General features: G+C 65.3%; 51 protein-coding genes and 6 tRNA genes (1 of these 57 only partly in view). 30 read left to right on the forward strand and 27 right to left on the reverse strand.

Annotation, left to right across the window (positions count from 1 at the left end):
- The 6 genes from GM672_RS08025 to GM672_RS08050 form a co-directional block, all read left to right on the forward strand.
- Positions 1-200, forward strand: a 200-nt coding sequence (locus tag GM672_RS08025) for a transposase (protein WP_211517339.1), incomplete at its 5' end; no start/stop codon positions are given.
- A 197-nt stretch (positions 201-397) separates the two neighbouring features.
- On the forward strand, positions 398-1,405 hold the full coding sequence (locus GM672_RS08030; RefSeq protein ID WP_155470011.1) for an HOASN domain-containing protein: 1,008 nt from the start codon (positions 398-400) through the stop codon (positions 1,403-1,405).
- Between the two features lie 40 nt (positions 1,406-1,445).
- A complete protein-coding gene (locus GM672_RS08035) occupies positions 1,446-2,432 on the forward strand; it encodes an HOASN domain-containing protein (RefSeq protein ID WP_155470012.1) in 987 nt (328 codons plus the stop codon).
- Positions 2,433-2,459: 27 nt separating this feature from the next.
- On the forward strand, positions 2,460-3,884 hold the full coding sequence (purB, locus tag GM672_RS08040) for an adenylosuccinate lyase (protein ID WP_155470013.1): 1,425 nt from the start codon (positions 2,460-2,462) through the stop codon (positions 3,882-3,884).
- On the forward strand, positions 3,881-5,335 hold the full coding sequence (locus GM672_RS08045; protein ID WP_155470014.1) for a class-II fumarase/aspartase family protein: 1,455 nt from the start codon (positions 3,881-3,883) through the stop codon (positions 5,333-5,335). The genes purB and GM672_RS08045 overlap by 4 nt, the downstream gene beginning before the upstream one ends.
- An 84-nt stretch (positions 5,336-5,419) precedes the next feature.
- The gene (locus GM672_RS08050) at positions 5,420-6,493 is read left to right on the forward strand and encodes a class I SAM-dependent methyltransferase (protein WP_155470015.1); all 1,074 of its coding nucleotides are present in this window, start codon (positions 5,420-5,422) and stop codon (positions 6,491-6,493) included.
- Between the two features lie 49 nt (positions 6,494-6,542).
- Here the strand turns inward: GM672_RS08050 and GM672_RS08055 are convergent, their stop codons facing one another.
- The 7 genes from GM672_RS08055 to cysS all read right to left on the reverse strand — a co-directional run bounded on the left by GM672_RS08055 (position 6,543) and on the right by cysS (position 15,415).
- Positions 6,543-8,789: a copper-transporting P-type ATPase gene (locus GM672_RS08055; protein ID WP_155470016.1), complete on the reverse strand. Its 2,247-nt coding sequence runs from the start codon at positions 8,787-8,789 to the stop codon at positions 6,543-6,545.
- Between the two features lie 421 nt (positions 8,790-9,210).
- A tRNA-Ser gene (locus GM672_RS08060) sits at positions 9,211-9,303 on the reverse strand.
- A gap of 118 nt (positions 9,304-9,421) precedes the next feature.
- Positions 9,422-10,669 carry an aspartate kinase gene (locus GM672_RS08065; RefSeq protein WP_155470017.1) on the reverse strand — a complete coding sequence of 416 codons (1,248 nt, stop codon included), beginning with the start codon at positions 10,667-10,669 and terminating at the stop codon, positions 9,422-9,424.
- Positions 10,670-10,807: 138 nt separating this feature from the next.
- On the reverse strand, positions 10,808-12,205 hold the full coding sequence (gene tilS, locus GM672_RS08070; RefSeq protein ID WP_155470018.1) for a tRNA lysidine(34) synthetase TilS: 1,398 nt from the start codon (positions 12,203-12,205) through the stop codon (positions 10,808-10,810).
- A 99-nt stretch (positions 12,206-12,304) separates the two neighbouring features.
- Positions 12,305-13,279: an acetyl-CoA carboxylase carboxyltransferase subunit alpha gene (locus tag GM672_RS08075; RefSeq protein WP_155470019.1), complete on the reverse strand. Its 975-nt coding sequence runs from the start codon at positions 13,277-13,279 to the stop codon at positions 12,305-12,307.
- Positions 13,280-13,343: 64 nt separating this feature from the next.
- Positions 13,344-14,015 carry a DNA-3-methyladenine glycosylase family protein gene (locus GM672_RS08080; RefSeq protein WP_155470020.1) on the reverse strand — a complete coding sequence of 224 codons (672 nt, stop codon included), beginning with the start codon at positions 14,013-14,015 and terminating at the stop codon, positions 13,344-13,346.
- Complete coding sequence (gene cysS, locus GM672_RS08085) at positions 14,015-15,415, reverse strand: cysteine--tRNA ligase (RefSeq protein WP_155470021.1); 1,401 nt, start codon at positions 15,413-15,415, stop codon at positions 14,015-14,017. Before cysS ends, GM672_RS08080 begins: the two co-directional genes overlap by 1 nt.
- 238 nt (positions 15,416-15,653) lie before the next feature.
- Here cysS and GM672_RS08090 point away from each other — a divergent pair, with 238 nt between their 5' ends.
- From GM672_RS08090 to GM672_RS08100, 3 genes are all read left to right on the forward strand, one after another.
- On the forward strand, positions 15,654-16,310 hold the full coding sequence (locus GM672_RS08090) for a peptidylprolyl isomerase (protein WP_155470022.1): 657 nt from the start codon (positions 15,654-15,656) through the stop codon (positions 16,308-16,310).
- A 67-nt stretch (positions 16,311-16,377) separates the two neighbouring features.
- On the forward strand, positions 16,378-16,869 hold the full coding sequence (locus GM672_RS08095; RefSeq protein WP_155470023.1) for a peptidylprolyl isomerase: 492 nt from the start codon (positions 16,378-16,380) through the stop codon (positions 16,867-16,869).
- A gap of 18 nt (positions 16,870-16,887) precedes the next feature.
- A complete protein-coding gene (locus GM672_RS08100; RefSeq protein ID WP_155470024.1) occupies positions 16,888-17,628 on the forward strand; it encodes a UDP-2,3-diacylglucosamine diphosphatase in 741 nt (246 codons plus the stop codon).
- A gap of 11 nt (positions 17,629-17,639) precedes the next feature.
- Here GM672_RS08100 and GM672_RS08105 read toward each other — a convergent pair whose 3' ends face one another.
- Positions 17,640-18,245, reverse strand: a complete 606-nt coding sequence (locus GM672_RS08105; protein ID WP_155470025.1) for a DinB family protein — start codon at positions 18,243-18,245, stop codon at positions 17,640-17,642.
- A 61-nt stretch (positions 18,246-18,306) separates the two neighbouring features.
- On the opposite strand from GM672_RS08105, the gene GM672_RS08110 reads away from it, so the two are divergent.
- On the forward strand, positions 18,307-19,131 hold the full coding sequence (locus GM672_RS08110) for a class I SAM-dependent methyltransferase (RefSeq protein WP_170299980.1): 825 nt from the start codon (positions 18,307-18,309) through the stop codon (positions 19,129-19,131).
- Here the strand turns inward: GM672_RS08110 and GM672_RS08115 are convergent.
- The gene (locus tag GM672_RS08115) at positions 19,124-19,894 is read right to left on the reverse strand and encodes a tetratricopeptide repeat protein (protein WP_155470027.1); all 771 of its coding nucleotides are present in this window, start codon (positions 19,892-19,894) and stop codon (positions 19,124-19,126) included. The two genes, GM672_RS08110 and GM672_RS08115, sit on opposite strands and share 8 nt — an antisense overlap.
- A gap of 94 nt (positions 19,895-19,988) precedes the next feature.
- A complete protein-coding gene (locus GM672_RS08120; protein WP_155470028.1) occupies positions 19,989-20,570 on the reverse strand; it encodes a DUF1439 domain-containing protein in 582 nt (193 codons plus the stop codon).
- A 110-nt stretch (positions 20,571-20,680) separates the two neighbouring features.
- Here GM672_RS08120 and GM672_RS08125 point away from each other — a divergent pair, with 110 nt between their 5' ends.
- Together GM672_RS08125 and GM672_RS08130 are read left to right on the forward strand one after the other, a co-directional pair.
- Complete coding sequence (locus GM672_RS08125) at positions 20,681-21,427, forward strand: DUF72 domain-containing protein (RefSeq protein WP_155470029.1); 747 nt, start codon at positions 20,681-20,683, stop codon at positions 21,425-21,427.
- Positions 21,428-21,431: 4 nt separating this feature from the next.
- Entirely contained in the window at positions 21,432-22,337 is a 906-nt protein-coding gene (locus GM672_RS08130) for a LysR family transcriptional regulator (protein ID WP_155470030.1), read from the forward strand.
- 10 nt (positions 22,338-22,347) lie between these two features.
- Here GM672_RS08130 and GM672_RS08135 read toward each other — a convergent pair whose 3' ends face one another.
- The 6 genes from GM672_RS08135 to GM672_RS08160 form a co-directional block, all read right to left on the reverse strand.
- Entirely contained in the window at positions 22,348-23,448 is a 1,101-nt protein-coding gene (locus GM672_RS08135) for an NADH:flavin oxidoreductase/NADH oxidase (RefSeq protein WP_155470031.1), read from the reverse strand.
- A gap of 155 nt (positions 23,449-23,603) precedes the next feature.
- Positions 23,604-23,744, reverse strand: coding sequence for a hypothetical protein (locus GM672_RS08140; RefSeq protein ID WP_155470032.1), 141 nt, complete (start codon positions 23,742-23,744; stop codon positions 23,604-23,606).
- 201 nt (positions 23,745-23,945) lie between these two features.
- A complete protein-coding gene (locus tag GM672_RS08145; RefSeq protein WP_155470033.1) occupies positions 23,946-24,677 on the reverse strand; it encodes a DUF6683 family protein in 732 nt (243 codons plus the stop codon).
- A 367-nt stretch (positions 24,678-25,044) separates the two neighbouring features.
- Positions 25,045-25,854, reverse strand: a complete 810-nt coding sequence (locus GM672_RS08150) for a YkgJ family cysteine cluster protein (protein ID WP_155470034.1) — start codon at positions 25,852-25,854, stop codon at positions 25,045-25,047.
- Positions 25,855-26,224: 370 nt separating this feature from the next.
- Positions 26,225-28,543 (reverse strand): DOMON domain-containing protein, encoded by a 2,319-nt coding sequence (locus GM672_RS08155; protein WP_155470035.1) that lies wholly within the window; start codon positions 28,541-28,543, stop codon positions 26,225-26,227.
- An 89-nt stretch (positions 28,544-28,632) separates the two neighbouring features.
- On the reverse strand, positions 28,633-30,852 hold the full coding sequence (locus tag GM672_RS08160) for a bifunctional SulP family inorganic anion transporter/carbonic anhydrase (protein ID WP_155470036.1): 2,220 nt from the start codon (positions 30,850-30,852) through the stop codon (positions 28,633-28,635).
- A gap of 785 nt (positions 30,853-31,637) precedes the next feature.
- Here GM672_RS08160 and GM672_RS08165 point away from each other — a divergent pair.
- The 4 genes from GM672_RS08165 to GM672_RS08180 all read left to right on the forward strand — a co-directional run bounded on the left by GM672_RS08165 (position 31,638) and on the right by GM672_RS08180 (position 34,597).
- The gene (locus tag GM672_RS08165) at positions 31,638-31,991 is read left to right on the forward strand and encodes a GntR family transcriptional regulator (RefSeq protein ID WP_155470037.1); all 354 of its coding nucleotides are present in this window, start codon (positions 31,638-31,640) and stop codon (positions 31,989-31,991) included.
- Positions 31,988-32,845: an ABC transporter ATP-binding protein gene (locus GM672_RS08170; RefSeq protein ID WP_155470038.1), complete on the forward strand. Its 858-nt coding sequence runs from the start codon at positions 31,988-31,990 to the stop codon at positions 32,843-32,845. Before GM672_RS08165 ends, GM672_RS08170 begins: the two co-directional genes overlap by 4 nt.
- Entirely contained in the window at positions 32,842-33,819 is a 978-nt protein-coding gene (locus GM672_RS08175; RefSeq protein WP_155470039.1) for a hypothetical protein, read from the forward strand. The genes GM672_RS08170 and GM672_RS08175 overlap by 4 nt, the downstream gene beginning before the upstream one ends.
- Before the next feature lie 241 nt (positions 33,820-34,060).
- Entirely contained in the window at positions 34,061-34,597 is a 537-nt protein-coding gene (locus GM672_RS08180) for a cyanophycin synthetase family protein (RefSeq protein ID WP_155470040.1), read from the forward strand.
- Here GM672_RS08180 and GM672_RS08185 read toward each other — a convergent pair.
- The 3 genes from GM672_RS08185 to rnr all read right to left on the reverse strand — a co-directional run bounded on the left by GM672_RS08185 (position 34,578) and on the right by rnr (position 39,084).
- Positions 34,578-35,261: a YceH family protein gene (locus GM672_RS08185; protein WP_155470041.1), complete on the reverse strand. Its 684-nt coding sequence runs from the start codon at positions 35,259-35,261 to the stop codon at positions 34,578-34,580. The two genes, GM672_RS08180 and GM672_RS08185, sit on opposite strands and share 20 nt — an antisense overlap.
- Positions 35,262-35,613: 352 nt before the next feature.
- Positions 35,614-36,360 (reverse strand): 23S rRNA (guanosine(2251)-2'-O)-methyltransferase RlmB, encoded by a 747-nt coding sequence (gene rlmB, locus GM672_RS08190; protein ID WP_155470042.1) that lies wholly within the window; start codon positions 36,358-36,360, stop codon positions 35,614-35,616.
- 132 nt (positions 36,361-36,492) lie between these two features.
- Positions 36,493-39,084, reverse strand: a complete 2,592-nt coding sequence (gene rnr / locus GM672_RS08195; RefSeq protein WP_155470043.1) for a ribonuclease R — start codon at positions 39,082-39,084, stop codon at positions 36,493-36,495.
- A gap of 337 nt (positions 39,085-39,421) precedes the next feature.
- Here rnr and GM672_RS08200 point away from each other — a divergent pair.
- The 11 genes from GM672_RS08200 (at position 39,422) to GM672_RS08250 (ending at position 48,858) form a co-directional block, all read left to right on the forward strand.
- Positions 39,422-39,506 (forward strand) — tRNA-Leu (locus tag GM672_RS08200).
- 113 nt (positions 39,507-39,619) lie between these two features.
- Positions 39,620-39,704: transfer RNA gene (locus GM672_RS08205), tRNA-Leu, on the forward strand.
- A 78-nt stretch (positions 39,705-39,782) separates the two neighbouring features.
- A tRNA-Leu gene (locus GM672_RS08210) sits at positions 39,783-39,867 on the forward strand.
- 226 nt (positions 39,868-40,093) lie between these two features.
- Positions 40,094-41,182: an NF038122 family metalloprotease gene (locus tag GM672_RS08215; RefSeq protein ID WP_155470044.1), complete on the forward strand. Its 1,089-nt coding sequence runs from the start codon at positions 40,094-40,096 to the stop codon at positions 41,180-41,182.
- A gap of 77 nt (positions 41,183-41,259) precedes the next feature.
- Positions 41,260-41,344 (forward strand) — tRNA-Leu (locus GM672_RS08220).
- Between the two features lie 31 nt (positions 41,345-41,375).
- A tRNA-Leu gene (locus tag GM672_RS08225) sits at positions 41,376-41,460 on the forward strand.
- 154 nt (positions 41,461-41,614) lie between these two features.
- Positions 41,615-43,837, forward strand: a complete 2,223-nt coding sequence (locus tag GM672_RS08230; RefSeq protein WP_155470045.1) for an ATP-binding protein — start codon at positions 41,615-41,617, stop codon at positions 43,835-43,837.
- Entirely contained in the window at positions 43,834-44,061 is a 228-nt protein-coding gene (locus GM672_RS08235) for a hypothetical protein (RefSeq protein WP_155470046.1), read from the forward strand. The genes GM672_RS08230 and GM672_RS08235 overlap by 4 nt, the downstream gene beginning before the upstream one ends.
- Positions 44,062-44,141: 80 nt before the next feature.
- Positions 44,142-44,708: a phasin family protein gene (locus GM672_RS08240; protein ID WP_155470047.1), complete on the forward strand. Its 567-nt coding sequence runs from the start codon at positions 44,142-44,144 to the stop codon at positions 44,706-44,708.
- Positions 44,709-44,873: 165 nt separating this feature from the next.
- The gene (locus tag GM672_RS08245) at positions 44,874-46,535 is read left to right on the forward strand and encodes a VRR-NUC domain-containing protein (RefSeq protein ID WP_155470048.1); all 1,662 of its coding nucleotides are present in this window, start codon (positions 44,874-44,876) and stop codon (positions 46,533-46,535) included.
- Between the two features lie 7 nt (positions 46,536-46,542).
- Complete coding sequence (locus GM672_RS08250) at positions 46,543-48,858, forward strand: ATP-dependent DNA helicase (protein ID WP_155470049.1); 2,316 nt, start codon at positions 46,543-46,545, stop codon at positions 48,856-48,858.
- A gap of 17 nt (positions 48,859-48,875) precedes the next feature.
- Here the strand turns inward: GM672_RS08250 and GM672_RS08255 are convergent, their stop codons facing one another.
- The 7 genes from GM672_RS08255 to GM672_RS08275 form a co-directional block, all read right to left on the reverse strand.
- The gene (locus tag GM672_RS08255; RefSeq protein WP_155470050.1) at positions 48,876-49,601 is read right to left on the reverse strand and encodes a LytR/AlgR family response regulator transcription factor; all 726 of its coding nucleotides are present in this window, start codon (positions 49,599-49,601) and stop codon (positions 48,876-48,878) included.
- Between the two features lie 11 nt (positions 49,602-49,612).
- A complete protein-coding gene (locus GM672_RS08260) occupies positions 49,613-50,671 on the reverse strand; it encodes a sensor histidine kinase (RefSeq protein ID WP_155470051.1) in 1,059 nt (352 codons plus the stop codon).
- The gene (locus GM672_RS08265) at positions 50,671-51,417 is read right to left on the reverse strand and encodes a LiaF transmembrane domain-containing protein (RefSeq protein WP_155470052.1); all 747 of its coding nucleotides are present in this window, start codon (positions 51,415-51,417) and stop codon (positions 50,671-50,673) included. The genes GM672_RS08260 and GM672_RS08265 overlap by 1 nt, the downstream gene beginning before the upstream one ends.
- On the reverse strand, positions 51,414-51,791 hold the full coding sequence (locus GM672_RS08270) for a LiaF transmembrane domain-containing protein (RefSeq protein ID WP_155470053.1): 378 nt from the start codon (positions 51,789-51,791) through the stop codon (positions 51,414-51,416). The genes GM672_RS08265 and GM672_RS08270 overlap by 4 nt, the downstream gene beginning before the upstream one ends.
- A 202-nt stretch (positions 51,792-51,993) precedes the next feature.
- Positions 51,994-52,161: a hypothetical protein gene (locus GM672_RS28285; protein WP_170299981.1), complete on the reverse strand. Its 168-nt coding sequence runs from the start codon at positions 52,159-52,161 to the stop codon at positions 51,994-51,996.
- A 17-nt stretch (positions 52,162-52,178) separates the two neighbouring features.
- Complete coding sequence (locus tag GM672_RS28290; protein ID WP_170299982.1) at positions 52,179-52,340, reverse strand: hypothetical protein; 162 nt, start codon at positions 52,338-52,340, stop codon at positions 52,179-52,181.
- A gap of 319 nt (positions 52,341-52,659) precedes the next feature.
- Positions 52,660-53,541 carry a LysR family transcriptional regulator gene (locus GM672_RS08275; protein ID WP_155470054.1) on the reverse strand — a complete coding sequence of 294 codons (882 nt, stop codon included), beginning with the start codon at positions 53,539-53,541 and terminating at the stop codon, positions 52,660-52,662.
- A 345-nt stretch (positions 53,542-53,886) separates the two neighbouring features.
- On the opposite strand from GM672_RS08275, the gene GM672_RS08280 reads away from it, so the two are divergent.
- Both GM672_RS08280 and GM672_RS08285 read left to right on the forward strand, forming a co-directional pair.
- Complete coding sequence (locus GM672_RS08280; protein WP_155470055.1) at positions 53,887-54,441, forward strand: FxDxF family PEP-CTERM protein; 555 nt, start codon at positions 53,887-53,889, stop codon at positions 54,439-54,441.
- A gap of 349 nt (positions 54,442-54,790) precedes the next feature.
- Positions 54,791-55,339, forward strand: coding sequence for an FxDxF family PEP-CTERM protein (locus GM672_RS08285; protein WP_155470056.1), 549 nt, complete (start codon positions 54,791-54,793; stop codon positions 55,337-55,339).
- 62 nt (positions 55,340-55,401) lie between these two features.
- On the opposite strand, the gene GM672_RS08290 is transcribed toward GM672_RS08285, so the two are convergent.
- Complete coding sequence (locus tag GM672_RS08290) at positions 55,402-56,202, reverse strand: formate dehydrogenase accessory sulfurtransferase FdhD (RefSeq protein WP_155470071.1); 801 nt, start codon at positions 56,200-56,202, stop codon at positions 55,402-55,404.
- 157 nt (positions 56,203-56,359) lie between these two features.
- Between GM672_RS08290 and GM672_RS08295 the strand changes: the two genes are divergently transcribed.
- Positions 56,360-56,937, forward strand: partial view of a type II asparaginase gene (locus GM672_RS08295; protein WP_155470057.1) — the 5' portion only. Its footprint extends 499 nt past the window's final position; the window shows 578 of its 1,077 coding nt (coding positions 1-578); the start codon lies at positions 56,360-56,362; its stop codon lies beyond the right edge, outside the window.

Here is a 56,937-nt window from a genome sequence, read left to right on the forward strand (position 1 = left end):
TCGATCCGCTCAAGCGCTTTGCTAACAAACTCGCGCCTTACTGGCGCGGCATCCTCGCGCGCGTGCGCTGGCCGCTGCACACCGGACAATTAGAAGGCATCAACAATCGCATCAAAGTCATGAAGCGAATGGCATACGGTTACCGTGACAGTGAATTCTTCTTCCTGAAGATCAAGGCTGCGTTTCACGGAAATCCGTGAAGAACCAAAAAATATTGCCGGTGCTTGACCTTCCCATTTGGGAAGCTCTAGGCTTGCCTGAAACACAAATGTAGTAAAGATATTAAGAAATGTAATAAACCCCACCGCACAACAACCTCAGGAGGCAGTTCAATGGTGTCCGTCACTTTTCGAATCGAGATTCTTCCAGCAACGCCAGCCGGCCAGGCGGGGTTCGCATGAACCGGCTCCATGCCTACCGCGACGCCGGGCGTCCGCTCGCCGCTCCCGCCGAGGACGTGTCGACGCTGCTGGCCGCCGCGTTGCAGCCGGGTGCGCAGCTGTCGCGCGTCACTTCCGCGCTCGAGGCAATACTGGCGCTGACCGAGCGGGGACTCGCGGGCGATGCGCCGGCGTATGCCCAATACCAGTCCTTGCTGCTGACCTTGCACCTCCCGGGTGAAGCGCGTACGGAGGCGACCCGCCGCTGGATGGCCAGCCAGGTCTACTCGGTCGAAGACCGGTTCGCGCCGGCCCTGCCCGACTACTCCCCGGTGAGCGTCGCGCTATTCCGGGAACGGGTCGATGCCGAGATCGCCGCGCGCAGCCGGGTAAGGCATCCGATGTCGCTCCATCTGTTCGAGGGCACGCCGCCGCGCGAGGATGTCCGGTTCTTCCTGCAGCACCACTGGATCCGTTCGTACAATTTCTACAGCCTTCTGGCCGAGCTCGCCTTCCGCTTCGAGGCCATCGAAGATGCATCGGTCTTCTATCGCAATTTGTACGGAGAAGCAGGCGCGGAAGATCCAAGCCGCTCGCATCCGGCCCTGCTGTCGCACCTGATGACGTATTTCGACATTCCGCTGCGGATCGATTTCGCCGGCCTCCACCCGCTGGAGAAAGCGTACCTGAACAATCGCATTCGATGCGTGCGCCACCCCGACGTGGCCTGGGGCCTGGCCCTGCTGTACGCCGTCGAATCGGTCAGTTGCGTCAACCACCGGCGCATCTACGAACTGTTGCAGCGCATGGACGTGCCGGCCGGGCCCAGCGAGTTCCACCGCCTGCACGGCACGCAGGACGAAATCGATACCGAGGAAATGTGGGCCTTGATCGCCAGGTTCGCGCCGGACGAATCGTTCCAGCGCCAGTTCATGCAGTCGCTGGCGCGCCACTTCGCCATCAACCACGCCTACTTCGACATGTTGTGGCAGCAAATGCCAGGGCAGTCGAGCCGCCAGGCCTGAGCGCTGTTGCCCATATCCCGCAGACAAAGGAAAACACATCATGGCACATCAAAATCATTCGCTGATTCAATTGCAGGAGCTGGAGTCGAAGGGTGCGCGCGTCGTCGCGCAGGCACTGGCGCCGGACGCCTCGCCCAGCCAGGTCGAGACCGCGGCGGCCATGCTGCGCGAGCTGACGGTGGCGGCCCACCAGGGCGACAGCGCGGCCATGGCCGAGTACCAGCAACTGCTGTACATCCTGTCGTTGAGCGACGACGTGGCAACGTCCGCCACCCGTCGCTGGCTGGCCAATGCCGTCTACCGCGTCGAGGAACGCTTCATTCCTTGCGCGGACGTGTCCACGCCCCTGTCGGAAGCAGCCTTCCAGGAACGCCTGGAGCGCGAGATCGCCGCCCACTCCCGCGCCAGGCACCCGATGTCCCAGTATGTCTTCGCCGGGCTGGCGTCACCGGCGCAACTGCGGGTCTTCCTGCAGCACCAGTGGTTCCGCACGTTCCGCCTGTATCGGGACGCGGCCGATTTGCTGGTGAACCTGACCGACGTGGACGAAGCGGCGGCGCTGGCCCGCTATCTGTATGGCGAGCTGGGCGAGGAAGACGAAAAACGCTCGCACCCGCGCCTGCTGGCGAAGCTGCTGGGCGCCGTCGGGCTGGAAGGCGATTTCCAGGCCATCTCCACCATGCCTGAGGAGATCGCTTACCTGAACAACCGCGTACGCAGCTTCCGCAACCCCGACGTCGGCTGGGGCCTGGCGGTCTTCTATGTCACCGAACTGGTGGTGCCGGGCAACCACGAAAAACTCTATCACGCCCTGCTGCAGGCCGGCGTCAGCGAGGACGCGGCCGAGTACTACAAGATCCACATCAGCCTCGTACCGCCCCGGGCCAAGCGGGAATGGCAGCTCATTGCACGCCGCATCGGGGACCGGGCGTTCCAGGAATCGTTCCTGACATCGCTGGCACGGCATTTCCATTTCGAAACGGCGTACTACGACGCCGTCTGGAAAAAAATGCAGGGCGTGAAGTGAACCCGACGCCAACCCGTGCCGACGACCATGCCAAGCCATATCACTGAATCGCGTATCCATGGGGGCGCCTATGCCGCGCCCGACTTCGCAGCCGTGTTCTCCGATGCCAACCAGGTGCAGAAGTGGCTCGATGTCGAACGGGCGCTTGCGGCCACCCAGGCGGAAATGGGCATCATCCCCGACGAAGCGGCGCGCCAGATTGCCGGCGCGGCCAAGGTGGAACGGTTCGACCTGGACCGGCTGGGCCGGGAAAGCATGGAGACAGGACACATCCTGGTTCCCGCCATCCGCGCCCTGGCCGCTGCCTGTTCGAACGGGTGCGGCGAATACGTGCACTACGGCGTGACGACGCAGGACATCCTCGATACCGGCCTCGTGCTGCAGATCAAGGAGGCCTGGCAGCTCGTCCTGGGCCGCCTGCAGTCGATCCGGCGGCACTTGAGCGCCCTGGCCGAGCGGCACAAGCACACGCCGATGGTGGCCCGCACCCACGGCCAGCAAGCCTTGCCCACGACGTTCGGCTACAAGGTCGCTGTCTGGATCGACGAGCTGGACCGGCACCTGGCGCGCTTCGACGAAGCCTACCCGAGGGTCATGGTGGGCAACCTGACGGGTGCCGTGGGAACCATGGCCTCGTTCGGCCCGCAGGGCTTCGACATCCAGCGCCGGACCCTGGCAAGGCTCGGCCTTGCGGCCCCCGCGACGAGCTGGCACAGCGCCCGCGACCGCATCCTCGAGGCGGCATGGCTGCTGGTGCAGGCCTCCGTCACGCTGGGCCGGATCGCCAACGAAATCTATCACCTGCAGCGCACCGAAATCGACGAGGTGCGCGAAGCATCGCGGCCGGGCCAGGTCGGCAGCAGCACGATGCCGCACAAGCAGAACCCGTCGACGGTGGACTTGATCAGTGCGCTGTCGCGCCTGGTCCGGGCCCAGATGGTCGCGCTCACCGACGCCGCCTTCCAGCTGCACGAGCGCGACGGCACGACGTGGCGCATCGAGTGGGCGGCCCTGCCGGAACTGTTCATCTACGCCGGCGCGCTGCTCACGCGCATGGACGAGGTGCTGGGCGCCGGACTGCAGGTGCAGGTCGAACGCATGCGCGCCAACCTGGACCTGTCGGGCGGCCTGGTCCTGTCGGAGCGGATCATGCTGGCGCTGGCCGCCAGGTTCGGCAAGCAGAGCGCGCATGAACTCGTGCACGAGATCTCGCTGGCGGCCCGCGAAAGCGGCACGGCCTTCCGTGACGCCCTGCTCCGGGACAAACGCCTGCAGGGCTGCTTCGCACCGCAGGAACTGGAAGCGCTGCTCGACCCCGCCACCTACGTCGGGCTGGCGGCGGAAATGGTCGATCTGGTCACGGGAAGGACCGCACACGCCGTCCCGGCAGCGACGCCATCGATGAAACGCCATGTCAATCCGTCTCAGTTCGTGAAAGAAGGTATGCAATGAATTCGCAAACACTGGACCTTGTCGTTCACTCCCTGTTCACCGCCCTGCCGGACCATGGCAGGCCGGACGCCGCCGGGGAGGAGGATTGCCTGCATGAGCATAGCCACATCCTGGACTCGAAAATCCACGGCGGCGGCTATGCCGGCCCGGTTTCCCGCAAGATCTTCTGCACCCACTGTCGCCTGCAGCGATGGCTGGACGTGGAAGTCGCGCTCGCCATGGCGCAGGCCGACGTCCACCTCATTCCACGCTCGGCCGCGCTGGAAATCGCCCGCGCGGCAAGCCTGTCGAAGATCGACATGGGCCAGGTCGCCGCGGGCGTCGCCGCCACCGGCCACTCGCTGATGCCGCTGCTGAGCGCGCTGCAGGCGAACTGCAGCCCGAGCGCGCGCGAGTATGTCCACTACGGCGCCACCACCCAGGATGTCCAGGATACGGCGCAATCGCTCGAGATGCGCGACGTGCTCGACGCGATGGATGAGGCACTCGACGCGCTGCTGCAGAAGCTGACGGTCCTGGCAGGCGCCCACCGCAACTCGCTGATGGTCGCGCGAACCCACTCCATCCCGGCGCTGCCCACCACGTTCGCGCTGAAGGTGGCCGGCTGGATCGACGAGCTGTTGCGGCACCGCGACCGGTTGCGGGAGGTGCGCCAGCGGGTGCTCGTCGCCCAGCTGTTCGGCGGCGTGGGCACGATGGCAGCCTTCGGCACCGGGGCCATGGCCTTGCTGAAGGGCTTCGCGCGCCGCCTGTCGCTTGAGGTGCCGCTGGCGGGCTGGCACGCGTCGCGCGACCGCGTCGCAGAATTCGTCAGCACGCTGGCCATGACCACTGCTTCCCTGGCCCGCGTGGCGGACGAAATCCGCACCTTGAACCGGTGGGAAATCGGCGAAGTGGAGGTGGGCTGGACGGCGCAGCAGATCGGCAGCAGCACCATGCCCCACAAGCGCAATCCGGAAGGCTGCGAACAGGTCGTCGTGCTGGCCCGCCTGGCGAAGGCGCAGGTGGTGCTGGCGCTCGATGCGATGATCCTGGAACACGAACGCGACTACCGCGGCACGCGCCTGGAGTGGTGCGCGGTGGCCGACGTGTCCCACTACGCCTTGATGGCGCTGTCGCTGGTGACCGATACGATCGGCGGCCTGACCGTCAACGACGACAGGATGGAAGGCAACGCGCGCGCGTTCGCCGAGGCCATCTGCACGGAGGCGCTGACGTTCGAGATGGCGAAAAAACTGGGCAAGAGCAGCGCGTACGAAATCATCTTTGAAATCAGCCAGGCTTGCCAGCGCGACCGGATCTCGATCCGCCAGGCGGTCGAATCCGATCCAAGGGTGAGCGCCGTGTTGGACCAGGCGACGCTGGCGCGCCTGTTCGAACCGAGGAGCCACCTCGGCATGTCCGAAAAGATCGTCGACAACGTGCTGGCCAAGGCAGGCAGTCGTTATTGACGAGAGTCAAAGCAAGAGCGCAAGCGCACCGCGCCGAGAGATCGGCCGCACCCCGCGGCCACACTGTACATCATGGAGAAGTGAATGACAAAGATCGTCGAGACGGATAAGGTAAAAGTCCAGCAGTTTTCCGCACGCATCATGGAGGATTACGGCAATACACTGCGCGGGGCGATGCTGTATATCGGTGACCAGCTCGGCCTGTTCAAGGCGCTGGCCCACGGCGAGTGGGTCACGCTGGAAGAACTGGCCCAACAGACCGGCTACAACGCGCGCTACCTGCGTGAATGGCTGGGCAGCATGGTGACCGGCACCTACGTGGCATACGACCGCGAGACGCGGCGGTACCGGATGCCTGCCGAATTCGTGCCGGTGCTGGCGGACGAGGATTCGCCCTACTTCGCCGGCGGCATCCTCCAGCTGAGCGTGCCCTTCGTCAGCATGGCGCCGAAGGTGATCGACGCTTTCCGTAATGGCGGCGGCTGCCCGGAAGAGGCCTTCCCGGTCGAGACGTGGGAAGGCATGGAGCGCATGACCATGCCCTGGTACAAGCACTACCTCGTCCAGCACTGGATTCCATCGCTCGATGGTGTCGAGGCGAAGCTCAAGGCGGGCGGCAGCATGCTCGATTTCGGCTGCGGCAGCGGCCTGGCGGCGATCATGGTGGCCAAGGCCTTTCCCGAAGCGCGCATCGTCGGCTGCGACTTCCACCTGCCCTCGATCGAACGGGCCCGGGCGAACGCCGAGGCCGCCGGTGTCGGCGACCGGGTGCAGTTCGAAGTGAGCGATTCCGATGCGATCGCGGGCCAGAAGTTCGACTTCGTGACGACCTTCGTCGTGATCCACGACGCGACGGACCCCCAGCAGATGCTGAAGGACCTGCGCAGCGCCACGGCCGACGACGGCACCTACCTGATGGTGGAACTGAACCTGTCCGAGGAACTGCACGAGAACATGAACCTGTTCGGCCGGGTCATGTACCCGCAAAGCACCCTGTACTGCATGACGTGCTCGCTTTCGCACGGCGGTGCGGGCCTGGGTGCCTGCATGGGCGAAAGCCGCGCAAGGAAGATGGCCGAGGTCGCGGGCTTCAGCCGCTTCCGCAAGGTGCCGTCCGAATGGCCGCCGATGCCTGCGCTGTTCGAACTGAAGCCTTGAAGCACGCTGCCCGGGATTGCAGCGGTACGCTATCCCGGGCATGAACCGGTCAGGCATCCGGCCGGGGCCCCTGCTCTGTCGTCTTCGTCGATGCGCGCCGCAGGCGCGAGGCGTTCGCGATGACGGAGACGGAACTCAAGCTCATCGCCAGTGCCGCGATCATCGGCGACAGCAGTTGCCCCGTGACGGGGTACAGCACGCCGGCGGCGAGTGGAATGCCCAGCGCGTTGTAGACGAAGGCGAAACCGAGGTTCTGGCGCATATTGCGTACCGCATCGACGGAGAGCCTGCGCGCGACGGTGATGGCCCGCAAATCCCCCTTCACCAACGTCAGGTGCGCGCTGTTGATCGCCACGTCCGTCCCGGTCCCCATCGCAATCCCCACGTTCGCCTTCGCCAGCGCGGGCGCGTCGTTGATGCCGTCCCCCGCCATCGCGACGATGGCGCCCCCTTGCTGCAGCCGCTCGACCAGGGCCAGCTTGTCGTGCGGCTTGACCTCGCCAAAATACGCCGCGATACCCAGTTTCGCGGCGACCGCGCGCGCGGTCGTGACACCGTCACCCGTGGCCATGACCACCGTGATGCCGTCGGCACGCAAGGCGTGCAAGGCTTCGGCCGTGCTGGGCTTGACGGGGTCGGCCACGGCGATGATGCCGGCCAGGCGCCCACCCACTGCCAGGTACATGACGCTGGCGCCCTCGCGCCGCCTTGCTTCGGCCTGGTCCGCGAGCGGCGCCCAATCGACCCCGTCCGTTTCCATCAGCACCGTGTTCCCGAGGATCACGCGATGTCCCTCGACGGCACCGCGCACGCCGATGCCGCTGGCCGATTCGAAGGTGTCGGCTGTCGCCAAGGACAGCTGCCGGCGCCTTGCTTCGGCCACGATGGCATGGGCCAGCGGATGTTCGCTACCCTGGTCGAGGCTGGCGGCGATACGCAGCACCTCGGCCTCGCCGAACCCCGCCGCGGCGACGACACGGTCGAATGCCGGCCTGCCTTCCGTCAGGGTACCGGTCTTGTCGACGATCAGCGTATCGACCTTGCGCAGGTCCTCGATCGCCGCCGCATCCCGGAACAGCACACCCTGCGTCGCGGCGCGGCCCGTGGCCGCCATGACGGACATGGGTGTCGCCAGGCCGAGGGCGCACGGGCAGGCGATGATCAGGACCGCCACGGCATTGACGAATCCGAACGCCCAGCTGGGCTCCGGGCCGAGCAGCCCCCAGGCGACGAAGGTAACCAGCGCGATCGCCACGACGACGACGACGAAGTAGCCGGCAACGGCATCGGCCATGCGCTGCATGGGCGCGCGCGAGCGTTGGGCCTGCGACACCATCTGGACGATCTGGCTCAGCATCGTATCGGCGCCGATCTTCTCGGCCCGTATCACCAGGCTGCCGCTGGTATTGAGGGTGGCCCCGATCACGCGATCGCCCTGCCGTTTCGTCACGGGCACGGGCTCACCCGTGAGCATGGATTCATCGACGGCGCTTTCGCCATCCGTCACGATACCGTCCACCGGCACTTTCTCGCCGGGCCGCACGCGCAAGGCGTCGCCCACATGCACGTGCGCCAGTTCGACATCCTCCTCGCTACCGTCGGCGCGCAGCCGGCGGGCCGTACGCGGCGCCAGGCCCAGCAGCGACTTGATCGCGGCCGACGTCTGCGACCGCGCCCGCAGCTCCAGGATCTGGCCCAGCAGGGTCAAGGACACGATGACGGCCGCCGCCTCGAAATACACCCCGACCCTGCCATGCATGGCAAAGCTGGGCGGAAACCAGCCGGGGCGCACCGTGGCGACAACACTGTAGCCATAGGCGGCAAGCACGCCGCAACCGATCAGCGTCCACATGTTCGGGCGCCCATTGCGCAGCGACTGCGCCCAGCGCACGAAGAACGGCCAGCCCGCCCACAGCACCACCGGGCTGGCCAGCGCCAGTTCGATCCAGTTCTGTCCAGCGAGCCCGGCGGGAAACAGCAGGTGACCGAACATGGCAAGAACGAACACGACGGTCGTCAACGGCAGCGTCCACCAGAAGCGCCGTCGAAAGTCCGCCAGTTCCGGCCCTTCCTCGTCGTCCAGGGCGGGAAGTACCGGTTCGAGGGCCATGCCGCATTTCGGGCAGCTACCGGGGGCGCTCTGGCGGATTTCCGGGTGCATGGGGCAGGTGAAGATGGTTTGCGCGGGGGCGGTATTGGCTGGCGTGGCCGGGCCGGCATCGCCGCCGCCGTGGTCGTGCGCTGGATGGGTGGGTGGGTCGGTGTGCTGGTCGGTGTGGTGCTGGTGCCGTGGCATGAGTGGTCTCCTGACGTTGACAGGATGCGCCGGACAGCGCTTCCTCGATGATTGTCAGTTTGGACCTTCCCATGACTGGCGGGTCAAGTGCTGTCTGCCGTACGCGTTATTTTGCCGTTGACGTTCGAAGACTTGCGCTTCGCGCTCGTCTTCGGAGTTGGTGGCTGACTTGGGTTTGAGGGCGTGGCGAAGTCACGCGTTCGAAGACTTGCGCGTTCGCGCTCGTCTTCGCAAGGTGGTGGCTGGGTTGCGTTGGAACGGAGTGACGAAGCGCGCCCTCGGCGCGCCGGGCTGGCGCGGGGCGCCAGCAGATGGGCGATTCGGAGAGCCTCGCGCTGGGAAGCGCTCGTCTTCGAATCCCACCGTCTGCCGTCCAGACAAATAAAAAAGCCTCCCGCAGGGGAGGCTTTTTTATTTGTTCTGGCGGAGACGGTGGGATTCGAACCCACGATACAGGTATAAGCCGTATGCATCCTTAGCAGGGATGTGCCTTCGGCCACTCGGCCACGTCTCCTAGTCGATTGCTCAACTATCGTCTTTTGCTCTGCATTTCTGCGTCACATCCGACGACCGTCATAGTAATTGCCCGGGCCATTTTGGTCAAGGAAACCGACGGTTTTTTTTTGAAATATTTACTCTTTGTCCAGTTCGAACGCCTTGTGCAGCGCGCGCACGGCCAGCTCCATGTACTTCTCGTCGATCAGCACGGAAATCTTGATCTCGGAGGTGGAGATCATCATGATGTTGATGCCCTCTTCGGCCAGCGTGCGGAACATGTCCGAGGCCACGCCCACGTGGCTGCGCATGCCGACGCCGACGACGGAGATCTTCGACACCTTGGCGTCGCCGATCAGGGTGGCGAAGCCGATTTCGTCCTTCTGCGTGTTCAGCGCTTCCAGGGCCTTGTTGTAGTCGTTGCGGGAGACCGTGAACGTGAAGTCGGTCTTGCCTTCCACCGACTGGTTCTGGATGATCATGTCCACTTCGATATTGGCCGCCGCGACGGGGCCCAGGATGTGGTACGCCACGCCCGGGCGGTCGGCCACGCCCATGACGGAGATTTTGGCTTCGTCGCGGTTGAAGGCGATGCCGGAGATGACTGCTTGTTCCATATTGGTGTCTTCCTCAAACGAAATCAGGGTTCCCGAACTGGCTTCCTCGGCCAGGTCCATCATCGGGTCGGTCAGCGACGACAGCACGCGGGTCGGCACGCGGTAGTTACCGGCGAACTCGACGGAACGGGTCTGCAGCACTTTCGAGCCCAGCGACGCCAGTTCCAGCATTTCCTCGAAGGTGATCGCCTTCAGGCGGCGCGCTTCGGTGACCACACGCGGGTCGGTCGTGTAGACGCCGTCGACGTCCGTGTAGATCAGGCATTCGTCCGCCTTCAGGGCGGCGGCGATGGCGACGGCCGACGTGTCCGAACCGCCCCGGCCCAGGGTGGCGATATGGCCGTTCTCGTCGACGCCCTGGAAGCCCGTGATGACGACGACCTTGCCGGCATCGAGGTCGCGGCGCACGCGTGCGTCGTCGATGGACTGGATGCGCGCCTTGGTGAACGCGGAGTCGGTTTTAATGCCCACCTGCCAGCCGGCATACGACACGGCTTGCTTGCCGATCGCCTGCAGGGCCATCGACAGCAGCGCCACGGACACCTGCTCGCCCGTCGAGGCGATCATGTCCAGTTCGCGCGGGTCGGGCGGATTCTGCACTTCCTTGGCCAGCGCGATCAGGCGGTTCGTCTCGCCGGACATCGCGGACGGTACCACGACGACCTGGTGTCCCGCATCGTGCCATTTGGCGACACGGCGCGCGACGTTCTTGATACGGTCCGTCGAGCCCATCGACGTACCGCCGTATTTGTGAACGATTAAAGCCATAACTTGCGTTTTCCACTCGGTTGAAGTAAGGGAGCCCTTTACTCTACATGCTGCGATGCAAAACGACAAGTCAAAAAGCCAATATCCTCATACAGTTCCGCGATAAGCTCATGCGAAAAACGGCTCAGTCGACAAATATTATTCGGTCACCCAGCGCATTGCGATGCAATCGTTGCGGCCCTGCTCAATCCGGTGGCAGTCCATGCCGATACCTGCGGCATATAACAGCTGTCCAGGAATGCCTACTACGGGGAGGCGGCCCCGTTCCCAGGACGGAATGTCGAGCGCCTGGTAGTGCTGTTTCAGCCCCCGCGTGGGCCGGTTGGGCGCCAGTTTCAGGCGTTCGCCGCCGCGCCGGAACGAAATCGTCAGCAGTTGCGTGCGCAGCCATTCGCCGGCGACGCCCTGTTCCGCCGGGTCGAAATGCAAGGTGCCGCCGTAGTCGGGAAAGGCAATCGACGCCTCACCGTTCCACTGGAAATGCTGGAACGGCGCGTCCTCGAAGATGTCCTCGCGGGTGCCGGCCAGCTCGCGCCGTTTCGGGTCCAGGTACAGGCGGCCTTTGTAGCGCCGCACTTCGCGGTCCGGGTGCGTCACGAGCAGGTTGGCGTCGTGGCGCGCTTCGAGCAGCTGCGTCGTCATCTCGGCCAGCCAGCTGGCCGACGGGATGCGGATGCCCGTGACGGTAAACCAGTGCCGCAGCAGGTTGTTGCGGCGGTCTTCGGACAGCGCGCGCAGGGCTTCGACATCGAGGCCGCCGCCATCATCGGCCTGCCCGTCTTCGCCGCGGTGCAGGCAGGCCTGCAGGTCCTGCTGCGCCAGTTCCGTCAGCAGCCGCTGCGCCGCCTGGGCGTGCGCGGCGCTGCGGGCGAATCGTTCCTGGTAGCCGGGGAAGGCCCTGGCCAATGTCGGCATCACCGTGTGGCGCAATGCATTGCGGGCATAGCGCGTGTCCGTGTTCGATTCGTCGTCGATATGGGCCAGCGCGTGCTCGCCCGCGTAAGCTTCCAGCTGCGCGCGCGACGCCTGCAGCAGCGGGCGGGCCAGCACGATATCGAGGCTGCCCAGCAGCGCCGGCGCATGGTTCGATGCATCCATGCCGGACAGGCCGGCCGGCCCCGCGCCGCGCGCCAGCTGAAGCAGCATCGTCTCGGCCTGGTCGTCCAGGTGGTGGGCCGTCAGCAGCACGTCCACGCCGCGCTCGCGGCACAACTCCCCCAGGGCGGCATAGCGGGCCTGGCGCGCCGACGCCTCGACCGACTTGCGGTCTTCCAGCGTAACGCGGCGGGCCGTGAACGGCACGCCCAGCGCCATGCACTGCGCGGCGCAGTGAGCTTCCCACGCATCGGCGTTGGGGCTCAGGCCGTGGTGGATGTGGAAGGCATGCAGGGGCACGCCGTTGGCCCTGGCCCAGCCGGCGGCCAGGTGCAGCAGCACGGTCGAATCGAGGCCGCCGCTGTAGGCGACGGCGACGGGCCCGCCATGCGCGAACGCAGCGGCCTGGCGCTCAAAAAGGACAACAACATCGGACTTCATCGAATCTTTCCATAAAAATGGGGACAGACCCCATTTTCCAAGAAATGTTTCTCGAAAAATGGGGTCTGTCCCCGATTTTGCGGCAACGTTTTCGTTGCCTTATTCCTGCGGCGTCGTTTCCTTGAACTTGCCGTAGCTGAGCAGCTTCTTGTGGCGGTTGTCCAGCAGCTCCTTCGTCTTCATGCCCTGGAACTGGCGCAGCGAATCGGCCAGTGCGCGTTTCAGCAGGCGCGCCATTTCCTTCGGGTCGCGGTGGGCGCCGCCCAGCGGTTCGTTGACGATCTTGTCGATCAGGCCCATGGCTTTCAGGCGGTGCGCCGTCAGGCCCAGCGCCTCGGCCGCTTCGGCGGCGCGCTCGGAGGTCTTCCACAGGATCGACGCGCAGCCTTCCGGCGAGATCACGGAGTAGGTCGCGTATTGCAGCATCAGCACGGCGTCGCCGACGGCAATGGCCAGCGCGCCGCCGGAACCGCCTTCACCGATGATGGTGGCGATCAGCGGCACCTTCAGTTCGGCCATCACGTACAGGTTGTGGCCGATCGCTTCGGACTGGCCCCGCTCCTCGGCATCGATGCCGGGGAAGGCGCCGGGCGTGTCGACGAAGGTGAAGATCGGCAGGTTGAATTTTTCCGCCACTTTCATCAGGCGCATTGCCTTGCGGTAGCCTTCGGGCTTGGGCATGCCGAAGTTGCGCATCGCGCGCTCCTTCGTGTCGCGGCCCTTCTGGTGGCCGATGACCATGCAGGGCTGGCCGTTGAAGCGGGCCAGGCCGCCGACGATGGACTGGTCGTCGGCATAGGTGCGGTCGCCGTGCAGCTCGTGGAAGTCCGTGAAGCATTCGTTCACGTAGTCCATCGTGTAGGGACGCTGCGGGTGACGCGCGATCTGCGCGACCTGCCATGGCGTCAGCTTGGCGTAGATGTCCTTCGTCAGCTGCTGGCTCTTCTTGGCCAGGCGGTCGATCTCTTCCGAGATGTCGACGGCCGAATCGTCCTGTACGAAACGCAGCTCTTCAATTTTGGAATCCAGTTCCGCGATCGGCTGTTCAAAATTGAGGAAAGTGGTTTTGGTCATTGGTCCTCCGAGAGTATGAATCCGCGCGGCCCGTGTTACCGGGCCGCATGGTTTCGAATTGTCGTCATTCTACCGGACTTGGCGCCGCGACCGGATCAAGACTGCGCCACAAATACCATGTCGCAACTGTCCGGAACGGTTCCCAGTTGGCCGCCACTTCACGCGCATCGCTGCGCGAGACGGGCTCGCCGGAAAAATAATTGTGGCTGATGCCCGCGATCAGGCGCGGGTCGTCCAGCGGCAGCACGTTCGGCCGCAGCAGGTTAAAGATCAGGAACATCTCGGCCGTCCACCGCGTGATGCCGCGAATCTGCACCAGCTCGGCGATGACGGCTTCGTCGTCCATCTGGTGCCACTGGGCCGCGTGCACCTTCTTCGCCTTGAAGTTGTCGGCCAGGTCCAGGATGTATTCCGTCTTGCGCTTGGACAAACCGCATTCGCCCAGCTGCACGGCGCCCGCCTTCAGCACCGATGCCGGCGTGAATTTCGGACACGCCGCCAGCAGCTTTTGCCAGGCCACGTTGGCGGCCTTCGGCGTCACCTGCTGGTTGACGATGGAGCGCGCCAGGGTGGTAAACGGGTCGTCGTGGCCGATCAGGTGCAGGTCGCCGAACTGGGGAATCAGCCGGTTCATGATGCGGTCGCGCCGCATCAGTTCGAGCTTGGCTTCTTCCCAATAGGCCGGCACCACCAGCTGCCGGCCGCCGGCAGCGCTGTCCCTGGACTGGAGCACCATTATGCGCGGCGCCAGGTCGTCGTGCCGTCCGGCTTGTCTTCCAGGACGATGCCGTTCGCCAGCAGGTCCGCGCGGATCTTGTCGGATTGCGCGAAGTCGCGCGCCTTCTTCGCCGCCGCGCGGGCCGCGATGGCTTCGTCGATCATGGCCGCGCCGATGGCGTCCGTGGCACCGGCCTGCAGGAACTCCTGCGGCGTGCGCTCGAGCAAACCCAGCACGCTGGCCAGGCCCTTGAGCTGGCGCACCGCCACGGGCGACTTCGAGCGGTTCACTTCCGAGGCCAGGTCGAACAGCACGGAGACGGCGATCGGCGTATTGAAGTCGTCGTCCATCGCCTCGGCGAATCGCTTCGCGTGCTCTTCGTTCCAGTCCAGCGGCTGGCCGTCGCCCAGGATGCCAGCTTTTTCCGCGCCGTCGAGCGAGGTGTAAAGGCGTGTCAACGCGCCGCGCGCGTCATCGAGGTGGGCGTCGGAATAATTCAGGGGGCTGCGGTAGTGGGCGCGCAGGATGAAGAAGCGCACCACCTCGGCATCGAATTTCTTCAGCACGTCGCGGATCGTGAAGAAATTGCCCAGCGATTTGGACATCTTCTCGTTGTCGACGCGGATAAAGCCATTGTGCACCCAGTAGTTCGCCATCGCGTGGCCGAACGCGCCTTCGGACTGGGCGATCTCGTTCTCGTGGTGGGGGAACTGAAGGTCGGCGCCGCCGCCGTGGATGTCGAACTGTTCGCCCAGGGTGGCCGAGCACATGGCCGAGCACTCGATATGCCAGCCGGGCCGGCCCTGGCCCCATTTCGAATCCCATTTGACTTCGGCCGGTTCCGTTTCCTTGGACGCCTTCCACAGCACGAAGTCGAGCGGATCGCGCTTGCCCGTGTTGACGTCGACCCGTTCGCCGGCGCGCAGGTCGTCCAGCGACTTGCCGGACAATTTGCCGTAGCCGTCGAAGCCGCGCACGGCGTAATTGACGTCGCCGTCCTCGCCCTGGTAGGCCAGGCCCTTCGCTTCGAGCTTCTCGATAATCGACAGCATCTGCGGCACATACTCGGTGGCATGCGGCACGTCCGTCGGCGGCAGGATGCCCAAGGCGGTGGTGTCTTCATCCATGTACGCCTCGAAGCGGGACGTCAGCGCGTGGATCGATTCATTGTTCTCGACGGCGCGGCGGATGATCTTGTCGTCGATGTCCGTGACGTTGCGCACGTAGCGCACGTCGAAGCCCGATGTCTTCAGCCAGCGGTAAATCACGTCGAACGCCATCATCATGCGCCCGTGGCCCACGTGGCAATAGTCGTACACCGTCATGCCGCACACGTACATGCGGACCTTGCCCGGTTCCATCGGTACGAATGCCTGTTTTTCGCGCGCCAGCGTGTTGTAGATCTTTAAATTGCTCATCGGACTCTTATTCTGCTGTGACCGGCCACCGACGACGGCAATGCGAAACCACGGCCCCGGCTTCATGCCGCGCCACTGTTTCGCTGTGCCCCGGGATTGGCCGGACCCTCTGTAATATTAGTTCTTCTTTGGTGACCTGCTTTCCATTCCAGACGGTCTAGAATGGAAGCCGTCGCCAAGTATAGCATTGATAAAATGCCTCCGGCCTAATCCACAACCCAACGGAAAGTAAAAGAACATGCGTGCTAAACCCTTATCCATCATCGCGGGATGCGCTGCCCTGCTGCTGTCCGGCGCCGCCCTCGCCGCCGGCCCGCAGGTGTCGCTGAAGACGACGGCGGGCGAGATCGTGCTGGAGCTGAACCAGGAAAAGGCGCCGAAGACGGTGGCCAATTTCCTTGCCTACGTGAAAAGCGGATTTTACAAGGACACCATCTTCCACCGCGTGATCGACGGCTTCATGATCCAGGGCGGCGGCTATACGAAGGACCTGAAGTCGAAGCCGACCCGTCCCCCCATTCCCAGCGAATCGAAGAACGGCCTGAAGAACGAGCAATACTCGGTGGCCATGGCGCGCATGGACAATCCGAACTCGGCCACGTCGCAGTTTTTCATCAACGTCGCCAATAACGAAGGGCTGGATTACCCCAACTTCGACGGCGTCGGCTATACGGTGTTCGGCAAGGTCATCCAGGGCCAGGAAGTGGTCGACAAGATCAAGGGCGTGCTGGTGGACGACAAGACGCCCATCTTCCAGAACGTGCCCGTCACGCCCATCGTCGTCAAGTCGGCCACGATCCTGAAGACGCCGATCAAGCGGAAGGCACCCGAGCAGCCGGCACAACCGGAGGCGGCCACGGACAATGCGCCGACGCCGGTGCCGCCGGCGCAGTAAAATAGCGTTTTGCCATCGTCTGCTGTAATATCGCTGCCCCTGACTCAACCAAGACCACAGGACCACCATGACCACCATCACCATCACCACCAACAAGGGCAAGATCGTTGCCGAGCTGGACGCTGAAAAAGCACCCAAGACCGTCGAGAATTTCCTGGCCTATGCCAAGGCCGGCCACTACGACAACACCATTTTCCACCGCGTTATCGACGGCTTCATGATCCAGGGCGGCGGTTTCGAACCCGGCATGAAACAGAAACCGGCCGACACCACGGTCGAAAACGAAGCCAAGAACGGCCTGAAGAACGAGCCCTACACCCTGGCCATGGCCCGCACGTCGGCACCGCACTCGGCCTCGGCCCAGTTCTTCATCAACGTCAAGAACAACAGCTTCCTCGACTACCCGGGCCAGGACGGCTGGGGCTATGCCGTGTTCGGCGTCGTCACCGAAGGCAAGGAAGTGGTCGACGAAATCCGCAAGGTGAAAACCACGCGCAGCGGCATGTTTGCCGACGTGCCGGTGGAAGACGTCATCATCGAAAAAGTCGAAGCCGCGTAAGTCTTTCCTGATCCTGTCTTGATTCTTTTCATTTCAGACCTGCACCTGCAGGAAGACCGGCCCGTCCTGACGGCAGCGTTCCTGCGCTTCGTCGACGGGCCGGCCAGGTCGGCCCGGCAGCTCTACCTGCTGGGCGACCTGTTCGAATACTGGGCCGGCGACGACGACCTCGCCACCCCTTTCCACCAGAGTATCGTCACCGCCCTGCGCGGCCTGTCCGATGCCGGTGTCGCTCTCTTCTGGATCGCCGGCAACCGCGACTTCCTCGTCGGCGACGCCTTTGCCGCCGCCGCCGGCCTGACCCTGCTGCCGGAAACCTGGGTCATCGAGGACCATGGCCGCCGCATCGTGCTGGTCCATGGCGACGCCCAGTGTACCGACGACGTCAACTACATGGCCTTCCGCGCCCAGGTACGTCAGCCGGCCTGGCAACGGCAGTTCCTCGCCATGCCCCTTCTTCAACGCAAGCAGATCATCGCTGGCCTGCGCGACAACAGCCGCAAGGACCAGGCGGGCAAGAGCTACGACATCATGGACGTGACGCCGCAAGCCGTGGCCGACGTGTTCGCCCGGACGGGCGCCTCCGTCATGATCCACGGCCACACGCACCGCCCTGCCCTGCACGACGTCGACGGCAAGCAACGCTATGTGCTGCCCGACTGGGAGCCGGAAGCCGTGCCGCCCCGGGGCGGCTGGATCGCCATCGGCGACGATGGTGTCATCGCCCGGCATGCGCCTGACGGCAGCGTGCTGGCGTGACGTTGTAACGCTCAGCGGCCGTCCGGCCAGATGTCTTCCTCGCGCCACCCCAACTCCGCGAAATCTTCCGCGCGCAGGTCCGCCTCGCCGCTGGCATAGAACTCGTCCAGCTGGGGCGGTGCCACCCGGGTGCCGGCCAGCATTGCATGGATCTGGCCACGGTGGTGTACCTGATGCTGGAACAGGTGCGCCAGCAGCCGCTGGCGCGTGTCGACCTGGACCCGATCCGTGCGCAGGATCGTAACGGGCCGGTCCAGCGTGGCGTCCGTCAGGGCCGCGCAATACCCGATCAATTCGATGTCGCTCGCCTTCTGCGCGCGCCACACTTCGGCGCACGTGGCGTACGGCGCCGGCGGGCGGAAAAAGCTCTGGTAATCAGGGTGGGGCGGCTCACCGTCCCGTTCGCGCAACAGTGCATCCATATAAAACTGCTGGACGGTGACGATGTGGTTCAAGGTTGCGCCAACTCCCGGAAAGAAGTTCGTGCGCGTCATATCCTCGAATTCCGGCTGGCTCAAGGCGCTGCAGGCGCGCAGCAGCCGGTGGTCGGACCAGGCATTGTTACGGGCCTGGGCCAGCAGATAGCGCGACAGCATATCGGACGGCAAGGCGGCCATGCGGCTCTCCCATGTGGAGGAACTGACCGCAAGCTTACCCCAAAGCGGACAGGGAGCGAACATGGACGAGGACATCACCCCGGCACTGACGGAACGCCAACGAAACGAACTCGATTACCACCGGCACCACGCGCGCCAGCACGAGCACATGGTGCGCCGGCCGTTCTCCTTCGACGTGCTGGACCGGCCCGGGCGGCGCTGGTGGAATGCCTACTGGCAGATGTATGCCTACCTTACAACCCTGGACCTGCGCGGGCGCCGCGTGCTGGTGGTGGGCTGCGGCTTCGGCGAGGACGCGCTGCGCCTGGCGCGCCTGGGCGCGCACGTCCATGCCTTCGACCTGAGCCCGGATTCGCTCTCCATCGCGCGGCGCCTGGCCGAACGGGAAAACCTGGCCGTGCAGTTCGCGCAAATGCCGGCCGAGGCGCTGACCTACCCGGACGATTTTTTCGATTGCGTGCTGGCGCGCGACATCCTGCATCATGTCGACATTCCCGCCGCCCTAGCCGAAATCCGGCGTGTGGCGCGCCCGGGCGCCCTGTTCGTCGTCAATGAAATCTACTCGCATTCCGTGACGGACGTGATCCGCCGTTCACGCCTGGTGGAAGGCTTCCTGTACCCGCGCATGTGCCGGTTGATCTATGGCCCGGGCCAGCCCTACATCACGGCGGACGAGCGCAAGATGACGCAGCACGATATCGCGCTGGTGTGCACCATCCTGCCCCGACTGGAACTGTCGCGCCACTTTAATTTCCTCGTCACACGCATCCTGCCCGAGAGCTCGACGCTGCTGGCCCGTATCGATCGCCTGCTGCTGCTGGCGCTGCGCCCCGTGGCCGACCTGTGTGCCGGACGCCGGCTGTTCGCCGGGCGCATCGTCAAGTAGCGGTACCCTGCTGGGCGGGTACGCTGGCGAAGGCTGCCTCCAGGCGGTGCACCAGTGGCAGGTTCATCGCGTGGGTGTGGCGGTTCCAGTGATCCATCGTCGATTGCAACTCGTTCTGCAGCCGGTGCGCCAGCTGGTACTGGCGCGCGCCGGCCGCCCAGATGGCGAATTCCGCCTTCGCCTCGAAGCTGCCGAAGCGGTCGACGGTCGCCTCGAACTCGGCGCGCGCGGCGGCATCGTCACCAAGACCGGCATGGGCTCGCGCCAGCAGCAGCCCCACCTGCTCGGCGCGAAAGCCGGCATCGGCACGGCGTATCGTTTGCAGGTGCGCGAGCGCCTCGGCGTTGCGCCCGCAGGCCAGGTTGGCGCGCGCCGCGCCCAGGCGGATCTCCGGATCGCTGGCGAACGGGCCGTCCAGGCAGGCTTCGTAGGTTTCGGCCGCCTCGATCGCCTCGCCCGACTGCAGCAGCGCATCGGCCAGGCGCATGCGGTGCTGCGCCGTCGGCGTGAAGTCGAAAGCGGCGCGCGCGGCGCGCAGCTCGCGGGTCGGGTCGAGCAGCTGCGCCGCGCCGGCAACGGCCTTGCCGGCATTGCGCTGCAGGCGCGAGGCCGGCAGGTAGATGCCAAAGAAGTAGACCACGCTGCCCAGCAGGGGGAAGGCAAAGAGGATCATCAGCCAATACATCTGCTGGCGGCTGCGGACCGCATGCACGGCAAAGAACAGGGCGACCAGGACATGCAAGCCGATACCGAGGACGGGCATGGCGACTCCGACGAAAAGGGACGAGTGCCGATTGTAGGCAATCGCGGCGCGGCCGACAACCGCGCGCGCCCCATCCCCTGCAGCTTGCGTGATGCTACCTGGCCGGCGCCGGCTCCACCCGTACCGACAGGCCGGTCGGCGTCGTGCGGATGGCCGTGGCAATGAACTGCACGCCGCCATAGCGCAGGTCTTCCGGCTTGAAGCTATAGAGCGGCACGTCGCGTACCATGCGGTCGATGACGACATTGCCGGCCGCCGTCAGCTGCCCTTGCAACGCGCCGTCGACGCCGTCGATGGCGAAGCGCTCGATGCGGGCGTCGGCCAGCACGACGGCATTGCGCACATTGTCCACCAGCAGGCGGCCGGACAGCATCACCGTGCCTTGCAGGGCGCGGCGCACCAGCGGCGTCGACGCCGACACGTCCGTCTCCAGCGCCACGCGATCGTTATCGCGCTGCAGCGACAGGCGGGGCCGCGACAGCTCCAGGTCGAACACTGCCAGCGCGCGCTGCTGGATCGGGAAGCGCCCTTCCAGCTGGCGCTGCAGCTTCGGCAAGGGAATATCGACGTCGCGCGGGCCGGCCAGGCCGGCGCAGCCCGACAAGACGGCGCCAACGGCCGCCAGCGCCAGCAACTGGCCCACGCGCCGGCGGCCGGCATGCAACTTGATGTTCATGAAGCGTCCTTTTGATTTTCGGTCAACGGCGCATGATAGCGCACCGGGCGCAACCGGGAGAACGGGCCACGGGGACGTCCCGCGCGCGCCGTTTCCCGTACAGTAGCGGCATGAGCCAATCGACCTTGCAAGCCTCCCCTTCCACGCCTGCCACGCCCCTCATCGGCTGTGCCGGCTGGTCGCTGCCGGGCGCCGCGGCGGAACACTTCCCGGCCGCCGGCAGCCACCTGGAACGCTACGCCGCCGTGTTCAACTGCGTGGAGATCAATTCCTCGTTCTACCGGCCGCACCAGCCCAAGACGTATGCGCGCTGGGCTGCCGCCACGCCGCCCCACTTCCGCTTCGCCGTCAAGCTGCCCAAGGCCATCACGCACGAGGCCCGGCTGGTGGGCGTCGACGACGCCCTGGCCCGCTTTGCCGGCGAGGCCGGCGCGCTGCAGGAGAAGCTCGGCTGCATCCTCGTGCAACTGCCGCCCAGCCTCGTGCTGGACCCGGCGGCCGCCGGTGCCCTGTTCGCCGCGCTGCACCAGCGCTTCGACTGCCTGCTCGCGTGCGAGGCGCGCCATCCCAGCTGGTTCACGCCGGCAGGCACGCAGCTGCTGCGCGACAATGGCGTCACGCGCGTGCTGGCCGATCCCGTGGTGGGCTACACGGGCCCGTTCGAGCCGACGGCGCCGCAGGCCTATGTGCGCCTGCACGGCAGTCCCCGCATCTATTACTCGGCCTACGACGCGCAGCGCCTGGCCGACGTGCACGCATGGCTGAAAAATCAGCAGCAGGCCTGGTGCATCTTCGACAATACGGCGGGCGGCGCGGCCGTGCCCGATGCACTGGCCCTGATGGGTATGTCAGAATGAGGGGATGATCACGCTGCGCAATGTCGACCTGAACCTGCTCAAAGCCCTCGACGTCCTGCTGGACGAACGCAATGTCACGCGCGCCGCGGCCCGTCTGGCGCTGACCCAGCCGGCCCTGAGCGGCATGCTGACGCGCCTGCGCGAAAGCTTCGACGATCCCCTGTTCGTGCGGGCCCAGCGCGGCATGGTGCCGACCCAGCGCGCGCTCGACCTGGCCCGGCCCGTCAAGCAGGTGCTGGCCGAGATCGAGGCGCTGCTGCAGCCGCCCGTGTTCGATCCGGCCAGCGCCACCCTGACCGTCACCATCGTCGCCACCGATTACGCGCTGCGCGCCGTCGCCCTGCCTTTCGTGGCGGCCGTCAAGCGCCAGGCCCCCCATATCCGCGTGGCGCTGATGCCGGTCGAAAGCAGCGTGACGGTGCTGCCAAGGCTGGAACGGGGCGAGATCGACCTGGCCCTGATGACACCGGAGCACACGTCGCCGGAGCTGCACGCGCGGCGCCTGTACGACGAACGCTATGTGTGCGCGATGCGCGCCGATCACCCGGCCGCGCGCGAGGAGCTGACCCTGGACCGCTTCTGCGCGCTCGATCACGCGCTGGTGTCGTACACGGGCGGCGGCTTCGCCGGCGTGACGGACGAAGCGCTGGCGCAGCTGGGCCGCACCCGCAATGTGACGATATCGGTGAAATCATTCCTGATCGTGCCGGAACTGCTGCGCACCAGCGACCTCGTGGCCGTGGTGCCGAGCCGGCTGGTAGCGGGGCTGGAAGGGCTGGCGGTGATGGAGCCGCCGCTGCCCGTACCGGGCTTCACGAAACTGGTCGCGTGGCACGAGCGCACCCACCGCGACGCCGGCCACCGCTGGCTGCGCGAACTGCTGTTCGCCACCTGCGGCACGCCGGACTGAGGACCCGCCCTTACTCCTGCACGCGATAGCGTTCCAGCCAGTGCGCGTACGGCGCCGGCAGCACCCACGACGGGTCCTTCAATTCCAACTGTTTCGCGGCCTGGTAGGGGTAATGGGGGTTGGCCAGGTGGGCGCGGCCCACCATCACCAGGTCCATCTGGCCGTTGGCGACGACCCGTTCGGCGATATGCGGCGCATCGATGCCCCATGACGACGCCACCGGCAGTTCCGCCTCGCGCCGCACCCGTTCGGCCACCGGCGCCAGGAAGCCGGCACCCCATGGGATATTCGCCTGCGGCGTCGAGAAGCCGACGCTGACGTTGAGCATATCGAGCCCGCCCGCGCGCATCTGCTTGACCAATGCGACCGATGCGGCCAGGGTCTCTTCGTCGCGCCCGTCGTACTCGATGACGCCGAAGCGGGCCGTCAGCGGCAGTTCCTGCGGCCACACCTTGCGCACTGCCGCCAGGGTCTCCAGCAGGAAGCGGCTGCGCCCTGCCAGGCTGCCGCCGTATTCGTCGTCGCGCCGGTTGGCGTCGACATTGAAGAAGCTCTGCGCCAGGTAGCCGTGGGCGAAGTGCAGCTCGAGCCACTGGAAGCCGGCCGCCAGCGCGCGTTGGGCGGCGGCGACGAAGTCCTGCTGGACGCGCGCGATATCGTCGCGCGTCATGGCGCGGGGCACCTGCGGCAGATTGGCGCCGAAGGCGATGGCGGACGGCGCGATGGTTTCCCAGCCGCGCGCGTCGCTTGCCGCGATATGGTCGTCGCCTTCCCATGGCCGGTTGGCGCTGGCCTTGCGGCCCGCATGGGCGATCTGGATGCCCGGCACGGCGCCGGCGGCCTTGATGCTGGCGGCAATCTGCGCCATGCCGGCCGTGTGCTCGTCGCTCCACAGGCCCGTGCAACCGGGCGTGATGCGGCCTTCCGGCGACACGGCGGTCGCCTCGACGATGACGAGGCCGGCGCCGCCGCGCGCGATCTGCGCGTAGTGCACCTGGTGCCAGTCGTTGACGAAACCGTCGGTGGCGCTGTACTGGCACATCGGCGGCACGGCGATGCGGTTGCGCAGGGTGACATCCTTCAGGGTAAACGGGGAAAAGAGTGCGGACATAAGGTTCCTTGTTGGCTTGGTTTGTCTGAAGCGTGCCCAGGGCCTTGGCAAGCATTGCTGCGGGGGCCAGGCCGTCGATCCCCGCCGCCGTGGTGGAAAACGATGTCTGACACGTCGGCGTGATATGCCGGCTGCCGGCCACGCCGGCATGTCGTTCAGCTGGGCGCAGGCGTGGGCAGCGGTGAGGCAGGCCACGGTGATTCACTGGAAACGTCGTTATCGGTCGTGCCGGACAGGCAGGCGGCGAACCAGACGATGGCGTGCTGTACTTCGGGCTTGTGCTGTGGTTCGCTCACTGCGCTGTCCTGCCGGGGTAAGGGAGAGCGTCATGGTGCGTTGCAGCGAGACATAAGTCCAATCGTCAATCCGAATCCTATGCATCAGGAAAAATGATATCAGAATATGGCTCGGGTCGCTGACCGGGCCGCAGCCGTCCAGGGAAGGCCGCCCCGGGTCTCAAACCCGAGTGGCACTTCGCCTGGGATGTCATTGCTGGTTCAGCGCAGCACCAGTCCGGTCTTGGTAAGCTGCACCCGATCGGCGTCGGTCTTGAGGAGCTGCTCGAGGTAGCTCTTGGCGGCGCGCTGCAGGTTGCGCGCCACCTGCGCATCGGGTCGTTGCTTCAACCCATCGCGCGTGAGCGCCATGTAGGTTCCCAGGATGGCCATCTGCTCGTAGAGTTCCTGCTTCTGCGCGTCGGAGGTGTGCGCGAAGGCACCGTTGCTGGCCAGCGCCAGGCGCATTTGATTTACCAAGGCCTGGAAGTTCTGGTCGGGGAAGTCGACGTCGCGGTAGGCCATGTAACTACCCGCTATAAACGCCGCCACCGCACCGCCCACATCATTGCGTGGAATGCCGAACTGCGCCTCGATCTTGCGATAGCCCGAGAGCAGCTCCTTGAACAGCGCCTCCACCCTGGCCCGCTGGCCGGGAGGATAGGACGCCACGAGAGCGCGGGCTGGCGGCACGCCGGGAACGGCGGCGAAGGACACCGGCCGCGGCAGCCGGCCTTTTGCCGCGCCGTCATTGGAGCGGCCCAACGACTGCTCCACCGACTCGCCGAAGATCGTCTTGTGGCTCTTTTCCAGCCGGCCCATCATGGAAGGGATGGCCATCTGGTTGGCGAATGTTCCGGCGTCCATCATGAAGGGCGTATCGGCCAAGGCGACCTGCCACACGAGCAGGCCGCCCGCCAATCCGATCCCGAACCGCACGATGTTCCCATACATACGAAACCTCCTTGAACGACGAAAAGGCCCCTCTGCCGGGGTTGCAGGCGGAAGCGGAGCGGAATCCTGGCAAACCATTGCGGCCACCGACGCCACGCAATTCTTCGCATTGATCGACTTTCGCGTGCGAAAGTGCGCTGGTCCGTCTCAGTTCAGCTCAATCGCCACGAGTTAGCTGGACACTCGTGAGCCGTTCAGAATGCCTTCGCTCGAACGCTACTGGCGAAAGCCTGTCATTCAATCCATGACGGGCTCCGGCGTGCGCCATACCGCCAGAAACCTGGCCGTATCCGCGGCTGCACCACTTCGCCGGCGCCGCCCCGGGACCGGGCAGTGCTGTTCGTGCAGCCGCGGGGGCAGCTCGGTTTCATACATGTCGATGGCGCCGGCGCTGCGCGGGTCCAGCCGCCGGTTCAGCTGCAGCTCGCCCATGATGAGGCCCCGCTGCGAAACGCGGCTTTTCCGTTTCAGCAGACTCTGCCTTCACTGCAGGTACACCATCGAATTGATCCATGGCGGCCATGATGGCTTCGACGATCCCGGTATCGGAACTGTTTGCACTACTGCCAGGCTCCATCAGCTTATGAAACACCGTGTACACCTTCAATGCTGTCAGCGCCAGCTGCACCGGATTAAGCGGCAGGACCTGCGGCGGAAACAGCTTGGCATTCTGCTTGAGGAACATGGCCGCTGCGCGTACTGCTTCATGCTCCAGGCGATTTGCATCGCCGGCATATGTGAAACGCCAGGCCTTTGCCTGCGCGGAAATTCCAGCCTGCACTTTTTCGTCGAGCGTGATTCCAGTTGCGGCAAAAATGCGGCAGTCGTAATCACGGCAGGTCTGGGGCCGATCTTCATAGATGGAGCATCTGTCATCGACCAGCATGGGACAGCGCCCCTTATCGTCGTACCCCATCAGGCGATGCCCCTTGGCAAGGCCTGGCACAGGAAACAATAATTGCTTGGGAATCCGGTTCAAGCTGCGGATTTCATCGGCTCTGATGTGAATAAACATCGACGAACGGCAGCATGCATTGCATTCGTTGCAGGGAACATCGGCGCCGATATCGCGCGCCTGCTGTGCGCTGCGTGTATGCTGCAACCATTGTGAAAATTCGCCGGCCGACGCTTCCGGCAGCGCCCGCGATTTCTTTATTGCAATACGTCTTTCATTCATATCATAATGATTTTGGCAGGAATAAGCCTGATCCGACAGAATATTCGACGTATATGCCTGTGCCGGTCAGGCAAACGACCGCCCGCAGGGAAAACCCTGCCAGATAATGCGTGGAGTTTATAGAAATTTAATTCTCTGTCAAGGCGCCGAGCGCACCCACTTTATACTGATTTCCCGCAGCTAAACTACGGGCGTCTTGGAGAGAAAACCAGAGCAATAACATGGGGGCCGCCTTAATTCATTGCACGGCGCAGTCGAAGAACAGAACCGAAGGGACAGTGCAATGTCTGGACACCAGCTCCCGAACGTCGTGGCGCCCCGGTGTCCACCGCGACGGTGGACACCCCGCCCATGAGCTGGGATCGGCCGATCAACTCTCCCATTGCAACTTCACCGTCACCACCCGGCTGTTCCCCGGCAGCGCGCCATTGGCGTCGGACGTGGCTCCCACCGACAGCGACCGCCCATGCCGGGGAATATGCCGGTACAGCAGCGAGCGGTGCCGCTGCCGTTCCTGCCCTGGCTCCAACCCCGCGAACCAGGGCCAGTTGCCGCTCTCCGCCCCCGGCAGGTCGCCGGCCAGGCGGCTGGACGACGTATTCTGCACGATGGCCCGCAGCGAGTCGCGCGCCGTGGCGTGCAGCGTGCCGACCCAGCGCCAGCCGTAGTCACGATAGTCCTGGCGCGAGCGGTGTCGCACCCACGAGCGGTTCCACCGGTGGTCCGATTCCAGGCTCCAGCCCCCCGGCAGGGGCAGGCGCAGGCTCGCTTGCGCCTCCAGGGTGCCGCCGCGGCCCACGGCATCGGCGTCGACGTCGAGCTGGCGGCCCACCGTCAGCTCGCCGGCCAGCTTGACGAGCCATGGGAAGGGCGAACTCTCCACGCCGATGTAGACGACGGGCGTGCGGTGCAGCCGGCCGCCCGGACCGGCCCGCTGGTGGTCGATGCCGAGATCGGCCCACAGCCGGGTCTGGCGCGGGCCATACAGCCAGAAACCGGGCCGTATCCACCGTTGCACCACTTCGCCGGCGCCGCCCCAGGGACCGTGCAAGGTGCGCTGTTCGTGGATGCCCAGGTGCAGTTCGGTTTCATACGTGTCGATGGCGCCGAAACTGCGCGGACCCAGCCGGCGGTTCACCTGCAGCTCGCCCTTGACGAGGCCCCGCTGCGGCACGAAGCCGTTGTCGTTGACGAAGTTCGCCGTGATGGCTTCCAGCTGCAAGGCATTGGCCCAGTCTCGTGTCAGCCAGTCCGCCTTGGCCCAGGCGTGGGCGCCCTGCTCGCCGGCGCCCCGGCTTGGAACGCCACTGTCGGCGAAACGGGCCGTGTTCTGCGAGCCCATCAGCGACCATGCGACCTGGACTGTACCGCCGCTGCCGGCCTCCCCGCGCCATTGCCCGTCGACGCCTGCCACGGTGTCGCGCCCGCCGTCGCCATAATCGCGCGCGGCCAGGAAGGCGCCCGTGACGGTGCTGTCACCGTGCAGCCGGCCCCGCAGCAGGGCGACGGTGCTGCGCGCCGTGTTGACATACTCGTCGGTGGCATACGGGCTGCCGCGCAGCACGACGCCGCCCGGGTCGTCACCGGCCGTCAGGGCCGTGGCGTCGCTGGCGGCACCCCGGAACGTGGCGCGGGCGCCCCAGGCGGGGTCGGCGATGGCGCGCGAATAGAAGGCGGGCAGGCGCATGCCCAGCACGTCCGAGCTTTCCAGGAAGAAGGCGCGCTTCTCCGGCAGGCTCAGTGCAATGTCCGTGGTGCCGGCACTGGTGGGTTCGTCGATCTCCACCTGGGAGAAATCGGGATTCAGGGTGGCATTGAAGACCCAGTCCGCGCGCGGGCGGGCCACGATGTCCAGGCCCAGGTTGGTGTCGCGTGCCTTGCCTTCCGGTCCGCGGCTGCGCCGCGTCGTCAGTTCCGGGCGGAAGGACCAGAAGCCCTGGTCGCGCACGGCCGGCAGGATGCCGTCGAGATTGTTGATCTCGTCCATCTCGGCAATGAAGCTGAGGGCATTCTTGTCCAGCGGGCTGGAGAGCAGCAGCATGCCGCCCGCGCCCGGCACGGAGCGCTCCACCATCAGCCGCCACGGCTTGGCCGCGCCGTGGGGAAAGCGCAGGCTCGACAGGGGCCAGCGCAGCTCGATGCTGTAGCCGTCGTCCAGTCGCCGTACGGCGCTTTCGACGGGGAAATCCGGCCCCAGGTCTTCCTCGTCCTCGTCGGCCCGGTAGATGCCGTCGCCCTGCACACCCGCCACGTTGACACGCACGAACTGGGCGGAGCGGCCGTGGCCCGTGGGGTCGATCCAGATGCCGACATAGTCCTGGTCGCGTGCCACCTTGTCGCGGCGGGCCAGGGTGCCCAGCGGGGTCTCACCGGGCGGGTGCCACGCGCGGATCGCGAACACGAGCGCCTGCCGGTCCATGAAGACACGCACTTGCGTGCGGTAGCCGTCGGGCGCCAGCAAACCGTCCTCGGGCTGATACTGGTAGAAGCGGGAAACGGCCGCTGCGCTGGCCCAGGCGCTGTCGTCCAGCAGACCGTCGATGACGGGCGGCGGCATGCCCTCGACGATGCCGGCGGCAATGCCGTCATGGCCCGGCAGGCGTTGGGCCGGTTCGGCCGCGACGTGCGGCACCAGGGCGATCAGGCTGTAGAGGGCAAGGCGGCGCAGGACGCGAGTGGCAAGGGACAACGAAGGGCTCCAGGGTGGGTCGGGAAAACCAGGCGCATCTTATCCTCTTGATAATACGCTGGCAATCCCGACCGCCCTCCCCTCCGCCCTTATGCCGCCAGTCCCGGACGGGGCGCCAGGTAGCGGTCGAAGCTGTCCGGCGTTACCAGCTCGCCGAACTCGACCGAACGGTGGGCGATATCGTGGTAGGCCCCCACCAGGCCCATTTCGCCCCGCTCGATGCAGCCGCGCAGGTAGGCGCTGCTTTGCAGGATCTCGGCCAGCGAGTTCTCGACATTGCGGCGCGTCACCTGTTCCAGCAGGTGCTTGTCCGTCGTGCCCACGTGCGGCACCGAGCATTGGCACTGGCGGATGGCCGTCTGGATCTTGCCCGTGATGGCGCCGATGCTGTGGGCATGCTCGTTCTTCAGGGCCAGGCCGATGGCACCGCAGCTGGAATGGCCTTTCACGACGATCAGCTTGGCACCGAGCTTATGGGCGATTTCCAGGCTGCCGACGATCTCCTTGCTGATCACGTTGCCGGCAATGCGAATCGTCAGCAGGTCGCCCAGGCCGGCATCGAAGATGATTTCCGGCGACGTGCGCGAGTCGATGCAGTTGACCACCACGGCCATCGGATGCTGGCCGCCGGCCGTCGCATCGGCCTGGTGCAGGTAGTATTTCTTGATCCACCGCCCCGCCTTGAAGCGTTCATTGCCATCGCGCAGCAGCTGCAAGACGTCCTCGGGCGAGAGCCGGGTCTGGGTTTCCTTGTCCAGCGCCGTGACGAACTGGATCGGGTCGCTCAACTGGTATTTGTCGCGCAGGCCGACGATATTCAACTGCACCTTGCGCTCGGCCGCCACGACGCGGTAATCCTGGATGGTTTCGAGCACGTCATGGTCGATGAAATCGGCATTGCTGGCATCGATCAGCACCTTCGCACCTTCGGGAATATCCCACAGGGCCGTCTTGATGGTGGCCTTGTTCAGGAACGATACCTGGTTCGGCAATTCCATCTTGATGACGTCCCCGATGTGCAGGCGGTACTGCTCGATCGAATAGGGATTGCGGAAATTGCTGCGCATCAGGTAGAACAGGCTGGTGCCCAGGCCGATCAGCACACCCATCAGCAGGTCCGTCATGACAATGGCGGCGACGGTGACGGCAAACGGCACGAACTGCGACCAGCCCTTGCCGAACATGTCGCGGAACAGCGAGACCTTGGCCAGCTTGTAGCCCGTCATGATCAGGATGGCGGCCAGCGCCGACAGGGGAATCAGGTTCAGGAGCGGGCTCAGTACCAGCACGCTGGCCAGCAGCAACAGGCCGTGGAACACGGCCGAGGCCTTGGTGCGGTTGCCGCTGTGGATATTGACGGAACTGCGCACGATGACGGACGTCACCGGCAGGCCGCCCAGCAGGCCGGCAAAGATATTGCCGACGCCCTGGGCCACCAGCTCGCGGTTCGGCGGGCTTTCGCGCTTGTGCGGATCGAGCTTGTCCACCGCCTCCACGTTGAGCAGCGTTTCCAGCGACGCCACGATGGCGATCGTCACGGCGACGACCCATACGTCGCTGTTGGCGAAATGCTGCCAGTCGGGCAGGCGCAGATAGGAACCGAGATTGGCCGTGTCCAGCGGTGGAATATCGACCAGGTGGCTCTGTCCAATTGCCAGTTGCGGCACGTATTGGCCGAACAGGATATTCAGCAGAATCCCCAACGCCACGACAAACAAGGGCGCAGGCAGCAGCTTGATTTTACTCAAGGGTGTTTTATCCCAGTACAACAGTATCAGCATCGACAAGGCCGCGATAACGACGGCGCCCGGCGTGATGAATTCGAAAGCGTTCAATATACTGGAGAATGTATTTTCTCCGTTGGCTTGGGCGAATGAAAAATCGTCCGCCGCCTTCGGATCGTAGCCGATCGCGTGGGGAATCTGCTTCAGAATCAACAGCACGCCGATCGCGGCCAGCAAACCCTTGATGACATTCGACGGTACGTAATTGGCGATGAAGCCGGCGCGAAATACGCCCATTGCCAATTGCAGGAAACCGGCGATCAGCGTGGCCACCAGCAGGACTTCGAAGGCGCCCAGTTTCGTGATCGAAGCCAGCACCACGGCGGCCAGTCCGGCGGCCGGGCCGCTGACACTGGTGTGGGAGCCGCTGAGCAGGCCTACGACAACGCCGCCGATGATGCCCGAGATAATCCCCGAGAACAGGGGCGCGCCGGAAGCCAGTGCAATGCCCAGGCATAAAGGCAGGGCAACGAGGAAGACGACGATGCCGGCCGGCAGGTCATGTTTAAGTTGGTTGAGTGTCATGATAGTTCGTGGCCAATAAGGTTTGGATTAAGTTATCAGTCACGCGCCACGGGGCCTCCGGAGGATAACCGGAATTGCATAGGCGTGTACGGGATCGGCCGATGTGAGATCACCTTGTCATAACTGGGGTCAGCACCCGCCGGTTACCGTTTGAATGGAACATCGCCATCGTATATCACCGCGGCGCGGCAACATAAGCTGCAAATGCTATCAGGAACGGTTACCGGAACGGAATCGGCGAAATCAATATAACACGCTGTTTTGGCGAGACAAACACATTGCAATATTACGTTACAATAGCTTCAATGAAACACGCATTTCAATGCGGACAAGGCTGTTTCCTTTTATTAGTCTTATCAAAACCGTCTGTGCATACGTATTAACCGCACCAAGACGTCATTATCCCGATAATATATAACCGTTATTCACTTTAAATATATCTCCGCTTTTACGGCGACCCGGATTTCGATCGCCTTTAATGGCGGGGCGTATTGCCAGCAGCTCATCCAGCTGGACTTTCCAACAGGAAACCTTCGTAAACACTTTGTTTTCGTTTCCGTGTGCCTACCACGTCACCGCGGCAGAGATGCCCGCCGTGGCGCCCGGTGCACCCAAACCCCATCACTAGCCGATTGCAAGCGTTGCGAAGATGCCGCATTGGCGCGCCTACCTGTCAGAGTTGACAGGTTCGGGGCCCAGGAAAAATCCCTTGCGCAGCGATTTTTTACTGTTATAGTTCACTACAACACCAGTTACATAAATCACCGACACTGGAGGAACCATGTATGTGGAATGACAAGACGCCGATCTACCGCCAGCTCAAGGAGCGCGTGATCGGCATGATGCTCGACGGCGCGCTGAAAGCCGGCGACCCCCTGCCCTCGGTACGGCAGGTGGCGGCCGACTTCCAGCTCAACCCGATCACCGTCTCCCGCGCGTATCAGGAGCTGGTGGACGAAACCTTGGTGGAAAAACGGAGGGGGATAGGCATGTATGTGACGCAAGGAGCTGTGGAAAAACTGCTGGCCAGCGAGCGCGAGCGCTTTGTGCGCGAGGAATGGCCTGCCATGGTGGAACGCATCCGCCGGCTGGGACTGGACCCGGAACAGCTGCTGCGGGCGGCCGGGGGTGCCGCATGAGCGCCGTCATTACTGCCCGCGACCTGCGCAAGCGCTACGGCAAGCGCGTCGCGCTGGACGGCACCAGCTTCGAGATCCAGCCGGGCCGCATCGTCGGCCTGATCGGACCGAACGGGTCCGGCAAGACCACCACCCTGAAAGCCATCCTGGGCCTGTGCCGCTTCGACGGCGAACTGTCCGTGCTGGGCATGGACCCACGCAAGCAGCGCGATGCCCTGATGAACGACGTCTGCTTCATCGCCGACGTCGCCATCCTGCCGCGCTGGCTGAAGGTCAAGGACGCCATCGACTTCGTGGCGGGGGTGCACCCCCGCTTCGACCGCGACAAGGCCGAGCGCTACCTGGCCAACACCAAGCTGACGCCCAACCTGCGCGTGAAGGCCATGTCGAAGGGCATGATCGTGCAGCTGCACCTGGCGCTGGTGATGGCCATCGACGCCAAGCTGCTGGTGCTGGACGAGCCCACCCTGGGCCTGGACATCATGTACCGCAAGCAGTTCTACCAGCACTTGCTGGAGGACTATTTCGACGAACACAAGACCATCGTCATCACCACGCACCAGATCGAGGAAGTGGAGCACATCCTGACGGACCTGCTGTTCATCCGCGACGGGCGCATCACCCTGGCCGCGTCGATGGACGAGATCGGCGAGCGCTACACGGAGGTGATGGTCGAACCCCAACAGGCCGCCGCAGCCAATGCGCTGCAGCCGATGACGCAGCGCACCGTGTTCGGCAAGCCCGTCATGTTGTTCGACGGCGTGCCGCGCCAGCAGCTGCAAAACCTTGGCGAACTGCGCACGCCCAGCGTGGCCGACCTGTTCGTCGCAAGCATGAAAGGGAGCTACGAATGAAAACGATGCAATGGCTGATCCGGCGCGAATACTGGGAAAACAAGGGTTCGCTGGTGGTGGTGCCGCTGGTGCTGGCGGCGCTGATGATCGTGTTCACGGCCGTCATGGCGCTGAAGGGCCAGAACGCCACGTTCAGCATCAATACGCCCGACGGCACCGTGTCCAGCGCCGACGTGCTGATGGGCGTGCGCCAGCAGCGCGTCGTCGCCGAGGTGATGGCGACGGCCTACCCCCTGGTGGCCGCGCCCCTGTACCTGGCGATGGCCTTCACCGTGTTCTTCTACTGCATGAACAGCCTGTATGGCGAACGGCGCGACCGCAGCCTGCTGTTCTGGAAGTCGCTGCCCGTGTCGGACACTGCCACCGTGCTGTCGAAGGCGGCGCTGGCCCTGCTGCTGATTCCCCTGGGCACCCTGGCGCTGGCCCTGGCGACTGCCCTTGTCATCACGACGATCGGGCTGGCCGTGCTGGCCGTGAACGGGCCGAACCTGATGCCTCAGCTGCTGGGCTCGGGCCAGCTGTGGCTGACGGCGTTGAAACTGGTTTCGCTGCTGCCCGTGTACATGCTGTGGGCACTGCCGACCGTGGGCTGGCTGCTGATGGTATCGAGCTGGGCCCGCTCGAAAGTGTTCCTATGGGCCGTCGGCACGCCGCTGATCACGGCGGCGCTGCTGGCCTGGGCCAACAAGATGGGCGGATTGGCCATCGATGTCGAGTGGCTGTTCCAGAACGTCATCAGCCGCCTCTTGATCAGCGTCGTGCCGGGGTCGTGGTTCAGTGTCGACACGCTGCACGTCGCCGTAGAGAACGCGGGACGGGCGACGCGGCACAACGATCCCTCGGGCGTGCTCGACGCCATCTATACGCAATCGTGGGCCGCGTTGGGCACGCCGCACTTGTGGCTGGGCGTGCTGGCGGGGGTCATGATGATCGGCGTGGCGATCTGGATGCGGCAGCGCCGTGAGGAAGTTTGAGGAGCCGCTGATTTGTTCGCGGAGGCGAACTTGCGTTGAAAAGAGCGCTGTCCGCTCCCGCCCGCCCGCGTGAAACCGACGCCTCTCCAGCTCATCAGTGTAAGGTTTTTCTTACACGGCTGTTCGGAATACACCGATGGGCGAGTAGGAAGAAGCTTGGGATAATGTCGCCATTCAGCCAGCGCCAGTTCCGCTACCCGTGGAACTCGCGTTGGCGACTTATTTGAAGGGTGGCAATACGATGCAAATAGTCGACCAACGTTATCTGGACAGCGCCAACCGCTACAGTACGGAACCTTGCCTGCTGAGCATTCTCGACCTGGGCGAGGCGACGCCCGCCTGCCCTGCCACGATGGAGGAACTGCGCGAGCGCCTGGCCAAGGTGCTGCCGGGCCTGCGCCGCGGCCGCAGCCTGATCGGGATCGTCGGCGACGAAATCGTGCCGGAGGAGCCGGATTCGCCCTGCCAGGGCATCGCACTGGCGCGCCTGATCCAGAGCGTGGCGATCGAGCTGCACCGCCTGACGGGCGACGAAGTGATGGTAGGCTTTGTCGGCAGGGTGCCGAAGATGCAGGGGCGCTACCGGCTGATCCTGCCGTTCCGCTGCGGCACCGTGGCGAACGCGGCCCTGACCCTGGCCATCGGCCTGATCGACGCGCTGCTGCGCGACGTGCCCTACGACCTGGAAGCGGGCCTGGCCGAACTGCGCGCCATCGCGGCCGCAAACCAGCCCGACCCGGGCCCGACGCCGACGCCGTCTATTCGAATTGCCGCTTGAATACTTCGAACTGCTCCGCCAGCGCCGCATAGTCGGCGCGCAACTGCTGCACTTCCAGTTCCAGCTGCGCCACGCGGTCGCCACGTGATGCGCCCCCAGGCGCCACGGAGGCCGTTCCATAGCCGGCCTCTTCCCGCACCAGCGATTCCTCGCCGCCCAGCAACTGGCCGTAGCGGGGCTCCTTCGTGCCTGGCGCCAGTGCCAGCTTCGCCACGAGCGGCGGATATTTATCGATCAGGAACTGCAGCACCGTTTCTACGTCCGGCACGGACTTGAATTCATGCAGCCGGCCCGTGCGCGTGCGGATTTCGCCGGCGGTCTGGTGGCCGCGCAGCATCAGCACCGTCAGCACGGCCAGCTTGTCCTGCTCCAGGGTCCACTTGATGCGCATGCGGTGCTCGTACTTCGTCACGCGCGCGCCCGCCGCCGTCACGGCATTGACGAGGCGGCGCTCGGCCAGGCGTGCCAGCACGTCGGCCACCGTGTCTTCCGAGATTTGCATCACGGGATCGCGGCTGGACAGCTGGTTGCAGCCGTTCGTAATGGCGTTCAGCGACATCGGGTAATTGTCCGGCGTCAGTGCTTCCTTTTCGGCCAGCACGGCCAGCACGCGGACCTCGAACGGGTCCAGCACATCGGACGCTGCGCTTGCGGCTTCGGTCATCTTGGTTCCTTCATGTTCGGCGATGACACATTATCGGCGATGCCATGCTCTTCCAGCAATGCCGCCAGGCGTACCAGCGTACCGGCCAAGGATCGGCGCGGTTCGGCATGACACCGCAGGCCGCGCGAGAATGAGGCGCCGCTTGCGCATCCTTGCTGGCGATGCGGGCCACGTAGCTGGCGCGGCGGCCCGGCCATTGCAGGCGGGGGCCGTGCGTTCGACGATGCTGCGGATATCCTGGTGCAGCGGGCGGAACCTGGCTGCTCCCACGAGCTGGTTTGTTGCCCGAAAAATGGGGTCTGTCCCCATTTTTCGAGCAATGTTGCCGTGAAACAGGGGACTGTCCCCGGTTTCAGCCTTCCTTGGCGATGCGCTGGCGGCGCGCTTCGTACAGGCAGACGCCCGACGCGACGGAGACGTTCAGGCTTTCGACGGAGCCGAACATGGGGATGCTGACCAGCATGTCGCACGTTTCGCGCGTCAGGCGGCGCATGCCCTCGCCTTCCGAGCCCATCACCAGCGCCGTCGGGCCCGTGAAGTCGGCATCGTACAGGCCTTTTTCGCCGTCGTCGGACGTGCCGATCAGCCAGATGTCGCGCTCCTTCAATTCGCGCAGGGTGCGCGCCAGGTTCGTCACCGTGATGTACGGCACGGTTTCGGCCGCGCCCGATGCGACCTTGGCGGCCGTGGCGTTCAGGCCGACGGCGCGGTCCTTCGGCACGATCACGGCGTGGGCGCCGACACCGTCGGCCACGCGCAGGCAGGCGCCCAGGTTGTGCGGGTCGGTGATGCCGTCCAGCACCAGCAGCAGCGGCGGGCCGTCGATGGCGTCGAGCAGCTCGTCGAGGTTGCGGACCAGCGCCAGTTGCGAGGCGAAGGCGATGACGCCCTGGTGGCGGCGGGTGCCGACGATCTTGTCGAGGCGGGCCGAATCGACCGGCATCACGCGCACGCCGAGCGACTTGGCATTGGCGATCAGGTCTTTCATGCGACGGTCGTCGCGGGTGGCGTCGACGAAGATCTCCTCCACGGAAGCAGCTTCGTGGCGCAGGCGCGAGGTCACGGCATGGAAGCCGAAAATCATTTTATTCTTGGACATGGGACGGTTTCTGCTGGTTTGCTGAAGATTTTGCTGACTGAGCCGGAAAATGCGGCCCACAAGTAAAGCGCCGCGGATCGACCGCGGCGCCCTTTGCGACTATTTTACGTTACTGCCGATGCCAGGGGCGCATCAGCGTTTTTTCTTGCCCTTGGCGGCACCGCCCGCGCGGGGCGAAGCGGCCGTGGCCGTCTTGCTGCGCTTGGCCGGTGCCGTGGCCTTCGACTTCGGCTTGGCGCCGCTCGTGTCGAAGCCCTTGCCGGCGGCCGGTTCGGCCGGATAGCGCACCGTGATGCTGGGCCCGGCGGCGGGCTGCTCGGCCCGGGCGCCACCCTTGCCGGCGCCCTTGTCGTTGCGCTCGCCGTTGCGGCCACCACCACCACCACCACGACGCGAGCGGCGCGGTGCGTCGCCTTCCGTCGCCACTTCGTCGTCGAAGGTGGCGCGACCACGGCCCTTCTTCGACGGCGGCGCGCCGGCGGCCATGCCGGCCGTTTCGCTTTCCGGCAGGCGCAGGTCGATCTTGCGCGATTCCAGGTCGACCCGCACCACCTGCACGGTGACGCGGTCCGTCAGCTGGTAGCGCTTGCCGGTGCGCTCGCCGCGCAGTTCATGGCGGGCATCGTCGTACTGGAAGTAGTCGGCGCCCAGGTCCGTCACGTGTACCAGGCCCTCGACGAACAGCTGGTCGAGCTGGACGAAGATGCCGAAGGTGGTGACGCCGACGATGATGCCGGAGAATTCCTCGCCCAGCTTGTCCTGCATGAAGTAGCACTTCAGCCAGGCTTCGACGTCGCGCGACGCTTCGTCGGCGCGGCGTTCGTTGGCCGAGCAGTGCACGCCCAGCGCGTCCCACACGGTCAGGTCGCGGGCCTGCTTCGGTTCCTTGCCCTCGGCCTTGTCCTTGACCTGCTGGCGGCGGGTGGCGTTCGAGATCGTCGTGTTCAGCACGCTCTTGTCTGCCACCTTCGGCTCGTACTTCTTGCCTTGCAGGATGGCCTTGATGGCGCGGTGCGTCAGCAGGTCGGGATAGCGGCGGATCGGGCTGGTGAAGTGGGCATAGGCCTCGTACGCCAGGCCGAAGTGGCCGATGTTGTCGGGGCTGTAGACTGCCTGCTGCATCGAACGCAGCAGCATGGTCTGCAGCAGGTTCGCGTCCGGCCGTTCCTTGATCTTCTTCATCAGCTCGGCGTAGTCGCGCGCGGCCGGCGTATCGCCGCCGCCCAGCGACAGGCCCACCTGCTTCAGGAACTCGCGCACCTGGGTCAGCTTTTCCTTGGTGGGCGCGGCGTGGATGCGGTAGGTGCCGGGGTGCTTGTGGCGCAGCAGCAGGTCGGCCGCGCACACATTGGCGGCCAGCATGCATTCCTCGATCAGCTTGTGGGCGTCGTTGCGCGAGCGGGGCACGATCTTCTCGATCTTGCCGGCCGGGTTGCAGACGATATACGTCTCCGTCGTCTCGAAGTCGATCGCGCCCCGTTCCAGGCGCGCCTTCAAGAGCGCCTGGTAGACGGCGTACAGGTCCTGCAGATGCGGCACGATATACGGCTTCTTCGCCGCTTCCGGCCCCTTCGTGTTGCCCAGGATGGCGGCCACTTCCGTGTAGGTCATGCGCGCGGCCGAATGGATCACGGCCGGATAGAACTGGTAGGCCTTGATTTCGCCTTCGGCCGTGATGACGGCATCGCACACGAGGGTCAGGCGGTCGACGGCGGGGTTCAGCGAGCACAGGCCGTTCGACAGTTTTTCCGGCAGCATCGGGATGACCCGGCGCGGGAAGTAGACCGACGTGCTGCGCTCCAGCGCATCCGCATCGAGGGCGTCGTTCGGCTTGACGTAGTGGCTCACGTCGGCGATGGCGACGATCAGGCGGAAGCCCTTGGCACGGCCGATCTTGACGGGCTCGCAGTAGACGGCATCGTCGAAGTCGCGGGCATCTTCGCCGTCGATGGTCACGAGGGGCACGTCGCGCAGGTCGACCCGCTCGCCCCAGTCGGCTTCGCGCACGACGTCGGGCAGCTTGCCGGCCTGCTTGACGGCGGCATCCGAGAAGATGTGCGGCACGCCGAACTTGCGCACGGCGATCTCGATTTCCATGCCGGGGTCGTCCATGTCGCCCAGCACTTCGACGATGCGGCCGACCGGCTGCTTGAAGCGGCCCGGCTGCTCCGTCAGTTCGACGCTGACGATCTGGCCGCTCTTGGCCTTGCCGGGCGAACCGGCCAGCAGGATGTCCTGGCCGATGCGCTTGTCCTCGGGTGCGACGATCCACACGCCGTTATCCTTCAGCAGGCGGCCGATGATATGGGTGTTGCCCCGCTCGACCACTTCGACGATCGACCCTTCGGGCCGGCCGCGCCGGTCGAAGCCCGTGACCTTGGCGAGCACCTTGTCGCCATGCAGGACCTTCTGCATTTCCCGCTCGGTCAGGAACAGGTCGTCGCCCGGTTCGTCGGGAATGACGAAGCCGAAGCCGTCGCGGTGTGCGCTGACCCGCCCGGCCACGAAGCCGGAATGGTCGGCCAGCACGTAGAAACCGCTGCTGTCCGACCGGATCTGGCCGTCGCGCTCCATGGCGGACAGGCGCCGCGTCAGCACGGCATGGGATTCGGCTTGCACTTCGAGCGACATGGCAAGCGTACGCAGGTCGAGCGGTGCATTCGCGCTACGGAAGAGAGCGAGGATTTCCTCGCGGCTGGGGATGGTATGGGCTGTCTGGTTCAAAACTTGTTCTTTGATCTTATTGTCAGGTGTTGGTTTGAATGGTGGCACGGCTAGTGTACCGGAGGTCAGGCTGTTTGCCTAACGGCGCGCCAATCGTGGCGCCCGTGCGGCACGGGTCGGCACATGCGGGAAATGGCCCGTCGAATGCCGTTGGAAATACGCTCCTGGATTGCCCTTTGACATTCAAAAATATTGCTCTATAATCTCGTCTCTCGCAGCGATGCGGGAGCAGCAAAGATGGTGAAGCACGGAGCGGATGTGCAGTGTGGAATGAAAGTTCATCTGGCGCAAAACTCTTCGTGGCACTATAATAGCAGAAGCAAGTAGCAACATCAGTGCCCACGTGGCGGAATTGGTAGACGCGCATGGTTCAGGTCCATGTGCCGCAAGGTGTGGGGGTTCGAGTCCCTCCGTGGGCACCACTCTACCGGATACGCGTTGCAGCCTTCGGGCTGGATCGCAGGAAGCGCCGCACGCCGTTGCCCGGCTCGCGGCGTTTTTGTTTTAGTGTGAAGCAGTAAGTTGTGCAAGCATTGCCCACGTGGCGGAATTGGTAGACGCGCATGGTTCAGGTCCATGTGCCGCAAGGTGTGGGGGTTCGAGTCCCTCCGTGGGCACCACCCGGCTTTCCCGGGTCCGCAGTCAGTAGTTTGTAGCTCGTTTCAGCGTTGTCAGCAGTTGTTGTTAGCAGCATCAGTGCCCACGTGGCGGAATTGGTAGACGCGCATGGTTCAGGTCCATGTGCCGCAAGGTGTGGGGGTTCGAGTCCCTCCGTGGGCACCACTCTACCGGATACGCGGCCCAGCCGCAGGGAACGCCGCACATCTTCACGGATGTGCGGCGTTTTTCGTTGGCGCTGTCATCTGGCGGTCCCGACCGTCGGACTCCTTGACAGTCGCGCCTGCTTTCGCCCGCATCCCATGCAGGAACGGACTCTCTCCCAGCGATAGAACGGCTGTGCATGCTTTTTGCGTGCTGGGCTTGCGTACAACATCCACGGGAGCCTGACATGAAGACCTTTCTCAGCGCCATGACCTTGGCGGCAGCGGCCGCCGGCAACGCCCTGGCGGCACCGACCTTCAATTTTTCCTTTATCCCCGGCACGTCGTTGCAGGCGCAGCAAGGCTTTATCGACGCGGCGGCGCGCTGGTCCAGCCTGCTGGACGACAATGTCACCGTCAACCTGACCGTCGGCTTCAATCCCCTCGACCCGGGCATCCTGGGCCAGGCCCAGTCGGCCCGGCAGCTGTACAGCTACAGCACTTTCCGCGACGCCCTGGCGGCGGACGCCACTTCGACCTTCGACACCACGGCCGTGGCCCACCTGCCCTCCGGCAGCAGCTTCAATATGCTGCTGAACCGCACGGCCAACAATCCGAACGGGCCGGGCAGCAGCGCGCCCTACATCGACAGCGATGGCGACGCCAACAATTCCTTCGTGCGCATCGCCACGGCCGAGGCCAAGGCGCTGGGCCTGGCGGTCACGCCGCCGCAGGTGGATGGCTGCATCGGCAGCTGCGACGGCTTCATCCAGTTCAGCAGCAACTACGCCTTCGACTTCAACCCGCACGACGGCGTCGATGCCGATGCCTTCGATTTCGTCGGCGTGGCCGCCCACGAGATCGGCCATTCGCTGGGCTTTCTCAGCGGCGTCGATATCCTCGACTTCAACTCGACCCCGCCGGACATCTACGACGACGACGAATTCACGTATGTAACGGGGCTCGACATGTTCCGCTACTCCGGCGCCAGCGCCGCCGAAGGCGTCATCGACTGGACGGCCGACGGGCGCGACAAGTACTTCTCCCTCGATGGCGGCGCCACCGTCGGCCCGCAGTTTTCCACCGGCGCGCTCTACGGCGACGGGCGCCAGGCCAGCCACTGGAAAGACGACCTGTTCATCGGCCTGATGGACCCCACGGCGGGCATGGGCGAGGTACTGCGCATCAGCCCGAACGACCTGGTGGCAATGGACGCCATCGGCTGGGACGTGCCGGCCATTCCGGAGCCGTCGTCGATGGCGATGCTGGCAGCGGGCCTGCTGCTGCTGGGTGGGCAGGCCCGAAAAGCGGGCGCATTTCGCAAAAGCACAAAATGACGGTTGACCGATCCGGTCCGGTACATTAAGATGCGTGCCTTCTGTTGCTGAACAACGCAACGGAACTGAAAGACAGGGCCCACGTGGCGGAATTGGTAGACGCGCATGGTTCAGGTCCATGTGCCGCAAGGTGTGGGGGTTCGAGTCCCTCCGTGGGCACCAAGTCCTGTCTTTTGGAGTAATGAGTTGCAGTGCCCACGTGGCGGAATTGGTAGACGCGCATGGTTCAGGTCCATGTGCCGCAAGGTGTGGGGGTTCGAGTCCCTCCGTGGGCACCACTCTACCGGACACGCAGAGAACGCCGCAAGCTTTCAGGAGCTTGCGGCGTTTTTTCATTGGGCGCGCCGCCCGCATTCGCTCCCGTTCCCAAGCGCGTCGCGCCTCCACGGCGCCTTGGTCTACACTGGGCCATCGGCAACGAACGGACATGCCATGACGCAGTTGAACCTCCCCGCCGCACTGCGGACGATCCTTATCGTCAGCGCGGCGGAACACGCGGCGCTGGCGCAGGCGCTGGCCCGGCAGGAATTGCAGGTGAAGGTCGTCCACCGCGGCGACAGCGCACTGCAGGCGCTCGACCACGGCGGCATCGCGATGGTGCTGCTCGATGCGGCGCTGGCCGGCAGCGCCCGGCTCGAGCTGTGCACCCGCCTCGTGCAGGCCGATCCCGCCCGCGTGCTGCCCGTGCTGATCCTGTCGGCGGCCCCGTCGGACGAGGAACGCGCGCGCGCGCTGGAGGCCGGCGCGGCCGGCTACATCCGCCTGCCCTGCGACAGCGCCGACATCGTCGAAAAAGTGCTGGTCGAACTGACAGTGCGCCATGCCTGGCCCGGTCCCGCCAGCGCTGTCCCCGCGGGGCCGGCCCTGCCGGACATGCGCACCCTGGAAGTGAACTACCACACGCTGCTGGCCGGCTCGCCCGACGCCATCATGCTGTTCGACGCGGCGCGCGGCACGCCGGTGGACGTCAACCGCAATGCCGAGCGCCTGTTCGGCCGCGACAGCACGGAGCTGATGCACCTGCGCCTGACGGACCTGTGCCCGCCGTTCCAGCCCGATGGCGTGCCCTCCTCCGAAGCCGTCGAGGGCCTGCTGCACAAGGTGCTGGGCGGCGAGGTACGGGTCTTCCCGATGACCTTCCAGCACAGCAGCGGACGCCATGTCGATTGCGAGATCCGCCTCGTCATGCTGGAAAAGGACGGCATGCGTCTGCTGCACATGCGCCTGGTCGACGTGACGGGCCAGCGCATGGCCGAAGCCCTGCGCGCCGGCCAGAACGCGCTGCTGGAAATGGTGGCGCGGGGCGCGCCGCTGGACGCCATCCTGGACCGCCTGCTGCGCCTGGTGGAAGCGCAGGCGCCGGGGCTGTTCAGCACCGTGCTGCTGCTGGACGAAGACGGCGTGACGATCCGCGCCGGCGCCGCCCCCAGCCTGCCGGCCGACTTCATGGCCGCGCTCGATGGCCTGAAGATCGGTCCCGATGTCGGCTCCTGCGGGACCGCCATGTTCCGGCGCGAGGCCGTGGTGGCGGCCGACATCCAGCGCGACCCGCTGTGGGAAGACTACCGCGAGCTGGCGGCCAGCCAGGGCCTGCGGGCCTGCTGGGCCATGCCGATCATGCGCGACGAGCACACGGTACTGGGCTCGTTCGCCATCTACTACCGCGACCCGCGCCTGCCTCGCGCCGAGGACGAACGGCTGATCCACGTGGCCGTGCACCTGGCAGGCATCGCCATCGAACGCACCCGCCGTGAGGCCGAACTGGAACGCCACCGGAGCCACCTGGAGGAACTGGTGGCCGCGCGCACGGCCGAACTGCGCCGCGCCAAGGAACAGGCCGAACAGGCCAATGCGGAGCTGGCCGCCGCGCTGGACAACCTGCGCATGACGCAGGACGAACTGGTCAGGCGCGACAAGCTGGCCGCGCTGGGCGCGCTGGTGGCCGGCGTGGCCCACGAACTCAATACGCCGATCGGCAACAGCCTGACGGTGGCCAGCGCCATGGCCGAACGGGTGGCCGCGCTGCGCCAGCGCGTGCAGTCGGGGCTGCGACGCGCCGAGCTGGAAAGCTACCTGGAGCAGGCCGACGAGGCCGACGGCGTCGTGGTGCGCAACCTGGCCCGGGCGGCGCGCCTGATTACCAGCTTCAAGCAGGTCGCCGTCGACGCGGCCAGCTCGCAGCGGCGCCAGTTCCGCCTCGACGAATTCATCGCCGAACTGGTGCTGCCCCTGCATGCGGCCACGCCGCAGCCGCGCCCCACGGTGCAGCAGCGCATCGCCCCGGGCCTCGTGATGGACAGCTATCCCGGCCCGCTGGGCCAGGCCATCTCGGCCCTGTTCGAGAACGCCGTCATGCACGGCCTGGCCGAACGCCATGACGGTACGGCGGGCGTCATCACCCTGGCCGCCCAAGCGCAGGATGGCGGCGACATCGCCCTGTCCGTGACCGACAACGGCGCCGGCATCGCGTCCGAGCACCTGAGCCGGGTGTATGATCCCTTCTTCACGACGCGCCCCGGCGCGGGCGGCTCGGGCCTCGGGCTGCACGTGACGCACAATATCGTCACGGGCGTGCTGGGCGGGCGCATCGCCGTGCGCAGCGCGCCCGGCCAAGGCACCACCTTTACCATGACCCTGCCCGCGATCGCGCCATGACGACCTCTGCCCTGCCCCGCCTGCTCGCTGCCGCCCTCGTGTGCGGGTTCCTCCTGCTCGCCCTGCTGCCCGCCGCCCACGCCGCGCCGGCACCGTGGTGGCTGTGGGAGAGCGTCACGTCGGGCGACAAGGTGTGCTCCCAGACGCCACTGGGCAAGGGCTGGCGCAAGCTGCTGGGACCCTATCGGGATTCCCGTTGCGAGAAACCCTTCCGTACCAGATAATGAATCCATAACAACAAGATCCGCCAAGGGTCGTGCCTGCTGAATCATCCTGAAGTCCCATCTTTTTCGGAGGAAGACACATGTTTCAGAACCCAGAGCAGTTTGCCCAAGCCACCAAAGCCCTGTTCGAATTCCAGCTCGAGACCTTCAATTCGCTGACCAGCAAGGCTGTGCAGGGCCTGGAGCAGGTCGTCCAGCTCAATATCAACACGGCCCGCAGCGGCATCGAAGACAGCCTGGCGCGCGGCCGCGAGATCAGCCAGGCCGCCGATCCGAAGCTGGCCATGGCGGCTGCCAGCGCCAAGATGCAGAACCTGACCAACCTGGTCGGCTACAACCAGCAGCTGAGCCAGATCATCTCCGAAATCCACAACGAATTCACCCGCGCCGCCGATGCCCACCTGGCCGAGGCCAAGAGCAACCTGTCTGCCCTGATCTACGACGTGACGAAGAACGTGCGTCCCGGTTCCGAAAACGCCGTCGAAATCGTCAAGGCCGCCATCGACAATGCCTTCAAGGGCTACGAGCAGGTAACCACAGCCACGCGGCAGGCCGTCGCCGCCTTCGAGGAACAGCTGGCCAGGGCAGCCCAGATGGCGGACCAGAAAGCCGCGGCCGGCGAAGCGGCCGAGCCGACCAAGCACTAAGCCTGCCAGCCTTACCCCGGCGCAAAAACGCTGGGCAAGCGGCGGCGAACGCGATAGACTGTATATAAATACAGTTCCGCGCTCGCCGCCGCTTTTGTTTTTGCCCTTGCCGCTCCCCTGCTTATTCTGCCTACCCTGCCTCCTCCGCTCGACCGCCGCCCGTCCATGAGACCCGTACTGGAAAACCCGCTGTACTACCTGGACAACTTCCACCGGGTGCTGGCCTGGATCGGTGAACGCTACAGCGACCTGCTGGACGACGAAGAGCAAGGCTTCCTGGCCCGCTTCCCCACCCTGCCGCAAAATGCCCGTGCCCTGTTCGTGCGCATGGTGATGCGCAAGGGCCGGCTGTTCCGCGCCAGCAAGCTGGCCTACGACGAAATCGGTTGCCCCCGCGCGGCGGCCGCGCCGCTGGCGGAGCTGGGCTGGCTGGAAGCGGATCCCGCTGTCACGCCCGACGAGCTGTTCGACCTGTTGCTCAAGGCCGAGCTGGCGCAGGTGCTGGCCCGGCTGTGCCCCGATGCCGCGCCGGCCCGTGCGGCCCGCAAGGGCGAGTTGCTGGACGCCCTGCGTGCGGCCCGGGCCCAGGCACAGCAGGTGTCGCAGTGGTGGCCCGATGGCGAAGATGCGGTCTGGCACATCGCCGCCCAGCCCCTGTGCGACCGCTTGCGCCTGATCTTCTTCGGCAATTACCACCAGGACTGGACGGAATTCGTGCTGTCCGACCTGGGCGTGTTCCGCTTCGAAAAAGTTGACTTCGCCGACTCGGCCCGGGCCTTCCGCACCCGCCGCGACATCGATGAGTATCTGGCCCTGCATGCCTGCCGCGAGCGTTTCGGCGCCGGCGAGGACCCGCTGGCCGTGCTGGCCGACGTGCCGCCGGCCAGCAGCGACAACGAATGGCTGTGCGGGCGCCGCCACAAGCTGCTGTTCCAGATGGGACAGCAGATGGAAAAGCTGCGCGACTGGCCCGGCGCATTGGCCGTCTACGGCGATTGCGGCTGGCCCGGCGCACGCGCCCGCATCATCCGTGTGCTGGAAAAGGACGAGCAGCATGGCCCGGCGTGGGAACTGCTGCAGCGGGCCCAGGCGGCGCCTGAAAGCGAGGCGGAACGCCAGCAACTGCTGCGCATCGCGCCCCGGCTGGCGCGCCGGCTGGGCCACCCGGTCGGCGCCACGCGGCGCGCCGCCGTGGACCGGCTCGACCTGTGCCTGCCGCTGCCGGGCCCCGACTGGTGGGTCGAGGGCGTCGTGCGCGACCACCTCGCCAGTGCCGAGGCGCCCGTGTTCTATGTCGAGAACACCCTGATCAACTCCCTGTTCGGGCTGTTGTGCTGGGATGCCATCTTCGCCGCCGTGCCGGGCGCCTTCTTCCACCCCTTCCACCACGGCCCGGCGGACCTGCACAGCGCCGACTTCGGCCGCCGCCGCGCCGACCGTTTCGCCGCCTGCTTCGCCCGGCTGGGGGACGGCAGCTACCGCGACGCGATCCGCGCCAACCGGCGCGCCAAGGAAGGCATCTCGTCGCCGTTCGTGCACTGGGGCGCGCTGGACGACGACCTGCTGGAACTGGCGCTGGACTGCATCCCGGCGCCGCACCTGCTGGCCGCGTTCCAGCGTATCCTGGCCGACATCAAGGAGAACCGCACGGGTTTCCCGGACCTGATCCGCTTCTGGCCGGCCGAGCGCCGCTACCAGATGATCGAAGTGAAGGGCCCGGGCGACCGGCTGCAGGACAACCAGCTGCGCTGGATCGACTACTGCGCGCGACACCGGATGCCCGTGTCGGTGTGCTACCTGCAGTGGCAGGAATCCGTACAGGCATGAGCGCGGCATGAGTGCGACCTACACCGTGGCCGTGCGGGCCCTGTGCGAGTTCACCGCCAAGACGGGCGACCTGGACCTGCGCTTCACGCCGTCGCCGACGGCCCAGGAAGGCATCGCCGGGCACACCGTCGTGACAAGCCGGCGCGACGACGACTACGAACGCGAGATCGCGCTGGCCGGGGACCATGGGGCCCTGCACGTGCGCGGCCGCGCGGACGGCTACGACCCGCGCGCCAATCGCCTTGAGGAAATCAAGACCTTCCGGGGCGATCTGGCCCGCATGCCGGCCAACCACCGGGCACTGCACTGGGCCCAGGTCAAGGTCTACGGCCACCTGCTGTGCCAGGCGCGCGGATTGGCTTGCGTCCGCCTGGCGCTGGTGTACTTCGATATCGCCAGCCAGAAGGAAACCGTGCTGGTGGAAGAACACGACGCGCCCGCCTTGCGCGCTGTCTTCGAACGCCAGTGCGATGCCTTCCTGGCCTGGGCCGAACAGGAACTGGCGCACCGCGCCGCGCGCGACGCCGGCCTCAAGGCGCTGCGTTTTCCCCATCCTTCGTTCCGGCCCGGCCAGCGCGAACTGGCCGAAGCCATGTACAAGGCCAGCTCGCGCGCCTGCGCGCTGCTGGCGCAGGCGCCGACGGGCATCGGCAAGAGTATCGGCAGCCTGTTCCCCCTGCTGAAAGCGGGCGCCGAACATGGCCTGGACAAGATCTTCTTCCTGGCCGCGAAGACGTCGGGCCGGCAGATGGCGCTCGACGCTGTCGCCACCATCCGCGCCGCCGCGCCCCTGCTGCCCCTGCGCACCCTGGAGCTGACGGCCAAGTCGAAAGCCTGCGAGTTTCCCGACAACGCCTGCCATGGCGACGCCTGTCCGCTGGCGCGGGGCTTCTACGACCGGCTGCCGCAGGCACGGGCGCTGGCCTTGCAGCAGCCGATGCTGGACCGGGCCGGCGTGCGCGCCGCCGCGCTGGCGCACGACGTCTGCCCCTACTACCTGGGCAGCGAATTGGCACGGTGGGCCGACGTCATCGTGGGCGACTACAACTACTACTTCGATGTCTCGGCGCTGCTGCATTCGCTGACGGTGATGAACGACTGGAAGGTGGCCGCGCTGGTCGACGAGGCCCACAATATGGTGTCGCGCGCGCGCAAGATGTATTCGGCCGAACTGGCGCACGGCAGCCTGCGCGCGCTGCGCAAGACGGCGCCGGCGGCCATGAGGAAGGCGCTGGACCGGGTGCACCGCCAGTGGCTGGCTCTGGAAAAGGACCAGGGCGATACCGACTACCAGGGTTACGCGGAACTGCCGGAAAAATTCATGCACGCGCTGGGGACGGCCACGAGCGAGATCGGCGACTACATGGCCGAGAACCCGGCCTGGTTCGACGCCGACGTGCTCGATTTCTATTTCCAGGGCCTGCACTTCGCGCGCCTGGCCGAGAGCTTCGGCAGCCACTCGCTGTTCGACATCACCATCGAGCGGCGCGGCAGCAAGCCGGACTCCACGCTGTGCCTGCGCAATATCGTGCCGGCGCCGTTCCTCCAGCCGCGCTTCGCCCAGGCCCGTTCGGTGGCACTGTTCTCGGCCACCCTGAGCCCGTGGAACTACTACGCCGACACCCTGGGCATGCCGGCCAACACGGCCTGGGTCGACGTCGACTCGCCGTTCGTGGCGGACCAGCTGGCCGTACACGTGGCAGGTCACATCTCGACGCGCTACCAGCACCGGGAGCGCTCGCTGGCGCCGATCGCGACGCTGATGGCCGAACAGCATGCCCGCGAGCCGGGCAACTACCTGGCCTTCTTTTCCAGCTTCGACTATATGGAAAAGGCCGCCGACCTGTTCGAGCGGGAGCACCCGGGCGTGCCCGTATGGCGCCAGTCGCGGCGGATGGATGAAGGGGCCCGCGCGGCCTTCCTGGAACGCTTCACCGTGGCGAGCCACGGCATCGGCTTCGCCGTGCTGGGCGGCGCCTTCGGCGAAGGGATCGACCTGCCCGGCGCGCGGCTGATCGGGGCCTTCATCGCCACGCTCGGGCTGCCCCAGCTCAATCCCGTCAACGAGCAGATCCGCCAGCGCATGGAGGCCACCTTCGGTGCCGGCTACGACTACACCTATCTCTACCCCGGCCTGCAGAAGGTAGTGCAGGCGGCGGGCCGCGTGATCCGCACCGTCACCGACCGGGGCACCGTGTACCTGATCGACGACCGCTTCGGCCGGCCCGAGATCCAGGCCCTGCTGCCGGCGTGGTGGCGAGTCAAGCCCAGGCCGGCGGCGCTGGCGGCCGGTGTGGCGCATCACAAGTCCGTTGACCGATGAATTCGTGATTCACCACGCTAGCTGACCAGCGCGCGCAGCTTCTGGTAGCCGGCGCGGCTGACGGGAATGCGGCTGCCGTCCTGCAGGATGGCGACGTGGCTGTCGCGCGTGGCCTGCTCGATGCGGGCCACGGCTTCGATATTGACCAGCCAGGAGCGGTGCACGCGGAGGAAGCGCTGGCCGTCGAGCTGGCCCGCCAGTTCCGACAGGGTCTGGTTCTTCAGGTAGCTGCGGCCCTCGGCGCGGATCTCCACGTAGTCGTCCTGGGCCTGCACGCAGGCGATCCGGTCGCAGCCGATCACGTGCACCGTGGCGCCATCGCGGATCACCACCCGGGCCAGCGGCTGCCCCCCGGGGCCCAGGCCCGTCAGCGTTGCCGCCGTGGCCGCACCGCCGGCGCGGGCATTGGCAATGGCCTGGTCGAAACGCTGCTGGCTGAAGGGCTTCAACAGGTAGTCCAGCGCGCGGATCTCGAAGGCGCGGATGGCGTACTGGTCGAAGGCGGTGCAGAAAATGAAGCGCGCGGCGGTGCGCGGGCCTGCCAGCTCGACCACTTCGAAGCCATCCAGTTTCGGCATCTGGATATCGAGCAGCACCACGTCCGGCGCCAGTTCGGCGATGGCCTTGACGGCCTCGAAGCCGTTGGCGCATTCGGCCACCACTTCCACGTCCGGATGGCTGGCCAGGTATTCGCGCACGATGGCGCGGGCCAGGGCTTCGTCGTCGACGATGATGAGTCGCATAGCGGTTCCGTTCAGTCCTGTTCCGTCTGTGCCGGCAGCACGATGTCGACGACATACCGGTCGTCCTCGCGCAGCCGCGCGATCGATGCCTCGTTCGGGTAGGCGCAGGCCAGGCGCTGGCGCACGTTGGCCAGGCCGATGCCGCCGCCCGGTCCGGCGGGGAGCGCCGGATCGACCGCATTGCTGACGGTGATGCGCAGGCGCGCGCCGTCGCGCCACGCCGCCACCAGCAGCAGGCCCCCTTCCGGCAACTGCCCGATGCCGTGCTTGACGGCGTTCTCGACCAGCGGCTGGATGATCATCGGCGGCACCAGGCAGGCCAGCGCGCCCTTCTCCAGCGCTTCCTCGGCCACCAGCCGCTCGCCGTAGCGCACCTTCTCGATGGCGATGAAATGGCGGATCAGCGTCATCTCCTGCTCCAGCGTGACTTTCGGGCGTGCCGCCAGGGCCAGGCTGTGGCGGCAGAAGCTGGCCAGCTGCAGGGTCATGTCGCGCGCGGCACGGGGGTCCTGCGAGGTCAGCGCGCTGATGGAGTTCAGGCTGTTGAACAGGAAGTGCGGGTCGATCTGCATGCGCAGCATGCGCAGTTCCGCTTCCTGCGCCACCAGCTGCGATTCCAGTTCGCGCCGCTGCGCCGTGCGCACCCGCCCCAGTTCCGTGGCCAGGTAGCTGACCGCCGCCAGCAGGCCGTACAGCAGCACGCCCAGCGCAAACAGCAGTGCCACCAGTTCGGGGGTGAGGTCCAGCCCGAGGCCGAAGCCCCGGCACAACTCGTTCCAGCCCTGCAGCACGGCCAGCCACATGAAGCCGGCCAATACGGCTGCCGCCGCCAGCATCAGCACCAGGAGCGCCGGGGCACGCGCACCGATGGGATTGGCGCGGCACAGGTAATGGGCGGAAAAGCCGGCCGCCACGCCGTAGACCAGGGTGGCAGGTATCGTCAACAGCAAGGCCGCCGGCAGCGGCGCCGGCGACAGCGCCGCGCACACCCCGCCGAGGGCGGTGCCGAGGAACAGCCACGCCAGCAAATACAGCAGCGCGCCGCGCCGGTTGGACAACGGCGACTGCATCAGTTACGGATGTCCAGTCCGCCCATGATCACATAGCCGCGTACCAGCAGGCGCTTGCCCGTGTCGCGCGGGTGACGGGACGAATCCTCGAAGCCGCCCACCAGGGGCACGCCCTCGATCTCGACGCTCCAGTCGGCGGGCACCTTCAGGTTGATGCCGCCCATCAGGGCGAATACGTGAAGCACGGCGGCACCCTCGAACGAGGCATCGCGCAGGTCCAGATCGCAGCCGCCCATGATGGCCGTGATCTCGCCGCCCTTGAACTGCTGCGTCGTCATGCGGCGCTTGTAGGCACCCAGGATGGCGGCGGCATTGATGGTGTCCTCGGCCGGCATGGCGCCATCCGTTCCGGCCACGGGCGCCTTGGCCAGCTTGTCGAAGCCGCCGTCGGCCGGCACCTGCCGCGACCGTGCCATGGCCGAGCGCAGCACCAGCACGCCGCCGGCACCGATCATCAGCATCGGCGCCAGCACGTTCCAGCCGATGTCGAGAATGCCCAGGCTGCGCAGCAGCAGCACCACGCCGACCAGGGTCAGCACGCCACCGGCGACGGTGCCGCGCCGGGAATGCGCCTGCTGCATGCGCAGCACGCCGGCGAAAATCAGCAGGATCGGCCACAGGCGTACGCCCATGTCCAGGTCCAGCCAGCCCAGGTTATCGAACAGGAACAGGAAGCCGATGATGATGACGGCGATGCCGATGACGATCTGGCCGCCGGCATGCCTGCCATTGCACTTGGTTTTCATGCCTGTTCCTCCTTGCGGTCCGGGAAATAACGCGCAGCCAACGGTTGCAGCACCATGCACACGCCCGCCACGATGATAAGCAAAGGCCAGCTGTTACGGAAGCTCAGTCCCCACCAGCCTTGAAAGGTGATGTAGAACCAGACGCCGAACAGCACCTGCGACAGGCCGTCGACGAAGCGCCTGGCGGTGGTGGGCGGCAGCAGGTTGTTGATGCCGAAGGCGACCATGACCCAGGGCCAGTGCTGCCAAAGCCTGGACACCGCGGCGGGGTCGTCGCGCTGCGCCAGGTAGGCGATGCCCAGTGCGATCAGGGTCAGGCCCCACAGGATCTGGACACGCAGGCGATGCGCATCGTGTGGTGATTTACAGTCCATCGCTTCCTCCTCGTTTGGATGACTGCACGATACGCCGGCATGGCGCGGTGCGCGACAGCTTTTCGGCCAACGGCGGATCGGCGGCGGCGAACGACGGCGGTGCATCGCCGCAGGCGGCGAATGACGAAGGATCAGGCGGACCGGGACGAAAAAAAAACCCACCCCGCGGACGGGATGGGTTTTCAGCGGTGCGGCGGGCCGGTCAGGCCTGGGCGGCGCGGGCCGACTGGCCCTTCACGTCATTGCGGTACTTGGCCTTGGCGATGGCCTTCTTTTCCGCTTCGAGGGCCAGGTTGGAAGCGCGCATGCGCTTTTTTTCTTCCTGACCACGGTGCTGCGCGATGTCCTTGTTGCCGATACGATTCGTCATATTGTTCTCCTTCTGGTTTAAGTTCTGCCCTGCTGCCTCGCGTCGAACATGACAAGTCCCCAACCGAGCTGCCGGCGGATTTCCTCCGGCGTCGGTGGTGGCTGCATGTCCTGCGTCCTGCGTTCCAGATAGGCGCGTACCGCCTCCTTCGAAGGGTTCAGCGTTTGCGGCGTCGTCATGATGACCTCCCTGTGCATTCTCACAAAAGCCATCATCCAAGCCGCCCCAGGTTCGCCGCCGGGGCGGGACCTGGTCGACACACGAAGTGACGTGGCGCTATCTGGCTTCAATTCTGGTGCCGGCACTCGAGGCGACCGGCTTGCCTGCGGACGAGCGGCGATGCTTGCTTACTTATTGTGTTCGCGGCATCGCGCATCAATCACGCAACGCCATCATATGGGCGCAGCGACGCCACCACCGTGCGGCAGCGTACATAGACGCTGGCGCTTCGTCTCAAGCAGATGTGGGATAAGGCCTACGGGCGGTGACAGCGGGTTGTTACAGTTTGCGCTGCAGGAATTCGAGGAAGCAGCGGATACGCTGGGCCAGTTGCGTGTTGCGGTAGTAGACGGCGTGAATCTGCTGGCGAAAACCCGTATTGAAGCCGGCCAGCAACGGTACCAGCGTGCCGGCGGCGATATCGGCATGCGTCATGAAGTCGGCCAGGCAGACGATGCCCTGCCCGGCCAACGCCAGCTGGCGCAAGGTCTCGCCGCTCGATGCGGCCAGTGCCGGCGCGATTGGCAGGTGATCGCCGTCGGTGTGACGCAGCGGCCACAGGTTGCCCTGCTCATATTGGGCGAAACCAAGCAGGTCGTGGCGCGCCAGGTCCGCCGGCACTTCGGGGCTGCCGCGCCTTGCCAGGTAGTCCGGACTGGCCAGCACGTGCAACGGACTCGAGGACAACGCGCGGGCGTGCAGGGTGGAGTCGTTCAAGGTGCCGATACGGATGGCGATGTCGGTGCGGTGTTCGATCAGGTCGGCGATGCGGTCGTTGCTGGTCAGCTCCAGCCGGATTTCCGGGTACATGGTCCGAAACTCGGCCACGTGCGGCACGACGCAGTGGAGCATGAATGGCGAGGCGGCATCCACGCACAGGCGCCCGGCCGGCTGCTGCCGACGGATGCGGATGCATTCCTCCACCTCTTCGATCGAGGCCAGGATGCGCCGCGCCTTGTCCAGGAAGAGCTGGCCTTCCTCGGTCAGCTCCATGCGGCGCGTCGTGCGCGTCAGGAGCGAGGTCTGCAGCTTTTCCTCCAGACGCGACAGCGCGCGGCTGACGCCGGACGTGGTCTGGCCCAGGTGGATGGCGGCGGCGCTGAGCGATCCGCTGTCGATTACCGTGACAAACGTGTTCAGGTCGTCGGAATTGATGTCCATGGCTGGGCATTGTAAGGGGTGGCAACGCTGGCGCGCCTGCCGCTGATGAGCATGAGCTCATGCATAAAGTGTGGTGTTTTCACCTACAAACTAAAAAATATTTCGCTTGACTTATGTCGACAACTTCATTTCCCTCGGGGGCCAAGAAGCACCGGGCGAGCGAGCCGATGACACATTTCATTGGTGAAGGAAGCACCTATACGCCAAAGTTATATTGACAATGTTAGCAGTTTTTCAAACTGATATTCTCATCAGGCAATGTCATGCCGGGTGCGATGACGGCGCGAGGATTGCTGACGTCAAGCTACTACTTCGTCACAACAAACGAATCAAGGGGTAATACAAATGAAGAAAGCGTTCTTTAGCAAGGTAGCCAGCTCCCTCCTGTTGTCCGCGGGTGTACTCGCCAGTGGCGCGGCACTCGCAGACGAAACCATCACCTTCGACTCGGCGGGCAATGCCGTCTTCGGCCTGACCCACGATACGGCGGGTGATTTCGTCGACACTTACCTGTTCTCGATCGATCCTGCCACGCAGGCGTGGCTGAGTGGTACCGCCGTCACGGGCAAGACCTGGATCGACGGCGCACGCCTGGCCAACTATGGCATTACCGACATCACCTTCTTCTCCGAAGTGGACGGTGTGCGGACCAACCTGGACACGGCGTTCACGAACGGTAACGCAATCGAGTTCTATCCTGTCGATTCCCTGTTGGCCGGTAACTATGGCTTCACCGTGACGGGCAGCACGCTCAATAACGCGTCGGGCGGCTCGTATGCCGGCACCCTGAACGTCGTGGCCGCCCCCATTCCGGAGCCTGCTACGTATGCCATGCTGGGCATCGGTATCGGCCTTTTGGCCTTCTCCGCCCGGGGCAAGACCAACAACAAACTCGGCTGAGCGCCTGGCCGCTCCATCGACCCGCTTCGGCGGGTTTCTTTTTGCGCCTGGCTGTCCCGGCGCCTGATTCGAGCGCCCTGCCGGTGACTATCAACATGGGCGTAATATTTCCGCAATGCAGCAACATTCACGCGCTCCGGCCCATATATGGTTGAGTATGTTGCAAACCACGGTGCCAGCACCGGTGACGGGTCGTCGGGCCGCATGTCATCGCACTGCAACATTATATTGACACTATATCTAGAAGAAATTGTAACAGTAAGCGAACAGAAGCATAGCTGTGTTATGATTTCTTTAAGAAATCGAACAATGTTTCACCCCCACCACTAACAACCTTGAAGGTAAATACATGAAAAAAGCACTCTTCAGCAAAGTAGCCGGTTCCCTCCTGCTGTCCGCCGGCCTGCTGGCCAGCGGCGCTGCCGCTGCCGATGAAACGCTGACTTTCGACGCAGCTGGCAACGCCATCTTCGGCATGACCCACGCTACGGCTGGTTCGTTCGAAGACACGTTCCTGTTCGCTGTTGACACGAACACCCAGGCTTGGCTGAGCGGCACCGCCGTTGTCGGCAAAACCTTCATCAACGGTGCCCGCAGCGCCAACTATTCGATCTCGAACATCACGTTCTTCTCGGAAGTGAACGGCGTCCGCACCAACCTGGACACCGATTTCTCCTCGAACGGCGGCATCGAGTTCTTCCCAGTGGACAGCCTGCTGAGCGGCACCTACGGCTTCACCGTCGCTGGTTCGACGGTCACCGCCGGCGGTTCGTATGCTGGCAACCTGAACGTGGTCACCGCACCAGTTCCAGAGCCATCGACCTACGCGATGCTGGGCCTGGGCCTGGGCCTGCTGGCCTTCACGGCTCGCCGCAAGTCGAACAACAAACTGGGTTAATTCCCGCTTTGTTTGCAAAAACCCGCTTCGGCGGGTTTTTTTTCGCCCCGATCCCGCCTGGATCAGCGCGCGACCACGGCGCTGCCTGGCTCGAAGACGAGCCGCTGCGCGCCCGCCAGCACCAGGAAATGGCGGCCGCTGCAACGCGACAGCAAGGTCATGCCCAGCTTGCGCGCCACCGCATGACCCATCTGCGTCGTACCCGACCGCGACAGCAGGAACGGTATACCCATCTGCGCACCCTTGAAGACCATTTCCGACGTCAGCCGCCCCGTCGTGTAGAACACCTTGTCGCCGCCGTCGACACCGTCGAGCCACATCTGGCCGGCGATGGCATCGACGGCGTTGTGGCGGCCCACGTCTTCCACGAAGCTGAGCAGGTCGCCATCGCTCGAGAACAGCGCGCAGCCGTGCACGGACCCGGCCTGCCGGTACACGGATTGCTGATTGCGCACGGTGTCGATGATGCGATACAGCGTCGACTGCGGCAGGCGCGCGTCTGCCGGCAGCACGATGCGCTCGATATTGTCCATCAGGCCGTCGAACGATGCCGGCGCGGCCGGCCCGCCACCCTTGCCGTCCCGGGTGGTGATGGCCACGGCATTGACGTCCCAGTCCACCTGTACGGCGGCAACCTGTTCCAGCGCCTTCACGAGCCCCTGGTTGCGCAGGTAACCCAGAGCCAGCATTTCCGGCGCGCTGCCCAAGGTCATCACGGTCACCAGTTCCCGGCGGTCGAGGTACAAGGTCAGCGGCCGCTCGGCCGGAATCGTCAGCACGGAAGCGTGGCCGCGTTCGTCCAGCACCGGGACTTCACGGGTCAGCACGGCGCTGGCGCGCGATAACTGGGGGCGGTACGGCATGACGGTTCTTTCGCAAACGGCGGCGCCGGTCAGGGCAAGGAGTTGCATTGTAAGCGCCGCCGGCGAAATGCCGCCACGCCGACGCCGATGGCACTTCTGCATGAGCACGGCTCTGTTATAAGATGCGGGTATTACAACATTTCGATACGGAGAACCCATGCACAAAAAACTTACCGGACGCTGGCTGCTGACGATGGTCAGCCTGCTTGTCGCCGTTGCCGGCGCCCACGCGCAAACGGCCAGGCTGCCCAACGTGACGATCCTGGCGACGGGCGGCACCATTGCCGGCACCGGCGCCACCAGCACGACCACCGTCGGCTATACGGCGGCGACGGTAGGCGTGCAGCAGTTGATCCAGGCCGTGCCGGAGCTGGCCAAGGTGGCCAATGTGAAGGGTGAGCAGGTATTCCAGATCGCCAGCGAAAGCATGACGAACGAGCACTGGCTGACCCTGGGCAAACGGGTCAATGCCTTGCTGGCGCAGAACGACGTGGACGGCATCGTTATCACGCACGGCACCGATACGATGGAAGAAACGGCGTATTTTCTCGACCTGGTCGTAAAGAGCCGCAAGCCGGTAGTATTGGTGGGCGCCATGCGGCCCTCGACCGCGCTGTCGGCTGACGGTCCAATCAATCTGTATAACGCCGCGCTGGTGGCAGGCAGCCAGGAAGCCGTCGGCAAGGGTGTTCTGATTGCATTGAACGACCAGATCCACGCAGCGCGCGATGTGAC

It is taken from the genome of Pseudoduganella buxea, assembly GCF_009720835.1.
GTDB classification, from domain to species: Bacteria; Pseudomonadota; Gammaproteobacteria; order Burkholderiales; family Burkholderiaceae_D; genus Rugamonas; species Rugamonas buxea.

Bases quoted from the DNA above. Each gene is read 5' to 3' on its own strand.
- GM672_RS08030 (WP_155470011.1), top strand. From the start codon at position 398: ATGAACCGGCTCCATGCCTACCGCGACGCCGGGCGTCCGCTCGCCGCT.
- GM672_RS08035 (WP_155470012.1), top strand. From the start codon at position 1,446: ATGGCACATCAAAATCATTCGCTGATTCAATTGCAGGAGCTGGAGTCG.
- purB (WP_155470013.1), top strand. From the start codon at position 2,460: ATGCCAAGCCATATCACTGAATCGCGTATCCATGGGGGCGCCTATGCC.
- GM672_RS08045 (WP_155470014.1), top strand. From the start codon at position 3,881: ATGAATTCGCAAACACTGGACCTTGTCGTTCACTCCCTGTTCACCGCC.
- GM672_RS08050 (WP_155470015.1), top strand. From the start codon at position 5,420: ATGACAAAGATCGTCGAGACGGATAAGGTAAAAGTCCAGCAGTTTTCC.
- GM672_RS08055 (WP_155470016.1), bottom strand. From the start codon at position 8,789: ATGCCACGGCACCAGCACCACACCGACCAGCACACCGACCCACCCACC.
- GM672_RS08065 (WP_155470017.1), bottom strand. From the start codon at position 10,669: ATGGCTTTAATCGTTCACAAATACGGCGGTACGTCGATGGGCTCGACG.
- tilS (WP_155470018.1), bottom strand. From the start codon at position 12,205: ATGAAGTCCGATGTTGTTGTCCTTTTTGAGCGCCAGGCCGCTGCGTTC.
- GM672_RS08075 (WP_155470019.1), bottom strand. From the start codon at position 13,279: ATGACCAAAACCACTTTCCTCAATTTTGAACAGCCGATCGCGGAACTG.
- GM672_RS08080 (WP_155470020.1), bottom strand. From the start codon at position 14,015: ATGGTGCTCCAGTCCAGGGACAGCGCTGCCGGCGGCCGGCAGCTGGTG.
- cysS (WP_155470021.1), bottom strand. From the start codon at position 15,415: ATGAGCAATTTAAAGATCTACAACACGCTGGCGCGCGAAAAACAGGCA.
- GM672_RS08090 (WP_155470022.1), top strand. From the start codon at position 15,654: ATGCGTGCTAAACCCTTATCCATCATCGCGGGATGCGCTGCCCTGCTG.
- GM672_RS08095 (WP_155470023.1), top strand. From the start codon at position 16,378: ATGACCACCATCACCATCACCACCAACAAGGGCAAGATCGTTGCCGAG.
- GM672_RS08105 (WP_155470025.1), bottom strand. From the start codon at position 18,245: ATGGCCGCCTTGCCGTCCGATATGCTGTCGCGCTATCTGCTGGCCCAG.
- GM672_RS08110 (WP_170299980.1), top strand. From the start codon at position 18,307: ATGGACGAGGACATCACCCCGGCACTGACGGAACGCCAACGAAACGAA.
- GM672_RS08115 (WP_155470027.1), bottom strand. From the start codon at position 19,894: ATGCCCGTCCTCGGTATCGGCTTGCATGTCCTGGTCGCCCTGTTCTTT.
- GM672_RS08120 (WP_155470028.1), bottom strand. From the start codon at position 20,570: ATGAACATCAAGTTGCATGCCGGCCGCCGGCGCGTGGGCCAGTTGCTG.
- GM672_RS08125 (WP_155470029.1), top strand. From the start codon at position 20,681: ATGAGCCAATCGACCTTGCAAGCCTCCCCTTCCACGCCTGCCACGCCC.
- GM672_RS08130 (WP_155470030.1), top strand. From the start codon at position 21,432: ATGATCACGCTGCGCAATGTCGACCTGAACCTGCTCAAAGCCCTCGAC.
- GM672_RS08135 (WP_155470031.1), bottom strand. From the start codon at position 23,448: ATGTCCGCACTCTTTTCCCCGTTTACCCTGAAGGATGTCACCCTGCGC.
- GM672_RS08145 (WP_155470033.1), bottom strand. From the start codon at position 24,677: ATGTATGGGAACATCGTGCGGTTCGGGATCGGATTGGCGGGCGGCCTG.
- GM672_RS08150 (WP_155470034.1), bottom strand. From the start codon at position 25,854: ATGAATGAAAGACGTATTGCAATAAAGAAATCGCGGGCGCTGCCGGAA.
- GM672_RS08160 (WP_155470036.1), bottom strand. From the start codon at position 30,852: ATGACACTCAACCAACTTAAACATGACCTGCCGGCCGGCATCGTCGTC.
- GM672_RS08165 (WP_155470037.1), top strand. From the start codon at position 31,638: ATGTGGAATGACAAGACGCCGATCTACCGCCAGCTCAAGGAGCGCGTG.
- GM672_RS08170 (WP_155470038.1), top strand. From the start codon at position 31,988: ATGAGCGCCGTCATTACTGCCCGCGACCTGCGCAAGCGCTACGGCAAG.
- GM672_RS08175 (WP_155470039.1), top strand. From the start codon at position 32,842: ATGAAAACGATGCAATGGCTGATCCGGCGCGAATACTGGGAAAACAAG.
- GM672_RS08180 (WP_155470040.1), top strand. From the start codon at position 34,061: ATGCAAATAGTCGACCAACGTTATCTGGACAGCGCCAACCGCTACAGT.
- GM672_RS08185 (WP_155470041.1), bottom strand. From the start codon at position 35,261: ATGACCGAAGCCGCAAGCGCAGCGTCCGATGTGCTGGACCCGTTCGAG.
- rlmB (WP_155470042.1), bottom strand. From the start codon at position 36,360: ATGTCCAAGAATAAAATGATTTTCGGCTTCCATGCCGTGACCTCGCGC.
- GM672_RS08215 (WP_155470044.1), top strand. From the start codon at position 40,094: ATGAAGACCTTTCTCAGCGCCATGACCTTGGCGGCAGCGGCCGCCGGC.
- GM672_RS08230 (WP_155470045.1), top strand. From the start codon at position 41,615: ATGACGCAGTTGAACCTCCCCGCCGCACTGCGGACGATCCTTATCGTC.
- GM672_RS08235 (WP_155470046.1), top strand. From the start codon at position 43,834: ATGACGACCTCTGCCCTGCCCCGCCTGCTCGCTGCCGCCCTCGTGTGC.
- GM672_RS08240 (WP_155470047.1), top strand. From the start codon at position 44,142: ATGTTTCAGAACCCAGAGCAGTTTGCCCAAGCCACCAAAGCCCTGTTC.
- GM672_RS08245 (WP_155470048.1), top strand. From the start codon at position 44,874: ATGAGACCCGTACTGGAAAACCCGCTGTACTACCTGGACAACTTCCAC.
- GM672_RS08250 (WP_155470049.1), top strand. From the start codon at position 46,543: ATGAGTGCGACCTACACCGTGGCCGTGCGGGCCCTGTGCGAGTTCACC.
- GM672_RS08255 (WP_155470050.1), bottom strand. From the start codon at position 49,601: ATGCGACTCATCATCGTCGACGACGAAGCCCTGGCCCGCGCCATCGTG.
- GM672_RS08260 (WP_155470051.1), bottom strand. From the start codon at position 50,671: ATGCAGTCGCCGTTGTCCAACCGGCGCGGCGCGCTGCTGTATTTGCTG.
- GM672_RS08265 (WP_155470052.1), bottom strand. From the start codon at position 51,417: ATGAAAACCAAGTGCAATGGCAGGCATGCCGGCGGCCAGATCGTCATC.
- GM672_RS08270 (WP_155470053.1), bottom strand. From the start codon at position 51,791: ATGGACTGTAAATCACCACACGATGCGCATCGCCTGCGTGTCCAGATC.
- GM672_RS28285 (WP_170299981.1), bottom strand. From the start codon at position 52,161: ATGACGAATCGTATCGGCAACAAGGACATCGCGCAGCACCGTGGTCAG.
- GM672_RS28290 (WP_170299982.1), bottom strand. From the start codon at position 52,340: ATGACGACGCCGCAAACGCTGAACCCTTCGAAGGAGGCGGTACGCGCC.
- GM672_RS08275 (WP_155470054.1), bottom strand. From the start codon at position 53,541: ATGGACATCAATTCCGACGACCTGAACACGTTTGTCACGGTAATCGAC.
- GM672_RS08280 (WP_155470055.1), top strand. From the start codon at position 53,887: ATGAAGAAAGCGTTCTTTAGCAAGGTAGCCAGCTCCCTCCTGTTGTCC.
- GM672_RS08285 (WP_155470056.1), top strand. From the start codon at position 54,791: ATGAAAAAAGCACTCTTCAGCAAAGTAGCCGGTTCCCTCCTGCTGTCC.
- GM672_RS08290 (WP_155470071.1), bottom strand. From the start codon at position 56,202: ATGCCGTACCGCCCCCAGTTATCGCGCGCCAGCGCCGTGCTGACCCGT.